45 protein-coding genes and 2 tRNA genes (1 of these 47 running past the window's edge) are annotated in these 57,671 nt (G+C 72.6%); 13 read left to right on the forward strand and 34 right to left on the reverse strand.

Annotated elements, in window-relative coordinates:
- The 5 genes from G011_RS30280 to G011_RS0126120 all read right to left on the reverse strand — a co-directional run.
- On the reverse strand, positions 1-265 hold a 265-nt coding region (locus G011_RS30280), incomplete at its 3' end, for a ClpX C4-type zinc finger protein (protein ID WP_036553135.1).
- Between the two features lie 285 nt (positions 266-550).
- Positions 551-1,210: an ATP-dependent Clp protease proteolytic subunit gene (locus G011_RS0126105; protein ID WP_013154410.1), complete on the reverse strand. Its 660-nt coding sequence runs from the start codon at positions 1,208-1,210 to the stop codon at positions 551-553.
- A gap of 48 nt (positions 1,211-1,258) precedes the next feature.
- Positions 1,259-1,891 (reverse strand): ClpP family protease, encoded by a 633-nt coding sequence (locus G011_RS0126110; protein ID WP_013154411.1) that lies wholly within the window; start codon positions 1,889-1,891, stop codon positions 1,259-1,261.
- 218 nt (positions 1,892-2,109) lie between these two features.
- Entirely contained in the window at positions 2,110-3,570 is a 1,461-nt protein-coding gene (gene tig, locus G011_RS0126115) for a trigger factor (protein ID WP_019611044.1), read from the reverse strand.
- Positions 3,571-3,796: 226 nt separating this feature from the next.
- Positions 3,797-3,871, reverse strand: a tRNA-Pro gene (locus G011_RS0126120).
- Positions 3,872-3,988: 117 nt separating this feature from the next.
- Here G011_RS0126120 and G011_RS0126125 point away from each other — a divergent pair.
- The 3 genes from G011_RS0126125 to G011_RS0126135 all read left to right on the forward strand — a co-directional run bounded on the left by G011_RS0126125 (position 3,989) and on the right by G011_RS0126135 (position 7,063).
- Positions 3,989-4,059, forward strand: a tRNA-Gly gene (locus G011_RS0126125).
- 468 nt (positions 4,060-4,527) lie between these two features.
- Complete coding sequence (locus G011_RS32220) at positions 4,528-5,031, forward strand: adenylyltransferase/cytidyltransferase family protein (RefSeq protein ID WP_019611045.1); 504 nt, start codon at positions 4,528-4,530, stop codon at positions 5,029-5,031.
- Positions 5,032-5,200: 169 nt separating this feature from the next.
- On the forward strand, positions 5,201-7,063 hold the full coding sequence (locus G011_RS0126135; protein WP_019611046.1) for an ABC transporter ATP-binding protein: 1,863 nt from the start codon (positions 5,201-5,203) through the stop codon (positions 7,061-7,063).
- 108 nt (positions 7,064-7,171) lie between these two features.
- Here G011_RS0126135 and G011_RS0126140 read toward each other — a convergent pair whose 3' ends face one another.
- From G011_RS0126140 to G011_RS0126185, 10 genes are all read right to left on the reverse strand, one after another.
- Positions 7,172-7,768, reverse strand: a complete 597-nt coding sequence (locus tag G011_RS0126140) for a hypothetical protein (RefSeq protein ID WP_026338676.1) — start codon at positions 7,766-7,768, stop codon at positions 7,172-7,174.
- Between the two features lie 38 nt (positions 7,769-7,806).
- Positions 7,807-8,754 carry a M23 family metallopeptidase gene (locus G011_RS0126145; protein ID WP_019611048.1) on the reverse strand — a complete coding sequence of 316 codons (948 nt, stop codon included), beginning with the start codon at positions 8,752-8,754 and terminating at the stop codon, positions 7,807-7,809.
- Positions 8,755-8,800: 46 nt separating this feature from the next.
- A complete protein-coding gene (locus G011_RS0126150) occupies positions 8,801-9,043 on the reverse strand; it encodes an Rv0909 family putative TA system antitoxin (RefSeq protein ID WP_019611049.1) in 243 nt (80 codons plus the stop codon).
- 94 nt (positions 9,044-9,137) lie between these two features.
- Positions 9,138-10,481: a magnesium transporter gene (mgtE, locus tag G011_RS0126155; protein WP_013154418.1), complete on the reverse strand. Its 1,344-nt coding sequence runs from the start codon at positions 10,479-10,481 to the stop codon at positions 9,138-9,140.
- Positions 10,482-10,778: 297 nt separating this feature from the next.
- Positions 10,779-11,882, reverse strand: a complete 1,104-nt coding sequence (locus G011_RS0126160) for a PP2C family protein-serine/threonine phosphatase (RefSeq protein ID WP_013154419.1) — start codon at positions 11,880-11,882, stop codon at positions 10,779-10,781.
- An 813-nt stretch (positions 11,883-12,695) separates the two neighbouring features.
- Positions 12,696-13,163 (reverse strand): ribose-5-phosphate isomerase, encoded by a 468-nt coding sequence (locus G011_RS0126165; RefSeq protein WP_013154420.1) that lies wholly within the window; start codon positions 13,161-13,163, stop codon positions 12,696-12,698.
- Positions 13,164-13,247: 84 nt separating this feature from the next.
- Entirely contained in the window at positions 13,248-13,397 is a 150-nt protein-coding gene (locus G011_RS32225) for a hypothetical protein (protein ID WP_013154421.1), read from the reverse strand.
- 188 nt (positions 13,398-13,585) lie between these two features.
- Positions 13,586-15,007, reverse strand: coding sequence for an aldehyde dehydrogenase family protein (locus tag G011_RS0126175; protein WP_019611050.1), 1,422 nt, complete (start codon positions 15,005-15,007; stop codon positions 13,586-13,588).
- A 169-nt stretch (positions 15,008-15,176) separates the two neighbouring features.
- On the reverse strand, positions 15,177-15,332 hold the full coding sequence (locus G011_RS32230; RefSeq protein ID WP_013154423.1) for a hypothetical protein: 156 nt from the start codon (positions 15,330-15,332) through the stop codon (positions 15,177-15,179).
- Positions 15,333-15,467: 135 nt separating this feature from the next.
- Entirely contained in the window at positions 15,468-16,103 is a 636-nt protein-coding gene (locus G011_RS0126185; protein ID WP_019611051.1) for a DsbA family protein, read from the reverse strand.
- A 214-nt stretch (positions 16,104-16,317) separates the two neighbouring features.
- Here G011_RS0126185 and pepN point away from each other — a divergent pair, with 214 nt between their 5' ends.
- Positions 16,318-18,864 (forward strand): aminopeptidase N, encoded by a 2,547-nt coding sequence (pepN, locus tag G011_RS0126190; RefSeq protein ID WP_019611052.1) that lies wholly within the window; start codon positions 16,318-16,320, stop codon positions 18,862-18,864.
- Between the two features lie 172 nt (positions 18,865-19,036).
- On the opposite strand, the gene malQ is transcribed toward pepN, so the two are convergent.
- Positions 19,037-21,070, reverse strand: a complete 2,034-nt coding sequence (malQ, locus tag G011_RS0126195) for a 4-alpha-glucanotransferase (protein WP_026338677.1) — start codon at positions 21,068-21,070, stop codon at positions 19,037-19,039.
- Between the two features lie 195 nt (positions 21,071-21,265).
- Here malQ and G011_RS0126200 point away from each other — a divergent pair, with 195 nt between their 5' ends.
- Positions 21,266-22,585 carry an MFS transporter gene (locus G011_RS0126200; RefSeq protein WP_019611054.1) on the forward strand — a complete coding sequence of 440 codons (1,320 nt, stop codon included), beginning with the start codon at positions 21,266-21,268 and terminating at the stop codon, positions 22,583-22,585.
- Positions 22,586-22,672: 87 nt separating this feature from the next.
- On the opposite strand, the gene G011_RS0126205 is transcribed toward G011_RS0126200, so the two are convergent.
- Entirely contained in the window at positions 22,673-24,133 is a 1,461-nt protein-coding gene (locus G011_RS0126205) for an amidase (RefSeq protein ID WP_026338678.1), read from the reverse strand.
- Between the two features lie 169 nt (positions 24,134-24,302).
- Here G011_RS0126205 and G011_RS0126210 point away from each other — a divergent pair, with 169 nt between their 5' ends.
- A complete protein-coding gene (locus G011_RS0126210) occupies positions 24,303-25,130 on the forward strand; it encodes a nuclease-related domain-containing protein (protein ID WP_268742180.1) in 828 nt (275 codons plus the stop codon).
- A gap of 230 nt (positions 25,131-25,360) precedes the next feature.
- Positions 25,361-27,223 (forward strand): dihydroxy-acid dehydratase, encoded by a 1,863-nt coding sequence (ilvD, locus tag G011_RS0126215; protein WP_013154430.1) that lies wholly within the window; start codon positions 25,361-25,363, stop codon positions 27,221-27,223.
- 53 nt (positions 27,224-27,276) lie between these two features.
- On the opposite strand, the gene G011_RS0126220 is transcribed toward ilvD, so the two are convergent.
- From G011_RS0126220 to G011_RS0126235, 4 genes are all read right to left on the reverse strand, one after another.
- Positions 27,277-27,480 carry a zinc ribbon domain-containing protein gene (locus G011_RS0126220; protein WP_017566030.1) on the reverse strand — a complete coding sequence of 68 codons (204 nt, stop codon included), beginning with the start codon at positions 27,478-27,480 and terminating at the stop codon, positions 27,277-27,279.
- A gap of 26 nt (positions 27,481-27,506) precedes the next feature.
- Positions 27,507-27,920, reverse strand: coding sequence for a type II toxin-antitoxin system VapC family toxin (locus G011_RS0126225; RefSeq protein ID WP_013154432.1), 414 nt, complete (start codon positions 27,918-27,920; stop codon positions 27,507-27,509).
- A complete protein-coding gene (locus G011_RS0126230; protein WP_013154433.1) occupies positions 27,917-28,168 on the reverse strand; it encodes a type II toxin-antitoxin system Phd/YefM family antitoxin in 252 nt (83 codons plus the stop codon). Before G011_RS0126230 ends, G011_RS0126225 begins: the two co-directional genes overlap by 4 nt.
- A 173-nt stretch (positions 28,169-28,341) precedes the next feature.
- The gene (locus tag G011_RS0126235) at positions 28,342-28,842 is read right to left on the reverse strand and encodes an HNH endonuclease (RefSeq protein ID WP_019611059.1); all 501 of its coding nucleotides are present in this window, start codon (positions 28,840-28,842) and stop codon (positions 28,342-28,344) included.
- Between the two features lie 378 nt (positions 28,843-29,220).
- On the opposite strand from G011_RS0126235, the gene G011_RS0126240 reads away from it, so the two are divergent.
- Entirely contained in the window at positions 29,221-31,314 is a 2,094-nt protein-coding gene (locus G011_RS0126240) for a prolyl oligopeptidase family protein (RefSeq protein ID WP_019611060.1), read from the forward strand.
- 137 nt (positions 31,315-31,451) lie between these two features.
- On the forward strand, positions 31,452-31,895 hold the full coding sequence (locus G011_RS0126245; protein WP_019611061.1) for a thioesterase family protein: 444 nt from the start codon (positions 31,452-31,454) through the stop codon (positions 31,893-31,895).
- Positions 31,896-31,944: 49 nt separating this feature from the next.
- Here G011_RS0126245 and G011_RS0126250 read toward each other — a convergent pair whose 3' ends face one another.
- The 9 genes from G011_RS0126250 to cobC all read right to left on the reverse strand — a co-directional run bounded on the left by G011_RS0126250 (position 31,945) and on the right by cobC (position 48,071).
- Positions 31,945-32,466, reverse strand: a complete 522-nt coding sequence (locus G011_RS0126250) for a globin (RefSeq protein ID WP_013154437.1) — start codon at positions 32,464-32,466, stop codon at positions 31,945-31,947.
- A gap of 138 nt (positions 32,467-32,604) precedes the next feature.
- Entirely contained in the window at positions 32,605-34,269 is a 1,665-nt protein-coding gene (gene ettA / locus G011_RS0126255; protein ID WP_013154438.1) for an energy-dependent translational throttle protein EttA, read from the reverse strand.
- 281 nt (positions 34,270-34,550) lie between these two features.
- The gene (locus G011_RS0126260; RefSeq protein WP_019611063.1) at positions 34,551-35,774 is read right to left on the reverse strand and encodes a DUF4192 domain-containing protein; all 1,224 of its coding nucleotides are present in this window, start codon (positions 35,772-35,774) and stop codon (positions 34,551-34,553) included.
- An 85-nt stretch (positions 35,775-35,859) separates the two neighbouring features.
- Entirely contained in the window at positions 35,860-37,236 is a 1,377-nt protein-coding gene (locus tag G011_RS0126265; protein WP_019611064.1) for a GGDEF domain-containing protein, read from the reverse strand.
- A gap of 561 nt (positions 37,237-37,797) precedes the next feature.
- Positions 37,798-40,206 (reverse strand): GTPase, encoded by a 2,409-nt coding sequence (locus G011_RS0126270; protein ID WP_019611065.1) that lies wholly within the window; start codon positions 40,204-40,206, stop codon positions 37,798-37,800.
- On the reverse strand, positions 40,203-42,098 hold the full coding sequence (locus G011_RS0126275) for a dynamin family protein (protein ID WP_019611066.1): 1,896 nt from the start codon (positions 42,096-42,098) through the stop codon (positions 40,203-40,205). The genes G011_RS0126270 and G011_RS0126275 overlap by 4 nt, the downstream gene beginning before the upstream one ends.
- Positions 42,099-42,168: 70 nt before the next feature.
- A complete protein-coding gene (gene cobA / locus G011_RS0126280) occupies positions 42,169-43,449 on the reverse strand; it encodes a uroporphyrinogen-III C-methyltransferase (protein WP_026338681.1) in 1,281 nt (426 codons plus the stop codon).
- A 215-nt stretch (positions 43,450-43,664) separates the two neighbouring features.
- Positions 43,665-46,685, reverse strand: coding sequence for a nicotinate-nucleotide--dimethylbenzimidazole phosphoribosyltransferase (gene cobT, locus G011_RS0126285; RefSeq protein ID WP_026338682.1), 3,021 nt, complete (start codon positions 46,683-46,685; stop codon positions 43,665-43,667).
- A gap of 360 nt (positions 46,686-47,045) precedes the next feature.
- Positions 47,046-48,071, reverse strand: coding sequence for an Rv2231c family pyridoxal phosphate-dependent protein CobC (gene cobC / locus G011_RS0126290; RefSeq protein ID WP_036553138.1), 1,026 nt, complete (start codon positions 48,069-48,071; stop codon positions 47,046-47,048).
- Between the two features lie 203 nt (positions 48,072-48,274).
- Between cobC and G011_RS0126295 the strand changes: the two genes are divergently transcribed.
- A complete protein-coding gene (locus G011_RS0126295) occupies positions 48,275-49,375 on the forward strand; it encodes a peptidoglycan recognition family protein (RefSeq protein ID WP_019611069.1) in 1,101 nt (366 codons plus the stop codon).
- Positions 49,376-49,547: 172 nt separating this feature from the next.
- The gene (locus G011_RS0126300) at positions 49,548-50,123 is read left to right on the forward strand and encodes a GNAT family N-acetyltransferase (RefSeq protein WP_013154447.1); all 576 of its coding nucleotides are present in this window, start codon (positions 49,548-49,550) and stop codon (positions 50,121-50,123) included.
- Between the two features lie 336 nt (positions 50,124-50,459).
- On the opposite strand, the gene G011_RS0126305 is transcribed toward G011_RS0126300, so the two are convergent.
- Positions 50,460-50,750: a DUF6504 family protein gene (locus tag G011_RS0126305; protein WP_013154448.1), complete on the reverse strand. Its 291-nt coding sequence runs from the start codon at positions 50,748-50,750 to the stop codon at positions 50,460-50,462.
- Between the two features lie 302 nt (positions 50,751-51,052).
- Between G011_RS0126305 and G011_RS30285 the strand changes: the two genes are divergently transcribed.
- Both G011_RS30285 and G011_RS0126315 read left to right on the forward strand, forming a co-directional pair.
- The gene (locus G011_RS30285; RefSeq protein WP_019611071.1) at positions 51,053-53,371 is read left to right on the forward strand and encodes a serine/threonine-protein kinase; all 2,319 of its coding nucleotides are present in this window, start codon (positions 51,053-51,055) and stop codon (positions 53,369-53,371) included.
- A gap of 39 nt (positions 53,372-53,410) precedes the next feature.
- The gene (locus tag G011_RS0126315) at positions 53,411-54,376 is read left to right on the forward strand and encodes a quinone oxidoreductase (protein ID WP_019611072.1); all 966 of its coding nucleotides are present in this window, start codon (positions 53,411-53,413) and stop codon (positions 54,374-54,376) included.
- 135 nt (positions 54,377-54,511) lie between these two features.
- On the opposite strand, the gene G011_RS0126320 is transcribed toward G011_RS0126315, so the two are convergent.
- The 3 genes from G011_RS0126320 to G011_RS0126330 form a co-directional block, all read right to left on the reverse strand.
- Positions 54,512-55,597, reverse strand: a complete 1,086-nt coding sequence (locus G011_RS0126320; protein WP_013154451.1) for an SPFH domain-containing protein — start codon at positions 55,595-55,597, stop codon at positions 54,512-54,514.
- A gap of 44 nt (positions 55,598-55,641) precedes the next feature.
- Positions 55,642-56,082, reverse strand: a complete 441-nt coding sequence (locus tag G011_RS0126325) for an NfeD family protein (RefSeq protein ID WP_019611073.1) — start codon at positions 56,080-56,082, stop codon at positions 55,642-55,644.
- 164 nt (positions 56,083-56,246) lie between these two features.
- Positions 56,247-57,671, reverse strand: partial view of a penicillin acylase family protein gene (locus G011_RS0126330; RefSeq protein ID WP_019611074.1) — the final stretch only. 1,503 nt of this gene lie beyond the right edge of the window; the window shows 1,425 of its 2,928 coding nt (coding positions 1,504-2,928); its start codon lies off the right edge, out of view; the stop codon is at positions 56,247-56,249.

Here is a 57,671-nt window from a genome sequence, read left to right on the forward strand (position 1 = left end):
CCGCCACCGACAACGCCTTCTTGGCCTGCTCCTGACCGATCACGTACGAGTCCAGGAACTCGTAGATCTCACGGGGCTTGGGCAACGAGTCCCAGGTGAGCTCGGTGGCGTCGGCGAGTTCCTCTTCGATGATCTCGTTGCACAGATCAATGCACTCATCGCAGATGTACACGCCGGGGCCGGCGATGAGCTTCTTCACCTGCTTCTGGCTCTTGCCGCAGAACGAGCACTTCAACAGGTCCCCGCCGTCGCCGATGCGTGCCACCCAGCCACTCCTCAAAACTAAGGCCGCCCCGTCGGTGCCGCTCGCGCGGGCAACCGCCCGGAAGTCGAAAATCTTCCGTGACCGTCCACAGCGGTGGTCACGGACGAGGCGATCTGTGTGTCGCTCTCCGTCAGACTAAGCGAAAAACCGGACCGGCTTCACCACCGGGCTCCCCCAGGCGGGTCATGGGCCGGTCCGGCCTGCGCTTCACCTTCGCCCGGACGTCCTGCCCGGCGCCGCGTCCGCGCGCCCGGTCAGGCCGTCCGGCTGTGCCGCGGCCCTGCGTCAGGACTTCAGGGAGGCCTTGCGGTAGGGCAGCACGAAGTCGATGATGCCGTAGTCCTTGGCCTCCTCGGCGGTCAGGATCTTGTCCCGCTCGATGTCCTTGGAGACCTGCTCGACGGAGCGCCCGGTGTGGCGGGCCAGAGTGGTCTCCAGCTGCGTACGGATACGGGTGATCTCGTTCGCCTGGATCTCGATGTCGCTGGCCTGGCCGTGCATGCCCTCGGTCGCGGGCTGGTGGATCAGGATGCGGGCGTTGGGCAGCGCGCCGCGCTTGCCCTCCGTCCCGCCCGCGAGCAGGATCGCGGCGGCCGAGGCGGCCTGGCCGATGCACACCGTCTGGATGTCGGGGCGGACGAACTGCATCGTGTCGTAGATCGCCATGAGGGAGGTGAAGGAGCCTCCCGGCGAGTTGATGTACATCTGGATGTCCCGCTCGGAGTCGAGCTGCTCCAGGGTGATGAGCTGGGCCATCAGGTCGTTGGCCGACGTGTCGTCGATCTGGACGCCGACGAAGATGATCCGCTCCTCGAAGAGCTTGTTGTACGGATTCATCTCCTTGACGCCGTAGGACGTCCGCTCCACGTAGGACGGCAGGACGTAGCGACCCTGGGGGGCCATCGAGGCCGCGCCGCCGATGAGACTGGGGTTGAACTCGGTCATTTCACGCCTTCCACGCACTGCGCCGTTCCTGGGATGAGGTCCGACGGATCAACTCTGGGTTCGGCCCTGGGTCACGTCGAGGGTCCCTTCGAGGACCTCGTCGATGAAGCCGTACTCCTTGGACTCCTTGGCCGTGAACCAGCGGTCGCGGTCGGCGTCCTTCTCGATCTGCTCGACCGTCTGGCCCGTGTGCTCGGAGATCTTCTCGATGAACATCTTCTTCACGTAGAGCAGCTGGTCGGCCAGGATGCGGATGTCGGAGGCGGTACCACCGATGCCGCCGGACGGCTGGTGCATCATGACGCGGGTGTGCGGCAGCGCGTAGCGCTTGCCCGGCGCTCCGGCGCACAGGAGCATCTGGCCCATGGACGCGGCCATACCGATACCCACGGTGCGCACGTCGTTGGGGATGTACTGCATGACGTCGTAGATCGCCATGCCCGCGGTCACGGAACCGCCGGGCGAGTTGATGTACATGGTGATGTCGCGCTGGCGGTCCTCCGCGGACAGCAGCAGCAGCTCACCCACCAGGCGGTTGGCGATCTCGTCGTCGACCTGCTGGCCGAGGAAGACGATTCGCTGGCGCAACAGGCGCTGAGGCGTCTGCTCAAGCAAAGGGGAAATCTGCGTCTCCGACGTACGGGCGTCGAAACGCGGGGACTCTTCAAAGGTCGACGGCACTCTCGTCACCTGCTCCGGAATCGAAACGGTTGCGATACAGCGACACTAACGCCGTGCGGCACCGCGCTCGTCCGGTTCGCGCCCCTGTTCGCTTTGAGCGCAGGGTGGCACGATCTCCGTACAGGGCGTTCTTCCACAGGCGAACACGACGCGGGCCCCGCCCGACCCGGAGGGTCGGACGGGGCCCGTACGCGCGAAGCCTGGGGGCTACCCGGGGCCTACTTGGCCTCGTCAGCCTTGGCCTCGTCGGCCTTCGTCTCCTCAGCCTTGGCCTCGTCGGCCGCGTCCGCGGTGTCGGCCTCGGCGTCGGCCTCGACGGCCTCCAGGGCCTCACCCGCGGCGACGGCGGCGGCCTTGGCGGCCTCCTCCTCGGCGGTCTCCTGCTCGACGACGTTGCCGTCCTCGTCGGTGATCCGGGCGCCGGCCAGGACCAGGTCCATGGCCTTGCCGCGGACGACCTCGGTGAAGGCGACGCGGATCTGGTTGGACTCGACCAGGTGCTGGGCCAGCTGGTCCGGGCTCACGCCCATGCGCTGGGCCTGCTCGAAGACGTACTGGCTGAGCTCGCCCTGGTCGGCGCTCAGGTCCTCCTGGATGGCCAGCTGGTCGAGGATGAACCCGGCCTTGACCGCGGAGCGGGCGCCGGTGGTCAGCTCCTCGTCGAACTCCTCCTCGGTCTTCTCCTGCGACTCGAGGTAGGCCTCCTTGGTGAGGCCGCTCTGCGCGAGCTGCTGCTCCAGGCTCTGGCGGCGGCGGGTGATCTCCTCCTCGACGACCGACTCGGGCAGCGGGATGTCGACGGAGTCGATCAGCTGCTCCAGGGCCTTGTCGCGGGCGGCGGAGAGCTGCTGGAGGCGGCGGACCTCGCCCATGCGGTTGCGCACGTCCGCGCGCAGCTCCTCGATGGTGTCGAACTCCGAGGCCAGCTGGGCGAACTCGTCGTCCAGCTCGGGCAGCTCCTTGACCTTCACGCTGTGCACGGTGACGGTGACGTCCGCCTCCCGGCCCTCGTGCTCACCGCCGACGAGGGTGGTGGAGAAGGTGGCCTCGCCGCCGGCCTCCATGCCGCGCAGGGTCTCGTCGAGGCCCTCCAGCATGGTGTTGGTGCCGACCTCGTAGGAGTAGCCGCTGACCGCGACGTCCTCGAGCTTCTCACCGTCGACGGCGGCGGACAGGTCGATGGACAGGTGGTCGCCGTCCTCGACGGGGCGGTCCACGCCCACCAGGGTGGAGAAGCGCTCGCGCAGGGTGCCGATCTGCTCGTCGACCTGCTCGTCGGTCACCTCGGCGCTGTCGACGGTGACCTCGATGCCCTTGTAGTCCTCGACCTCGAACTTGGGGCGGACGTCGACCTCGGCCGTGAAGGCGAGCTCGTCGTTGTCCTCCAGCTTGGTGACCTCCACGTCGGGCTGGCCGAGCGCGAAGAGCTCCTCCTTCTGGATGGCTTCGTTGTAGAGCTCCGGAACGGCGTGGTTGACCGCTTCGCTGATCACCGCGCCGCGGCCGACGTAACGGTCGATCAGCCGCGCCGGCGCCTTGCCGGGGCGGAAGCCCTTGATCCGGACCTGCTTGGCGAGCGACTTGTACGTCACGTCGAAAGCGTGATCGAGCTCCTCGAAGGGCACCTCGATGGTCAGCTTGACCCGGGTGGGGCTCAGCTCCTCGACATCGGTCTTCACGGGGCGGTACTCCTAGGTTTGCCGGCTGGTGTCCGCGTCGGCCCGCAGGCGCACCACACACAACGGCGAAAGGCACGCGCGCACCCCCGGGGTCTTGACGACCGCATCCAGCTGGGGTGCCCTGCGACGGGCTGGGACTTACAGTTTCCTGCTGATCGCACCAAGTCTAGGGCAGATAGACAGGGGGCCACGGCGCGCGGCCGGAGCCGCTGCCACGGTGGTTTCGTCGGGGTGGCGGGATTCGAACCCGCGGCCTCATGCTCCCAAAGCATGCGCGCTAACCAAGCTGCGCTACACCCCGTGTGCCGAACCAAGGATGGCACTCCCGAAAGGTGTGTGCGACCACGGCTCCGGAGACTGTAGTCTTGTCCCCGTCGGCTCCACGAGTCTAGAGGACACTCGAAGTCTCCGGTGCCACGCGGGCGTAGTTCAATGGTAGAACACCAGCCTTCCAAGCTGGCCATGCGAGTTCGATTCTCGTCGCCCGCTCCGCTCGGGGCGAGCTGTGCACTCACGTGCCAGCTCGCTTCGCCATTTCCCCCGGGGGACAACCCCCGAACCCCCGCACCACACTCGGGACAAGCTGTGCACTCAAGCACCAGCCCGCTTCGCCATTTCCCCCGGGGGACAACCCCCGAACCCCCGCACCACACTCGGGACAAGCTGTGCACTCAAGCACCAGCCCGCTTCGCCATTCCCCCCGGGGGACGCCCCCTTGCCCTCCCCACACTCCCTCCTTCATTCGTGATTTCGGACGTTTCCGGCATTCCATCGAGTGGATTCTCCGGTGATGTAGCTCACATTCGCGGGCCACTCCCCCGCCCCGAAGGCGAACCGTGTTCGGCCGGTGCGCCCCGAGAAGGAATACCCGTCCCGAACGGATACGTTGACCTTTCGGGCGAGCCCGCGGGCGCGATCGGATCCGGGCGCCCTCAGGCCTGCCGAACGGGTGGTGGAATGACGGACACGGAAGCGACGCAGGGACCCGGCACCGCGCTGAGCGCCCACTGGTTCGAGCGTCCCGACCCCCTGGTGCGACCGGCGGTCGTCACCGGGGCCTTCGACGTCCTGCACGTCGGACACGTCCGCTTCCTCCGCTCCATCGCCGACCGGGGGCTGCCCCTGGTGGTGGGCGTGGAGTCCGACGCGCGCGTGCGCGCCTGGAAGGGCCCGGGACGCCCCGTGAACCCCGCGGAGGAGCGCGCCGAGACCGTGGCCGCCCTGGCCTGCGTCACCGGCGCGTTCGTCATCGAGGGACCGCCCGAGGTCGCCGACTGGGCCTCCTACGCCGAGGTGCTGCGCCCCCTGGCGCCCGCCGCCCTGGCCTACACCGCCGGGGACCGCTACACCCAGGCCAAGATCCGCGGCGCCGACGCGCTCGGCGCGCAGGCCTGGGAGCTGCCCTTCACCCCCGGCCGGTCCACCACCGCGGCCCTGGGCCGCCTCGCCCACTCCCTCTAGTACCGGCAGGACCTCTCCCCGACCCGTCGCGACGGCTGGCGGCCCCACCCGCCCCGTGACGCGTGCGGGTCCCTCCCCGTGCCCGCAGGCGACCTGGGAAGCGGTGCACACGCACCGGTGTTGACGCTTGCGTGGCGAATAGGCAAGCAGAACGAGGCTGTTCATGACAATGATGTCCGGCAGGCCCTCCTACAGGGCCCTGGTCAACGACGGGAGCGCGAAGGGGCAGTCACTGCCCCCCGGAATCACCCGACGCATCATCTCCTACGCCCGCCCGCACTGGCGGGTGATCCTGTGTTTTCTGCTGGTGACGACGGTCGGCGCCGGGATCGTGGTCGCCAACCCGCTCCTGCTCAGGGCCATCATCGACCGCGGCATCCTGACCGGGAACACCGCGCTGGTGGTGTGGCTGGCGCTCGCCGCGGCGGGGCTGGCGGTACTGGAGAGCGGACTGACCCTGCTCGGCAGGTGGCTGTCCTCCCGGATCGGCGAGGGGGTCATCTACCAGCTGCGCACGCAGGTGTTCACCCACGTCCAGCGGATGCCGGTGGCCTTCTTCACCCGTACGCAGACGGGGTCGCTGATCAGCCGGCTGAACACGGACGTGGTGGGCGCGCAGCGGGCGATCACCTCCGTCCTGCAGTCGGTGGTGTCCAACGTGGTGAGCGCGACCGCGGTGATCGTGACGATGATCGCCCTGTCGTGGCAGGTGACGCTGATCGCGCTGGCCCTGGTTCCGCTGTTCGTGGTCCCCGCCAAGGTGATCGGGCGGCGGCTGGCGCACATCTCCCGCGACGCGATGGACACCAACGCGGACATGAGCTCGCTGATGACCGAGCGGTTCAACGTCGGCGGGGCGATGCTGGTCAAGCTGTACGGACGCCCCGAGGAGGAGTCGGCGGGGTTCGCCCGGCGCGCGAGCCGGGTCCGGGACCTGGGCGTGCGCCAGGCGGTGTTCGGCTCGCTGCTGTTCAGCATGCTGGGCCTGATCACGGCGCTGGCCATGGCGATGGTCTATGGCGTCGGCGGCGTGCTGGCGATCGGCGGGGCCTTCGAGGTGGGCACGCTGGTGGCGCTGACCACCCTGCTCGCCCGCCTGTACGGGCCGGTGACGACGCTGTCCAACGTGCACGTGGAGATCATGACCGCGCTGGTCTCCTTCGACCGGGTCTTCGAGGTGCTGGACCTGGAGCCGGGCATCAGGGAGAGCCCCGACGCACGGGACCTGCCCGGGGAGCGTCTGGGCGTGGAGTTCGACAACGTGTCGTTCCGCTACCCGGCGGCGAAGGAGTCGTCGGTGGCGTCGCTGGAGCTGACGCCGCAGGCGTCGGTGGACGAGGACACCCAGGTGCTGAGCGGGGTGTCGTTCCGGGCGGAGCCGGGGACGATGGTGGCCCTGGTGGGGCCGTCCGGAGCGGGCAAGACGACGCTGACGCACCTGGTGTCGCGCCTGTACGACCCGACCGAGGGCCGGGTGCTCCTCGGCGGGCTGGACCTGCGCGAGGTGACCGGCGACTCGCTGCGCGAGGCGGTCGGCGTGGTCACGCAGGACGCGCAGCTGTTCCACGACACCGTGGGGGCGAACCTGCGGTACGCCCGGCCGGAGGCGACCGACGCCGAGCTGGAGGAGGTGCTGCGGATGGCGCGGCTGGGCACCCTCCTGGACCAGCTGCCCAACGGGCTGGACACGATGGTCGGCGACCGCGGGTACCGGCTGTCGGGCGGTGAGAAGCAGCGGCTGGCGATCGCGCGTCTGCTGCTGAAGGCGCCGTCGGTGGTGGTGCTGGACGAGGCGACGGCCCACCTGGACTCCGGGTCCGAGGCGGCGGTGCAGGAGGCGCTGTCCGTGGCGCTGGAGGGCCGGACCTCGCTGGTGATCGCGCACCGGCTGGCGACGGTGCGCGAGGCGGACCAGATCCTGGTGCTGGAGGACGGCCGGATCCTGGAGCGCGGCACGCACGACGAGCTGCTGGGCCAGGGCGGGCTGTACACGGCGCTGTACCGGACCCAGTTCGCCCCGCAGAGCCGGTAGTGCCCGTGCCGGGGACCGACCCGGTGGGACGGTTTTCCGGCGCGTCCGGGCGGCCGCCTGCCGGGAGCCTCTCCGGCGCCGGGGCGCGGGGCCTCCGGGGGCCTGGGGTCAGTCCCCGCCGGACTCACCGCCCTTCTTGGACTTCTTGTCCTTCTTGGCTTTTTCGGCCTTCTTGGCTTTCTTGTCGTCCTTCTTGGACTTCTTGCCCTTCTTGGGCTTCTCGTCCTTCTTCTTCCCGCCGTCCTCGCTCAGGCGGGCGGCGGCCTCGCGCCTGTCCTTCTTGCGCTCCTTCTTGGCCGCCTTGGAGTGCTTGGGCTTCTTGCGCTTCTTCGGCTTCTTGGCGTCCTTGGAGGTCACGTGGTCGGCCAGGACGGCGGGCAGCGGGGCGATACCGGGCCCGCCCTCGAAGATCCAGTCGTCGACGGCCTCGACCAGCTTGTCCTCGGTGACCTCCCCCAGCCACACCGGGCGGCCTCCGGCGGCCCGTCCCGCCGAGGACGGCTGGACGACCACCACGTTGGCCTGGAAGCAGATGCCCAGGCACTTGCTGGTGCGGACGGGAACGCTGCGGCCGGAGTGGTCGTCGATGGCCCTGAGGCGGGCGAGCTGGGCCTTGTGGTCCACCCCGGGGACCTTCTTCTTGGTACCGCAGCAGCAGCCCCGGCACACCGTGAGCTGGCAGGGACGTCCTTGGGCCGTGTCCACTCTTCTCCCTCCGCGCTCCCGCCGAACCCCAGGAACCGTTAGGTTCGCCTTACCTCATCAGCGTAATCCGTGTCCGGAACCGCCTGACCAGCGGGTACGCCCTCGGGCTCGATGTCCTCCACCGGCGCGCCCCCGTGGACGGGCCCGGCAACCACCACGGGGCGCCAGGTCTCGGGCAGCCCCGCGCCGCCGTCCCCGCCGTTCCACCCCGGCGCCCACACGAACGGCAGGCCGGCGGCGAACACCGGCCCCGGGCGGTCCATGAGCTGCATCCGCACCTGGGGCTCGGTGCAGGCGCCGGAGTTCCCGCAGCGGGCCAGTGCCTGACCGGCCCGGACGCGGTCGCCGCGGCGGACCGCGAGCGATCCGCGCTCCAGGTGGCCCAGGAGTACGTAGGCGCCGCCCACGTCGATCACCAGGTGGTTGCCGAGCAGTCCGGCCGGGCCGCGCAGCTCCCGCAGCGTGTTCTCCACGACCGAGCCGAACAGCCAGGGCCAGGAGTTGCGGCTGCGGTGGTCGCGCTGGCTCCCGTGCGCGGTCACCACCGTCCCGTCGGCGGGCGCGTGGACGGGTTGGCCAAAGGCCGGGAAGTCGCCCGGCGGGCGGCTGAGCGGCCGCCAGCCGATGTCGGGGCGGGCGCCCGCGCCGGGTTCGGCGACCAGACCGAGCGCGTGGGTCTGCCCGTAGGCGTGGCTGCCCTGGCTCGGCACGCTGTCCACGGGGCTGGTGAGCGCCATCCACCTGCCCCGCACGGGCGGCTCCAGCACCCGGGGCTCGCACCGCACGGTGCCCAGTCGCAGGTACACGGCCAGCGCGGCGGCGAACAGGACGCCGCCCACCCACCAGGAGAGGCCGAGGTAACCGGCGAGGAGGGCGAGGGTGGCCGTCCACATCAGCGGCATGCGAACCCTGGCGAGCAGCAGCGGCCAGCGGGGGACGGGGCGGCCGGAGGGGGACGGGGATCGGCGCGGGGCGGGTGAGGGCATCCCTCATTGTGGACGTCCCGCCCGCCCCGCGTGAAGACGGGCCGCGTTACCTCGGGTTCTCCCCGTCCCGGCGGATCTCCCCGTCCGGCCGGGTCCGCTCGTTCTCCCGAGCGCGCTTGCGCAGGTACTCCGTCGCGGCTCCGGCGCCCCGGTCGATCCTGTCGTCGTGGGCGCCGCCGGTGGCCTTCTTGGCGGCTCTGGCCGCCTTGCCGACCAGGCCCTGGGCGTGTTCGGCGTTGTCGTCGACGGCCTTCCTCAGCCGTTTGAACGCATCTCCGGTACCGGACATGTAATCCTCCCTCGATCCGTCCTGCCCTGTCGCGATACCCGGTTCCCGCCCCGTTCATGCCGGTGGGGCGTCCGGGGCGGGCTCGGGGACCAGGTCAAAGACCCAGGACCACGGTGGCGATGGAGAAGTAGATGAGCAGGCCCGTGGCGTCCACGATGGTGGTCACCATCGGAGAGGACACCACCGCCGGGTCCACGCCCACCTTGCGGGCGAGCAGCGGCATGGACGAGCCGATGGCCGCCGCCCACGTGCACACCGCGATCACCGAGCACGCCACCACCACGGCGACGTCCACGCCCACCAGCAGGGAGCCGATGCCCAGGGCCAGCACGGCCAGGAGGAGTCCCAGCAGCAGGCCGACCCGGGCCTCCTTCCAGATCACCGAGGGCAGGTCGCGCACCCGGACCTCGCCCACGGCCAGGGCGCGCACGATCGCGGTGGCCGACTGGGCGCCGACGTTGCCGCCCGTGCCGATGAGCATCGGCACGAACAGGGCCAGGGCGGTGACCGCCTCCAGGGCCGACTCGAAGGCCTGCATCACGTTGACCGTGAGCGTGGCCGCCACGATGAGCAGCATCAGCCACACCGAGCGCGCGCCGACCAACCGCAGCACCCCGACGGACACGTAGTGCTCGCCGACCGGGCTCGCGCCGGACTGGAGGGCCATGTCCTCGGAGTCGGCGGCCTCGATGACCTCCAGGGCGTCGTCGAAGGTCAGCAGACCCACGAAGCGCTCCTCGGAGTCCACCACCGCCAGGGCGACCAGGTTGGCCTCCTGCATCAGGCGGGCGGCGTCCTCGACCGGTTCCGCGGCGCGCACGCGCGGCGCGAACACGTCCACGATGTCCTTGATCAGCCGTTCGTCGTCGCTGACCACGAGGTCGCCCAGCGTCACCGTCCCGACCATGCGGCGGCCGTCGCTGACCACCGGCAGGGTGTAGATGGTCTCGGCGTCGGCCCCCCGCGCGCGCACGACCTCCAGGGCGCGGCCCACCGTGAGGTCGCGGTGCAGGATGACCGTCTCGGGGGTCATGTACCGGCCGACGGAGTCCTCGGGGTAGCCCAGCAGGGCGGCGGTCATCCTGCGTTCGGCGGGGCTGAGCCCGGCCAGGGCACGGGTGGCGATCTTGGCTGGCGCCTCGCCGATCAGACGGGCCCGGTCGTCCGGGTCCATCTCCTCGAGGATCTCGTGGAAGGCCGTGTCCCGCAGCCCGAGCAGGATGGACTGCTGCTGGCCGGGGTCGAGCTCCTCGAAGACCTCCAGCTCGCGGTCCTTGTCCAGGAGCCGGAAGGGGATGATCGCCTCGCTGCCGTCCATGCGGGAGAGTTCGTCGGCGATCTCGTAGGGCCTGTGTTCGGCCAACCAGAGCCGGATACCGGTCAGGTCGTTGTTCTCGACCAGATCGATCAGTTCTTCAGCGCGCTCGCCTTCTGACATGCGAAGCACCCCCTCGCATTCTTCTGCGCCCGGTGGGAAGCACCACGGGCGGCACCGGATCCTGGGAAAAGCGGTGGGCCGGTGGTTCCACGGCCCCGCTCCGGTCCCGTTGTCACTGGTGTGGTGAACCGTGCGTCGGATGGGTCTTCCGGGGGCGGAAAGGGCGGGCACGGTGATCCGGGGACGTGTACGGTCTGACCGCCGTACGCGGGACGGGGAGCACCCCGACCCTACCCGTCGAGGCGGTCCAAGAGCACACCGGACACCTCACCAGCACGCCGGAAGCCGCCCGGCGGGTCAGTCCCGCCAGAGGACGACCAGGGCGCAGTCGTCGTTCTTGTCCCTGCTGAGGGTGTCCACGATCTCGTCCGCCCCGGTGGCGAAACCGCGCGGGACGAGCTGCTCGGCCGCGCCGAGGAGGCGGTCGATTCCGGCGTCGAGGTCCTCGCCCGGGGTCTCGATGAGGCCGTCGGTGCAGAGCATGATGGCGTCGCCGGGCCGGAGCCTGCCCTCGACGGAGGTGTAGGTCATCTCGGGGATCACACCGAGGACCACGCCCTTGGCCTCGGTGGTGCTCCACAGCCCGCCGCCGCTGTCGTAGTGCAGCGCGGGCGGGTGCCCGGCGGAGGCGATCTGGTACTCGCCGGTGTCCAGGTCCACGCTCAGGTGCACGGCGGTGACGAAGCCCTCGCCACCGCTGTTACGCATGAGGTAGTCGTTGCAGTGGGCCAGGAAGTCGCGGGTGGGGACGGCCCCGATCAGCCCGCTGAAGGCGCCGGAGAGCAGCAGGGCCCGGGTTCCGGCGTCCACCCCCTTGCCGGAGACGTCCACGACGGCCACGTCCAGCCGGTTCTCCCTGCGGATGGAGACGACGAAGTCGCCGCCGAAGGACGAGCCGCCCGCCTGGCGCAGGACGGCGGTGCGCCCCCAGCCCTCGGGCAGCCGGGGCAGCTTGCCCTGGCGGCGCAGGCGGTCGCGCAGGTCCAGCAGCATCATCTCGCCGCTGAGGCCCTGGACTCCGAGGCGCTCGCGCACCCCGGACAGCAGGTAGGACAGCACCGCGGTGACGCCGATGGTGACCAGCAGGCCGGGGCCCACCTGGCCGAAGTCGAGCATGAAGGCGACGAAGACCAGGACGGCCGCGACCACGGCCAGCAGGAAGGCCAGGCTCTTGCGCTTGAGGAGGAGGCCGCCCGCGAGGACGGTGAGGATGGTGGAACTGGGCGGGAACCAGCCGGTGGGACCCCACACGGCGCCGACGCCGATGCCGACGGCCAGGGCGACGAGGGTGATCAGGACGAGCCGGTAACGGAACAGCACCTTGCGCCGGAGCACCGCGACGAGCCGCTGCGCGGTGGAGCGCAGTAGCCGGGTGGTCTTGGCGGTCGGTGTGGGCTTCATGTGTCCCCTGCGTTGCACACCCGCTCACCAGCGGGGGTTCGGTTCTCGGACGGCACGGTCGGGATGGGCGCGGGAGCCGCGTCGCCGCCGGGGGCCGGCGCACGGGGCTGTGTGGGGCACGCCCTGGCCGTGGTTGCCGGAGGTGCCGACCGGAGGGCACCGCCGCGCCGCGGGCAGCGAGGCCCGCAACTGTGCACGAACTGTAGCGCGGGGGGTGTCGCCGTGGCACGTGCAACCAGCAGTGTTCTCCACCCAAACCGAGGATTTGGGTTCAGCCGATAACCGAGCGTGTGGATTCGGGCATCGTTCCGGCGTCCGAAAACCGTTCCGTAAGCCGGGTGTTCATCCCTCTCGGACACTCCCGAGCGGTCGGGCTCCCCGCCGCCGATCGGGTCCGCGCCCCGTCGGCGCGGTCCGCTTCCAGGATCCCACGGTGCCGCGGCCCGGACCGGGGACTCTCGCCCTTCCGGTCCGCGCCGGAGGCCGCCGCGCGCGTACGGACGCCCCCGCGCGCGGCCTTCGGGCCCTCGGGGAGCGGTCCACGGGGTTCTGGAGGCGGCGGAGGCGGGGCTGCGAACAGGACTGCGCCGCGGGCGACCGTCGAGGGTGGTGGGCCCCGGTACGGGCCGTCTCACCGGAGACACCACCGCGCCTGCCGCGGCCCCGTTCCCGCGTCGAAGGGCGCCCGGACGGGGAGGGTACCGCGCGTGGCGGCGGTCGAAGGCGGTGGCCCGCCCCGCCGCGAAGCGCCCCGGAGGGCGGTGACGGACGACGGGCGGGCCGAAGCGAAGCGGAGGTCCCCGGAACCCCGCTCTAGGGGAGCGGGGGCAGCTCGCCGGTCTCCTCGTAGGCCGTCAGCATCGCGATGCGGCGGGTGTGCCGTTCCTCGTCGCTGTACGGGGTGGTGAGGAAGACCTCCACGAACCGGGTGGCCTCCTGCGCGGAGTGCATCCTGGCGCCGAGGCTGAGCACGTTGGCGTCGTTGTGCTCACGCGCCAGGCGGGCGGTGTCCTCGCTCCAGGCCAGGGCCGCGCGCACGCCCCTGACCTTGTTCGCGGCGATCTGCTCGCCGTTGCCGGAGCCGCCGATGACGACGCCCAGGGAGCCCTTGTCGGAGGCGGCGCCCTCGGCCGCGCGCAGCACGAAGGGCGGGTAGTCGTCCGCGGCGTCGTAGGCGGCGGGCCCGGCGTCGACGACGTCGTGGCCCTGCTCCCTCAGCCAGGAGACGAGGTGTTCTTTGAGCTCGTAGCCCGCATGATCTGATCCAAGGTAAACACGCACGGGTCCAGTCTGGCAGGTCACGGCGGTGACAAGCGCAGCGCCCCGCTCGCTGGGCGAGGCGGGGCGCGGTGGTACTCGTGTCCCTCAGATGGAGCCGGAGGCCGCAGCGGCGACGCTCAGCCCGAGGACAGCGAAGAGGGCCATCGAGCCGATGGCGATCACGTTGTAGAGGACGATCGCCTTGAGGTCCTTGCCGAGAGGACCTGCCTTGGAGACCGCGGGCTTCTTGCTCAACTTCCACCTCGTTAGGGTTCGACCAGGGATATCCCGTCGGAAATTTTTCCACACCGCACAACGTGGTTCCCACCGGGGCCGATTCCACGCGGGGGGCCGCGGGGGCCGTGAGTCCGCGCACACCCGTCGGCGGGTGCGCGCCACCGGTTCGCGCGCCGGGCTCCGCGGGGCCCGGCGCACGCCCGGCGTCACAGCTGGATGGCCTTGACCTCGCAGAACTCCTCCAGGCCGTGGGCGCCCCACTCACGGCCGTTGCCGGAGCGCTTGTAGCCGCCGAAGGGGGCGCGGGGGTTGAGGGCGCCGCCGTTGACCTCCACCTGTCCGGCCCGCAGGCGCCGGGCGACGGCCAGGCCGCGCTCGGGGTCGCCGGACCACACCGCGGCGTTGAGCCCGTACACGGTGTCGTTGGCGATGGCGACCGCCTCCTCCTCCGTGTCGTAGGGGATCAGCACCAGCACGGGGCCGAAGATCTCCTCCTGGGCGACGCGCATGCCGTTGCTCACGTCGGCGAAGACCGTGGGGTTGACGTAGTAGCCGTTCGGGCGGCCCTGGACCGGTTCGGGGCCGCCGGTGACCAGGCGGGCGCCCTCCTCCACTCCGAGCGCGAGGTAGGAGCGGACCCGCTCCAGCTGGTCGGCGGAGACCAGCGGGCCCATGCGGGTGGCCTCGTCCGCGGGGTCGCCGGGCGCGTACTTGGCCGCGGACTCGGCGGCCAGGGCGACGGCCTCCTCATAGGAGTCGCGGTGCACCAGCATGCGGGTGAGCGCGTTGCAGCTCTGCCCGGTGTTGCGCATGACGTCGGCGACGCCGCGCTTGACCGCCTTGACCAGGTCGGCGTCGGGCAGGATGACGTTGGGGGACTTGCCGCCCAGCTCCAGGGCGACCTTCTTGACGGTCTCCGCGGCGACCTGGCTGACCCGGGTCCCGGCGCGCGTGGAGCCGGTGAAGGACACCATGTCCACGCGGGGGTGGGCGGCGATGGCCTCGCCCACGACCGGGCCGGTGCCCGAGACCAGGTTGAACACGCCCGCGGGCAGGCCCGCCTCGTGGAACACCTCGGTGAGGGCGTAGGCGCTGAGCGGGGCGACCTCGCTGGGCTTGAGGACGACGGTGTTGCCCGCCAGGAGGGCGGGGACGACCTTGAGCACGATCTGGTGGAGCGGGTAGTTCCACGGGGTGATGGCGCCGACCACGCCGACGGGCTCGCGCACGATGAGCGAGTTGCCCACCCGCTCGCCGCCGAAGTAGCGCTCGCCGCTCTCCTCGACCAGGTCGATGTAGGTCTGGAACATGCGGGCGGGCAGGCCCGCCTGGACCTTGCGTGCGAACACCGCGGGGGCGCCCATGTCCCGGGTGAGCTCCGCGGCGATGTCGTCGATGCGGGTGTTGAACAGCTCCAGGGCCTTGGCCAGGTGGGTGACGCGCTGCCCGGGTGTGAGCGCGGACCAGGCGGGCAGGGCCGCCGCTGCCGCCGCGACCGCGGCGTCGACGTCCTCGGCGGCCCCGGCCGGAACGGTGTCGATGACCTGCTCGGTCGCCGGGTTGACCACGTCCAGTGCCTCGCTGGAGGCGGAGTCGCGCCAGGCGCCGTCGATGTAGAGGGATCGCATGGCCCCACTGTCGCAGAACGCGATTCGGGTTGGCCAGCCCGGGGCTCCGGGCCGGTGCTTTCCCCGATACCGGGATCCCGCGCGGCCCCCGTGGAAGGCACCGGACCGGCCCCGGTACGGGTCCCCGGACCGGCCCGGGGACCGACCGCGGGACCGGTCGCCCGCCGGATCAGTCCCAGTGCGGGGGGCGCTCCGCGAGGAGGCGCGCGGTGGAGTCGTCGTCGGAGTCGCCCCAGCCGGGGCCCCTCTCGTCGCCGGTGGTGTCGGGCAGGATGTCAAGATCGTCGAGGAAGTCGACCCTGCGCTCGTCGTCGGGTCCGGACACGGTCCCCCGCCCCCTTCGCGTTCGTCGCGGCGGGCCCCCGCCCGCCGCCGGTGTTCGCCTCCAGTGTGCACCCCCGCGGGCTCGGCGCGGCCGTCCGCCCCGCCGGACCGGGGCGGGGGCCCCGGCGGACACGGGTCAGTCGAAGATGGGGTCCCGGGTGCGGGTCCGCTTGAGTTCGAAGAACCCGTCGGTCCCGGCGACCAGGAGCACGCCGTCCCAGAGCCTGCCGGCCGCCTCGCCGCGCGGGATCGGCGTGACGACCGGTCCGAAGAAGGCGGTGTCGGCGACCTGGACCACGGGGGTGCCCACGTCCTCGCCGACCAGCTTCATCGCCTCGGCGTGCGAGGCGCGCAGGGCCTGGTCGTAGTCGGTGGACGCGCCCGCCTCGGACAGGTCCTCGGGCAGTCCGGCCTCGGCCAGCGCCGCGCGGATCGTGTCCGTGGTGCGCGGTTCGCCGCCGTTGTGGAAGCGGCTGCCCAGGGCCGTGTACAGGCCGCCCAGGACCTCGGGACCGAAGCGCTGTTCGGCGGCGACGCACACCCGCACCGCCTCCCAGGACCCGTCGATGCTCGCGCGGTAGTCCTCGGGCAGGTCGCGTCCCTCGTTGAGCACGCCCAGGCTCATCACGTGCCAGCGCACGCGGACCGGCCGGACCTTCTCCACCTCGATGAGCCAGCGCGAGGTGATCCAGGCCCACGGGCAGGCGGGGTCGAACCACATGTCCGCGTGGACGGTCTCCTGCCCGTCACCGGGGTCGAAGGTCTGCGTCATCGCTGCTCCTCGGATCGCGAAAAAGGTGTGCGCACTTCACGTCGTAGGAGTGCAACCCCGGTTATCGGTTGCGCATTCCGTCCCGGCGCGTGGCAGGATCGAGTCGAGTGGAAGACGACCTCCGGCCCCGACGACGCTCCACCCCAGGCGGCGGACTCGCCGTGGTCGGCAATGATCCGGCCGGCGACGACGGCGGCCGTGGAGGGAGCGTGGCGTGGCAGGGAACCTGACACGGGACGAGGCTCGTGAGCGGGCGCGGATTCTCAGCGTCGACTCCTACGCCGTGGAGCTGGACCTGACCACCGGTGCCGAGACCTTCAGGTCCACCACCGTGATCCGGTTCTCCAGCTCGGAGCCCGGGGCGCGGACGTTCGTGGAGCTGGCCGCCCCCGCGATCCGCACGGCGACGCTGAACGGAGCCGAGCTGGACGCGGCCGAGCTGTTCGACGGCGAGCGCCTCGTCCTCCCCGAGGTGGCCGCGGACAACGAGCTGACGGTCGTCGCCGACGCCGTGTACATGCGCACCGGAGAGGGACTGCACCGGTTCGTGGACCCGGTCGACGACTCGGTGTACCTGTACACCCAGTTCGAGACGGCCGACGCGCACCGCATGTTCGCGTGCTTCGACCAGCCCGACCTGAAGGCGACCTTCGAGCTGACGGTGTTCGCTCCCCCCTCGTGGGAGGTCGTGTCCAACAGCGCGCCCGACGTGGAGCGCGAGGCCGCGGGCGAGGACCGGGTGCGCTGGCACTTCCCGGCCACGCCGGTGATGTCCACCTACATCACCGCGCTGATCGCGGGCCCGTACCACGTGGTGCGCGACGAGCACGACGGCATTCCGCTGGGGCTGTACTGCCGCGCCTCGCTGGCCGAGCACCTGGACTCCGACGCCCTGTTCGAGGTCACCAAGCAGGGCTTCGACTTCTTCCACGGTCTGTTCGACCTGCGCTACCCGTTCGGCAAGTACGACCAGCTGTTCGTGCCCGAGTTCAACGCGGGCGCCATGGAGAACGCGGGCGCGGTCACGTTCCTGGAGGACTACGTCTTCCGTTCGAGGGTCACCGACGCCCGTTACGAGCGCCGCGCCGAGACGATCCTGCACGAGATGGCGCACATGTGGTTCGGTGACCTTGTCACCATGCGCTGGTGGGACGACCTGTGGCTGAACGAGTCGTTCGCGACCTACGCCAGCGTGTACTGCCAGGCCAACGCCACCAAGTGGACCGACGCCTGGACGACGTTCGCGAACGTGGAGAAGAGCTGGGCGCTGCGCCAGGACCAGCTGCCCTCCACCCACCCGATCGCCGCCGACATGGTCGACATCCAGGCGGTCGAGGTCAACTTCGACGGCATCACCTACGCCAAGGGCGCCTCGGTGCTCAAGCAGCTCGCGGCGTACGTGGGCGTGGACGCGTTCTTCGCGGGCGTGCGCGCCTACTTCAAGGAGAACGCGTTCGGCAACACCGAGCTGCGTGACCTGCTCAAGCACCTGGAGGCCGCCTCGGGCCGCGACCTGTCGGGCTGGTCGCGCGACTGGCTGGAGACCACGGGCGTCAACACGATGCGCCCGGAGTTCGAGGTGGACGCCGAGGGCCGTTTCACCTCGTTCACCGTGCTCCAGGAGGCCCCGGCCGACCACCCGACGCTGCGCTCGCACCGCCTGGCGATCGGTCTGTACGACCGCACCGACGAGGGCGTCGTGCGCCGCGAGCGCGTGGAGCTGGACGTGCGCGGCGAGCGCACCGAGGTGCCGGAGCTGGTCGGCCGGGCCCGGCCGGACCTGGTCCTGATCAACGACGACGACCTGACCTTCACCAAGGTCCGCCTGGACGAGCGCTCCCTGCGCACCGTGGTGGAGGGCGTCGGCGAGATCCGCGAGTCCCTGCCCCGCGCGCTGGCCTTCGGCGCCGCCTGGGACATGACCCGCGACGGCGAGATGGCCGCCCGCGACTACGTCTCCCTGGTCATCTCCGGGATCAGCGGCGTGAACGACGTCATGGTCGCCCAGACCCTGCTGCGCCAGGCCAACTCGGCTCTGCACATGTACGCCGACCCGGCGTGGCGCCCGTTCGGCTTCGAGCAGCTCTCCGAGCGGCTGCGCGAGCTGCTGACCGCGGCCGAGCCGGGCGGCGACCTTCAGCTGGCCTACGCCAACGCTCTGGCCGCCTCGGCGGCCAGCGACGCACACCTGTCCCTGCTCCAGGGCCTGCTGGACGGCGCGATCACCGTGGACGGGCTGGTCGTGGACACCGACCTGCGGTGGACGCTGCTGCGCCGCCTGGTCGCGACGGGCAAGGCCGGGGAGGCGGAGATCGCCGCCGAGCTGGAGCGCGACGCCACCGCGGCCGGGCAGCGCAACGCCGCCGGGGCCCGCGCCGCGATCCCCACCGCCGAGGCCAAGGCCGCGGCGTGGGAGCGGATCGTGGGCGAGGAGCTCGCCAACGCCGAGTTCCGCGCGGTCCTGCTGGGCTTCACCGAGCCGGGCCAGGCCGAGCTGTACCGGCCGTACGTGGAGAGGTACTTCGCGCAGCTGGGCCCGGCCTGGGAGAAGTGGACGGGCGAGTTCGCGCAGACCTTCGCCGAGGTGGTGTACCCGAGCGGTCTGGTGGAGCAGGCGACGCTGGAGCGCACGGACGCCTACATCGCCGAGTCCGACCCGGCCCCGGCGCTGCGCCGCCTGCTGGTCGAGGGCCGCGCGGGGGTGGAGCGGGCCCTGCGCGCCCGGGCCACCGACATCGCCGCGGGCGAGCGTCAGGAGTAGGAAGAGGCCGCGCGCCCGCCCCGCCTGCGACGGCGGAGCGGGCGCGCGCGTGTTCGGTCCGGCCGCCCTCCCGCCGTGACCTGGTGCTCACAGCGGGCCTCGGCCGCTGAGACCGTCCAAGACGCGGTCCAGGGCCCCTCGCGTCACGTCGGCAAAGGTTCCGGACAGCCCGTTAGGGAGCGTGGTCCCGCCGGCCGACCGGCCCGAGGGTGCGGCGGATGCGCGCCACCATGCGCGGGTCGGCGAGCAGTTCGTCCACCAGGACCGGCTCGCCCTCGCCGCTGGTGAGCGGGATGCGCCAGTTCGGGTACTCGTCGCTGGTGCCGGGCTGGTTCTGCATGCGCCGCTCCCCCACCACGTCGGTGAGCGCGACCCCGATCATGCGGGCGGGGGTGGCCACCAGGTAGGCGTGCATGGCCGCCACCACGGCGGCCGGGTCGGCCACGGGGTCCACGTCCTCGTCGAGCAGGCCCAGCTCCACGAGGAGCTCGCGCCAGCGCTCCACCCGCGACTCGGCGTCGGCGCGCTCCTCCTCCACGGGGCGGCCGAGCAGGCCCAGCCGGTCGCGCAGCTCGACGTGCTCGGTGGACAGGAACGACGCCACCGGCGGCAGGTCGTGGGTGGCGACCGTGGCCAGGCAGTCGGTGCGCCACTCCTCCGGCGGACGCGGGCGGCCGTCGGCGTCCTGCTCGAACCACAGCACGGAGGTGCCCAGGATCCCGCGGTCGGCGAGGTGTTCACGCACCCACGGCTCCACGGTGCCCAGGTCCTCCCCGACCACGACGGCGTCCGCCCGGTGGGCGGCCAGGGCGAGCGTGCCCACCATGCCCTCGTGGTCGAACCTGACGTAGGTGCCCTCGGCCGCGGAGGCGCCCTCGGGCACGCACCAGAGCCGGAACATGCCCATGACGTGGTCGATGCGGACCCCGCCCGCGTAGCGGAACGCCTGGGCCAGGATCTGGCGGAACGGTTCGTAGCCGCGCCCGGCCAGGCGCCGGGGGTGCCAGGGCGGCTGGCCCCAGTCCTGCCCCTGCTGGTTGAACTCGTCCGGGGGCGCCCCCACGTGCAGTCCGGGCACGAGGGCGTCCCCGTACATCCACGCGTCCGCGCCGCCCGCCTGCACCCCGATGGCCAGGTCGTGCACGATGCCGACGGCCATCCCGCCGGTCTCGGCGGTGGTCTGCGCCTGGGAGAGCTGCTCGTCGAGGATCCACTGGAGCCAGCGGTGGAACTCCACGGCTGGCCACCGGCGCAGGGCCTCCTCCCCGACGTCGCGGCTGTGGACCCCGCGCAGCCCCTGCGGCCAGGTCCGGTAGTCGGTGCCGTGCCGCTCGGCCAGGGCCGACCAGGTGGCGAACTCGACCAGCGGTCGGCCCTCGCGTTCGAGGTAGGCGCGCAGGGAGGCCTCGCGACCGGGGGCGCGGGGCGACTCGAAGAGCACCTCCAGGGCGGCGCGCTTGGCCCTCCACACGGAGTCGCGGTCGAGGAGGTCGGCGGTGCGGCCGCGTTCGCGCAGCGGCCGGGCCAGGCGCTGGATGCCCTCGCGCTGGGCGGGGTCGAGCCGGGCGTACTCGGGCACGTCCTCGATGCGGATGTAGAGGGGGCTGGCGTAGCGGCGGCTGACCGGCAGGTAGGGCGAGGGCTCCACCGGGGGCAGCGGCTCGGTGGCGTGCACCGGGTTGATCAGGGCGAAGTCGGCGCCCAGGTCGCGCGCGCTCCAGTCGGCGAGCTCGGCGAGGTCGCGCAGGTCGCCGGTGCCCCAGGAGGCGCGGGAGCGCACGCTGTAGACCTGAGCCATGATCCCCCACAGGCGAGGGTGGTCCCTGAGCGCACTGGGTTCGATGCGATCGGGGGCCACGAGCAGGGGCGCGGTGTGCTCGGCGGCGCCGTCGGTGACGCGCAGGGTGTGCACGCCCAGCGGCAGGCCGGGGCCGAAGGGCAGCAGGGAGCCGCCGCAGGTCTCGACGACGCTGTGCGTCCCCTCGGGGAGCACGAGGTCGGGTGCCTTGCCCTCGCGGACGACGACCGCGGGCGGGAGCGGGCCCGGCGCCGTCCCCGCGTCCGGGGCCGCCGGGTCCACGCCCAGGGCGGCCAGGACATGGCGGATGGTGTCGGGGCTGACCGGGACCCTGCGCCCCCGCCAGTCCTCGTAGGTCGTCGCGACTCCGTGCTGCTCGGCCAACCGTGCCAGCTGAAGGTCCCTCACAGAATCCGATCATGCCCTACCAGGGGCTCCGTACACCGGAGGCCGTTCCGGCGTGGGACCAGAACGTGTCCCGGGTGCGGGCCGATAACGGCTCCCCGCGCGGCGCCTCCGGACTGTCCAGCACGTACAAACGGGTGCTCTGCACAGGCCGTCGAAGCGATCGCCCGATGTCCTCGACATCTGCATAATCGGGGTGTGCTCGCGAACTACCGACGGCTCTTCGCCGTCCCCCACGTGCTTCCCCTGCTGGCCTGGTCGCTGGCCGCGCGCTTCTACATGCCGGGGCTGATGATCGCGGTCACCTTCCTGGTGGAGGGGTGGACCGGCTCCTACACCCTGGCCGGGCTGGTCGCGGGCGCCTTCACCCTGGGCATGGCGCTGGTGGGGCCGCTGCGCGGGCGGATGGCCGACCGGGGCGGGACCGACCGGCTGGTGCTGGTGTGCGGCGTGGTGTTCAGCGCGGGGTTGCTGGGCCTGGTCCTGCTGCCCGAGCGGCTGTGGTGGCTCTCGCTCCCGCTGGCGCTGGGCACCGGGCTGTTCGGCTCCCCGGCGAACCAGATCGTGCGGGCGCTGTGGCCGCGGCTGACGCGCGGCCCCGAACGGCAGGCGATCTACGCGGCCGAGGCGACCACCCAGGAGCTGCTCTTCGTCTTCTCCCCGATCATGACCGCTGGTGTGGTCGCCTTCGCCGGTGCGCGCTGGGCGCTGGTGCTGCTGTCGGCGGTGGCCCTGCTCGGCTCGCTCGGGTTCGCGCTCGGGCTGCGCCGGGCCGGGGTGACCGGCCCCGCATCGACCGGGGAGGGAGCCGGTGAGGAGCCGTCCGGCCCCCGCCGGAGCCTGTTGCGCAGCCCGGCGCTGGTGGCACTGTTCCTCATGTGCCTGCTGATGGTCAGCGGGATCATGGGCGTGGACCTGGTGATCGTGGCGTGGGCCAACGAGCTCGGCGCCCCGCAGTACGTGATGGTGCTGGCGTCGGTGTGGGCGCTGGGGTCGCTGGTGGGCGGGGCGATCGCGGGCGCGCTGCGCGGACGCCCCCACCTGGTGCGCCGCTGCTTCGGCTCGGCGCTGGGCGTGGCGGTGCTGGTGCCGTTCGTGCCGCCGTTCGCGCAGCTGTCGACACCGCTGCTGGTCACACCGCTGCTGTTCCTGTCCGGTATGGCGCTGGCGCCGACCCTGGCCGCGGTCATGGGCCGTCTGGGCGACCTGGCCCCCGCGCGGCGGCGGGCCGAGGCCTTCGGATGGATGTCCACGGCGTTGGGCGTGGGCGGGGCGGTGGCCGGTCCGCTGTCCGGCGGCCTGATCGACCTCATGGGGATCGCGGGCGGTGTGCTGGGCGCCGCGGTGCTGGTGCTGGTGTCGGCTCTGCTGAGCCTGTTCGTGCCCGAGCCGCCCCCCGAGGCCGCCGAGGAGGCGGGCGTCCTCGACCCCGAGGAGGTCGGGGGGAGCGTGCTGGAGGCCCCGCCGGTGCACGGCGCCGCGGCGGGCGCCGAGGCCGCGTCCGACGAGCCCCGCTGAGGCGCGGGCCGCCGGAGCGCGCGCCTCGTGCCGGTCCTCTCTGCCGCTGTCGGCGTCGGGGTGGTACCGAAGGGGCGGCCCCGGCCGTCACACCGGCGACGCGTCCGGTCGGCCGGTGCGCAGCGGCGGGACGCGGTGGGCCCACGGGCGCGCGCGTTCGAGCTGCGCCGACAGCGACAGCAGGGTGCCCTCGCCGCCCATGCGGCCGGTGAGCATGACGCCGATCGGCAGCCCCTCGGGCGACCAGTGCAGGGGGACGCTGACCGAGGGCTGTCCCGAGACGTTGTAGACCGAGGTGAACGGCGCGAACGCGGTCATCCGCCGGAACTCCTCCTCGGGTCCGTCGCCGGTGAAGTGCCCCAGCGGGACCGGGGGCGCGGCCAGCACGGGCGAGAGCACCGCGTCGAGGGGTTCGGTCGCGGCGACGAGGGAGCGGACGCCGCGCTGGAGGCGTGCGCAGGCGGCGATGTAGTCGGGCACGGGCGTGGCGCGGGCCCGCTCGCGCAGCCACTGGTTGAGGGGGCTCAGCTCGGCCTCGCGGGCGGGGGCGACCGGCGTGGCCGAGGCCATCGCCGCCCAGACCACGCCGAAGTCCTCCATGAAGGAGCCTCCGAAGTGGGCGTCCCCGGGGGCGGGGACCTCCTCCACCTCGTGTCCGAGGTCGGTCAGGAGGCGGACGGCCTCCTCGTGGGCGGCCAGGACGTGGGGGTGCACGGGGATCCGGGCGGAGCCGGTGGTGGCGTGGCAGCCGATGCGCAGGCGTCCGGGTTCACGGCCCACGTGGTCGGCGAAGGTCTCGCCCGGCGGCAGGGGCGGCGCGGTGAAGTGGTCGCCCGGCCCGGAGAAGGCCATGGCGTCCAGGAGGAGGGCGGCGTCGCGGACGCCTCGGGTGAGGGGTCCGGCGGTGGACAGGCCCGCGAGGTCGGGTTTGAGGGGTGCGCCGGAGATCCGGCCGCGGGTGGGTTTGAGGCCGAAGAGCCCGCACGCGCTGGCGGGGATGCGGATCGAGCCGCCGCCGTCGCTGCCCTGGGCCACGGGGGCGAGTCCGGCGGCGACGGCCGCCGCGGCGCCTCCGCTGGAGCCGCCCGGGGACAGGTCGGTGTTCCAGGGGTTGCGGGAGGGCGGGGCGACGGCGTTCTCGGTGTAACAGCTCGACCCGAACTCGGGGGTGTTGGTCTTTCCCGGCAGGACCGCGCCCGCGGCGCGCAGCCGGGCGACCAGGCCCGAGTCGGTCGGGGCGACGGCGTCGCGGAAGACCGGTGAGCCGTGGGTGAGGCGGACCCCGGCGACCGGGTCGAGGTCCTTGACGGGCACGGGGAGCCCGAGGAGGGGAGGCAGGGTCTCTGGCGTGTCGGCCATCACCCGCTTCTGCGCGTAACGGGCTTGTTCGAGCGCCTTTTCCGGGGTGACCGTAATGTACGCGCCGACGAGGTGGTCATACCTCTCGGTGCGGTCCAGGAAGTGCTCAGTGATCTCAGTAGGCGACAGCTCACGACTGCGGACCATCGCGAGGAGGCGGTGGGCCGGAAGGTCATGGATCTGGGTCATGGCGAGACAGATTAGCGGGCACACCGCAGGGCACCACGGTGAGGAGGACCCGCTTCTCCAGAGAGACTGACCGAAGGGTAAGCATTCCCTGTCCCGAGGCGACCGACACGCTTACGCACCGAGGAACAGGGATACAAAAGTGTGAGAAGTAATGCACTAGGACTCGGATATGGATCGAACTAACCTGTCCGACGTGAAATCGGCTACCAGAGTGAACGGCTCCACTCCAACGTCCGGGGGATCGGACCCCGAAAGGCCCGAATCCCTCTTTTTCCCCAATCAGAGAAAGAAGAAGGACGCCTCGGGCGGCAAGGCGGTCTACGGTGCCCTGCGCTCCAACCGTTCCGTCCGCAGGTGGGGGGTACGCGGCGGCGGCGCCGCCGTGGTGGCCGTCCTGATCGGCCTGCTCACCTCCGACTGGCGGATCGGCGTCACCTTCGGCGTCCTCACCCTGGCCGGGATCATGGTGTACGCCTCCCGGCGCGAGTCGGAGATCCCGCGCTGGCGCAAGCCCTCGGCGGCCCAGCGCAAGACCGAGGCGCAGCTCAAGGTGATGAAGCAGCTCGGCTACCGCGTCCTGCACGCGCGCGCGGTGCCCGGCGGCAACGGCCAGATCGACCACTTCATCGTGGGCCGGCGGGGCGCGTTCGCCATCGACTCCGAGTCGTGGGACAAGCGGCTGCCGCTGCGCAACAAGCTGGAGAAGCTCTACCACGGGCGGTTCAGCAAGAACGAGCGCATCGACGAGGCCCTGGAGGAGGCCAAGCGGGCGCAGGACCTGATCAGCGCCGAGCTGGGGCGCGAGATCAAGGTGCGCGCGTCGCTGGCCATCTACGGACCCGGCATGCCCTGGGACAGCCACCGGCTGCGGGGCGTGGACATCATCACCGGCACCAAGGTCCGCAAGTGGCTGCGCAGCGGCCGGGACCGCCTGACCGAGAAGGAGATCGAGGAGATCTACCAGGCCGCGATGAAGGCCCTGCCGCCCAGGTACTGAGACGCCCCCACCCCCCTGAGACCACCCCGGCCCGGGACGGACCACAGCGCCGTGGCACCCGGGCCCTCCTGTGTCCAGGGGCTTGTCGCTCCCCCGCACCGGCCGCGCCCCGGCCTTCCCACCACGGCCGTCTCACGATCCGGATGGCCCGTCTTCCAGTACGAGACCAGAGCGGTGCGACGAAGGACTACCATCGAGGGGAAACACCCGTAACGATGGGAGCCCGCCCCATGCCAGCCCTACGCTCACGCACCGTCACCCACGGCAGGAACATGGCCGGCGCGCGCGCCCTCATGCGCGCCACCGGTGTGGAGCGCGAGGACTTCGGCAAGCCCATCGTGGCCGTGGCCAACAGCTTCACCGAGTTCGTCCCGGGCCACGTCCACCTGCGCGAGGTGGCCGAGGTCGTCGCCAACGCCGTCCGCGAGGCGGGCGGCGTCCCCCGCGAGTTCAACTCCATCGCCGTGGACGACGGCATCGCCATGGGTCACGGCGGCATGCTCTACTCCCTGCCCAGCCGCGAGCTGATCGCCGACTCGGTCGAGTACATGGTCAACGCGCACTGCGCCGACGCCCTGGTGTGCGTGTCCAACTGCGACAAGATCACCCCGGGCATGCTGCTGGCCGCGCTGCGCCTGAACATCCCCACGGTGTTCGTCTCCGGCGGCCCCATGGAGGCGGGCAAGGTCACGGTGGTCGACGGCACCGCCACCACCGTGCGCAAGCTGGACCTGATCAACCCCATGATCGCCGCGGCCGACGAGAGCGTCTCCCAGGCCGAGCTGGACGAGATGGAGGAGGCCGCCTGCCCGACCTGCGGCTCCTGCTCGGGCATGTTCACCGCCAACTCGATGAACTGCCTCACCGAGGCGATCGGCCTGGCCCTGCCCGGCAACGGCACCGTGCTGGCCACCCACACCGCCCGCCGCGCCCTGTACGAGGACGCCGGACGCCTGGTCGTGGAGGCCGCCAAGCGCTACTACGAGGACGACGACTCCTCCGTCCTGCCGCTGTCCATCGCCACCCCCGAGGCCTTCGGCAACGCCATGGCCCTGGACGTGGCCATGGGAGGCTCCACCAACACGATCTTGCACCTGCTGGCCGCGGCCACCGAGGCGGGCGTCGGCTTCGGCCTGCCCGAGATCGACGCGGTCTCGCGCCGGGTGCCGTGCCTGTGCAAGGTCGCGCCAAACACCGAGAAGTACCACATCGAGGACGTGCACCGGGCGGGCGGCATCCCCTCCATCCTGGGCGAGCTGGCCCGCGGCGGTCTGTTGGACACCTCCCTGCCCACGGTGCACGGCAAGACGGTCGGCGAGTTCATCGCCGAGTGGGACATCGTCTCCGACACCGTCTCACCCGAGGCCGTGGAACTGTTCCACGCCGCCCCCGGCGGCAAGCGCACCACGAAGGCCTACTCGCAGGACACCCGCTGGGACACCCTGGACACCGACCGGGAGAAGGGCTGCATCCGCTCCGTCGAGCACGCCTACACCAAGGACGGCGGCCTGGCGGTGCTGTTCGGCAACCTCGCCCCGGACGGCGCGATCGTCAAGACCGCGGGCGTGGAGGAGGAGCTGTGGACCTTCTCCGGACCGGCCAAGGTGTTCGAGTCCCAGGAGGACGCCGTGGACGGCATCCTCAACAAGCGGATCGAGCCCGGTGACGTGGTGGTCATCCGCTACGAGGGCCCCAAGGGCGGTCCGGGCATGCAGGAGATGCTGTACCCGACGAGCTTCCTCAAGGGCCGCGGCCTGGGCAAGGCCTGCGCCCTCATCACCGACGGCCGCTTCTCCGGTGGCACGTCGGGGCTGTCCATCGGCCACGCCTCCCCCGAGGCCGCCGCGGGCGGTGACATCGCGCTGGTGGAGGACGGCGACGTCATCAGCATCGACATCCCCAACCGGGGCATCGTGCTGGAGGTCTCCGCGGAGGAGCTCGACGCGCGCCGCGAGCGCCTGCTCAAGGAGCTGGGCCGGTTCAGGCCGCGCGACCGCCAGCGGCCGGTGACCGCGGCTCTGCGCGCCTACGCGGCCATGGCGACCTCGGCCTCGACCGGCGCCGCGCGCGACGTGTCCCAGGTCGAGAAGTAGCAGGTCGAGAAGGAGCGGACCGGGAGGCGGAGGCGGCGCGCCCGCCCCCGCCCTCAGGAGCAGCAGCCGCCCCCGCAGCACCCTCCACCGGAGGGCGCGGGGGCGGACGCGCGTCCGCCCACCGCCACGGTGGACAGCAGCCGGACCGTGTCGCCGTGCCCCTGGGGGCAGGTCGCCGGGTCGCCGGCCCGCGCCATCGGACGGGAGAGCTCGAAGGTGTCGCCGCACTCGCGGCAGCGGAAGTCGTATCTGGGCATGCGGTCAGGATACGACCGCCCCCGGCTCATCCCGTGAAGGGGTTCAGGAGCCGCACTCCACGGTTCGCGACGTCCTTGGTGTTACGGGTGACGAACGTCCACCCGTGGTGCTTGGCGGTGGCCGCCATCAGACCGTCGACCACGGGTATCCGATCCGGAACGTTCATCGGAGCCCATTCGAGGACGACTCCCACGTCCACGGGGACGACCCTGTCTCCGTAGGCGCGGACGAGTCGGTCGAGCCAGTCGGACAACCGCTCCGCCTGGGAACGGTCGCCCCGGTGGTGCAGTTTGCGGACTCCCAGCCGGATCTCTCCCACGACGAGTGCGCTGATGTACAGGTCCGAGTCCTCGACCTCGTCCCACCACCTCAGGAACCCCGGGTCCGGCTCGCGCCGACGCAGTTCGGACAGGACGTTCGTGTCAAGGAGGAAGCTCAACGTTCGCCCCAGTCGATCTCGCGCCCGAGATCCGGGGCACGGACCTCGTCGAGCACGTCCAGCGGAGGCACGGAACCGAGAAGCTCCTTGAAACCTCCGGACTCCCCCTTCAGCCTGCGGTACTCCTCCATGTCCACCAGTACCGCGATCTCACGCCCGTGGCGTGTGATGATCTGGTCACCCTCACTCTCCACCGCACGGAGCACCTCACTGGTGCGCTGCTTCAGTTCCTGTACCTGCCATCTCACAGCAACCACCTCCGGTTACAGTCTAGACTGTCTGGACAGAAGATGGAGGACGTTCCGCACCGTAGCGGGGGAAGAGCCGGGGGAGCACGCGACCGCCCCCCGGCGCGTGCGCCGGAGGGCGGTCGGGGTCGGCGGCGGTGCCGGGTGGGACGCGAGGTCCCGGCTCCGCCGGGTCAGGCGGCCAGGTGGGCCATGTACGGCTCCCACTGGGGGTCGCCGTGGAGGTCACCGTTGATCAGGCGCCAGTGGGGCCCCTTGGGCACCTTGGGGGTCACGTGCAGCTCCCAGCCGAGTTCGTCCAGGAACTTGTCGGCCTTGCGGTGGTTGCACGGCTTGCACGCGGCGACCACGTTCTCCCACACGTGCGCGCCGCCGCGGCTGCGCGGGATGACGTGGTCGATGGTCTCGGCCTTCTTGCCGCAGTACCCGCAGGTATGCCTGTCGCGCCGCATGAGGGCGACCCTGGTGAGGGGCACTCTGCGACTGTAGGGGACGCTGATGTAGCGTCGGAGCCGGATGACCGACGGTACGTCGTAGGAGCGCGTCGCCGAGTGCAGTATCGCGCCCGCGTCGTCCTGGTGGACGACCTCCGCCTTCTCTCTCAGGACGAGCAGGATCGCCCTGCGCAGGGGCAGTGTCGTCAGTGGTTCGAAGCTGGCGTTGAGCAGCAGCACGTGGCGGCGGGCGGTGCCTGTGCCACCCTCCCGGCTGCTTGGGGCGCTCATCGCGTCGCCCCAGCCGTCGTCTGTGACGGCCGTGTCTCCTCCCCGGCCAGCCGATCGGCCAGCCAGGAGACCTCCCTGTGCACCGATCCGAGGATCGATGGTTCCGTACGCCTTGCCACACGGACCTCCCGGTGGTCCCGCCGAGTTGCGTCCCGCATTCAGTTTGCGTGGTCGGACCGCTCCGGCGCCACCCCAATTTGCGCTGGGCCGCCCAGAAACCGCGTGTTCCCCCTTTTCCCGGCTCCATTGTGCGCTGGCGGCGCTCCTTTTCACACTGGCGCCGCGCCGGACACATCGGGGTGGATGGCGGTGGATAGGGTGCGAAGTATGCGTGAACTCCGCTACCCCCAGGCCGCACGGCTGGACATCATCGAGAACCTGCACGGTCACACGGTCGGTGACCCCTACCGGTGGTTGGAGGACGGCGATTCGGCGCAGACCAAGGAGTGGGCTGCCGCGGAGGACGCCCTGTACACCGAGGTCTCATCGCGGTTCACCGCAAGGAACTGGTTCGCCGACCAGGTGCGGTCCCTGCTGGGCGCCGGAAGCGTCGGGGCGCCCGTGTGGCGGGGTGACCGCCGCTTCTTCGTCCGCCGCACCGCCGAACAGGAGCACGGTGTGCTCTACGTCCAGGACGGCGACGGCCCCGAGCGGGTGCTGGTGGACCCCGGGGCGCTCGACCCCCAGGGTCTGACCACACTGGACGCCTGGAAGCCCGACCACTCCGGCGCGCTCCTGGCCTACCAGCTCTCCGAGGGCGGCGACGAGGAGTCGGTACTGCGCGTCGTGGACGTGGCCAGCGGAGACCTGGTGGACGGGCCCGTCGATCGGGTCCGGTACAGCCCGATCGCGTGGCTGCCCGACTCCTCCGCCTTCTACTACGTGCGCCGGCTCCCCCGGGGCCAGGTGCCCGAGGGCGAGGAGAGCTACCACCGCCGCGTCTACCTGCACCGCCTGGGCACCCCCGCCGAGCAGGACACCCTGGTCTTCGGCGAGGGCCGGGACAAGACCGAGTACTTCACCCCGGTCGTGAGCCGGGACGGGCGCTGGCTGGTGCTGCTGGCCAACCGCGGCACCTCGGCGGCCACCGACGCGTGGATCGCCGACCTGTCCGACGGCAACCTGGACGCGCCGCGCCTGGTCCCCTTCCAGGAGGGCGTGGACGCCTCCCTGTACCCGCACGTGGGCCGGGACGGGCGCCTGTACCTGTTCACCGACCGGGACGCCCCGCGCGGACGCCTGTGCGTGGCCGACCCCGCCGACCCCGGCTACGGGAACTGGACCACTCTGATCCCGGAGGACCCCGAGGCGGTGCTGGAGGGGTACGCGGTCCTGGACGGCCCCGGGATGGAGCGGCCCGAGCTGCTGGTCTCGCGCAGCCGCCACGCCGTCAGCGAGATCACCCGGCACGCCCTGGCCACCGGCGAGCTCCTGGGCGGGCTGGACATGCCCGGCCTGGGCACCGTGACCGGGCTGCTCGAACGCCCCGAGGGCGGACACGAGGCGTGGTTCGGCTACACCGACAACACCCACCCCTCGTCGGTGTACCGCTACGACGCGCTCTCGGGCGAGGTGTCGCTGTGGGCCGACGCCCCCGGTGACATCGACCTGCCCGACGTGCGGGTGGAGCAGGTCACCTACACCTCCCGCGACGGCACGGCCGTGCGCATGCTCGTGGTCTCGCCCCAGGCGCCCGCCGAAGGACCGCGGCCGACCATCCTGTACGGCTACGGGGGCTTTCGCATCTCCCTCACTCCCGCCTACTCGGCGGTGGCGCTGGCCTGGGTGCGCGCGGGCGGCGTGTACGCCGTCGCCAACCTGCGCGGCGGACTGGAGGAGGGAGAGGAGTGGCACCGGGCGGGCATGTTCGCCGACAAGCAGAACGTCTTCGACGACTGCGCGGCGGCGGCCGAGCACCTGGTCGCCACCGGGGTGACCGACCCCGGGCACCTGGCCGTCATGGGCGGCAGCAACGGCGGGCTGCTGGTGGGGGCCATGGTCACGCAGCGGCCGGACCTGTTCACCGCCGCGGTCTGCTCGGCCCCGCTGCTGGACATGGTCCGCTACGAGCGGTTCGGGCTGGGCCAGTTGTGGAACGTCGAGTACGGCACCGCCGACGACCCCGAGCAGCTGGGGTGGCTGCTGGGGTACTCGCCCTACCACAACGTGCGCGAGGGCACCCGCTACCCGGCGACGCTGTTCACCGTGTTCGACAACGACACCCGCGTGGACCCGCTGCACGCGCGCAAGCTGTGCGCGCTGATGCAGCACGCCACGGCGGCCGCGCCCGAGGAGCGGCCGATCCTGCTGCGCCGGGAGTCGGAGGTGGGCCACAGCTCGCGGTCGGTGAGCCGCAGCGTGGCGCTCAACTCCGAGCAGCTGGCCTTCCTCGCCCACTACCTGGGGCTCCGCGTGGACTGAGGTCCCCTCCCCGGTGGCCGCCCCCGCGAGAGCAACAACACAGGGGGCGGGCACCGGGGGACGCCCGTTCCTCCGCGAAGCGTTGAGACAATCGAGGGGACCGCTCCCCCAGGAGAACAGCGCGAGAGGATCCGGACGTGACACAGACCGAGACCGGAGCCGCCGACACCCGGACGGCCGAGCCCCGGAGGCACGTGCACCTCGCGCAGGTCCGCTACGCCGATCTCGACCCGCAGCACCACGTCAACAACGTGCGGATGCTGACCTACCTGGAGGACGCCCGGGTGTCCTTCCTGCGCTACGGCGGTGCCGTCGAGGGCGACGAGGTCTTCGGCGCCATGGTGGTGGCCCGCCAGGAGGCGGACTACGTGGCCCCGCTGCTGCCCCGCTCCGAGCCGGTGCGCGTGGAGCTGTGGGTGACCGAGGTGCGCAACGCCAGCTTCACGCTGGCCTACGAGATCCGGGACGAGACCACGGTGTACCTGCGGGCCAGGACGGTGCTGGTCGGCTTCGACGTGCCCACGCAGCGCGCCCGGCGGCTCAACGAGGTCGAGCGCGCCTTCCTCGCCGACTACGCCTGAGCGCCGCGGGGACCGGGCGGCCCGGTCCCGGCGGCCGTGTCGCCTCGGGTCACTTGAGGGAGATGGTGACGGCCTCGCCGTCGTCCCCGTCGTCGCCCTTGGCCGACACCGAGACCCGGGTCGGGTTGGCGACCTCGGGAGCGGTGGTCTCCTCGGGCACGTTGACCATGCTGTGCGCCGCCATGACCATGTACTCCCAGAGCTGGCGCTCCAGGGCCTCGTGCAGGTCCAGGGAGTCCACGGCGGCGCGCATGTGCGTGAGCCACAGGTCGCGCTCGGCGACGCCGATGCGGAACGGCACGTGCCGCATGCGCAGCCGGGGGTGGCCCCGCTGCTCGTTGTAGGTGCGGGGGCCGCCCCAGTACTGGATGAGGAACAGGCGCAGGCGCTCCTCGGCGGGGCCGAGGTCCTCCTCCGGGTACATGGGCCGCAGCACGGGGTCGTCGGCCACCCCCTCGTAGAAGCGGCGGACCAGGCGGGTGAAGGTCTCCTCACCGCCCACGGCCTCGTAGAACGTCATCTGCACGGGCTCGTCGCCCGCGCTCTGCTGGGAATCGCGCGCGGAAGTCATCGCCACCAGGGTATGCGACCGCCCCGGCCCGGACGAGTCGTCCGCCGGGGCGCGGGAGCGCGAGGGCCCGCGGCCGGATCGGGGATCCTGCCGCGGGCCCTGGGCACCGCTCGGCGCGGGGCGCTCGGCCCCGGCCGGTCAGTCGCGGGTGAGCTTGCGGTGGGTGACCGCGTGCGGGCGCGCGGCGTCCGGGCCCAGGCGCTCGACCTTGTTCTTCTCGTAGGACTCGAAGTTGCCCTCGAACCAGTACCAGTTGGCGTCGCCCTCCCACGCGAGGATGTGCGTGGCGACGCGGTCGAGGAACCAGCGGTCGTGGGAGGTGATCACGGCGCAGCCGGGGAAGTCCAGCAGCGCGTTCTCCAGCGAGCCGAGGGTCTCCACGTCCAGGTCGTTGGTGGGCTCGTCCAGGAGCAGTAGGTTGCCGCCCTGCTTGAGGGTGAGCGCCAGGTTCACGCGGTTGCGCTCACCGCCGGAGAGCACACCGGACGGCTTCTGCTGGTCGGAGCCCTTGAAGCCGAACGCGGCGACGTAGGCGCGGCTGGGGATCTCGACCTTGCCGACCTGGATGAAGGTCTCGCCGTCGGAGACGGTCTCCCAGACGTTCTTGGTGTCGTCGATGCGGCCGCGGTACTGGTCGACGTAGGAGATCTCGACGGTCTCGCCGACGTTGATCCTGCCCTGGTCGGGGGTCTCCTCGCCGACGATCATCTTGAACAGCGTCGTCTTGCCGACACCGTTGGGGCCGATGACGCCGACGATGCCGTTGGGCGGCAGTGAGAAGCTCAGGTCCTCGATGAGCACGCGGTCACCGAAGCCCTTGGTGAGGTTCTTGACCTCGACCACGGTGTTGCCCAGGCGCGGACCCGGCGGGATCTGGATCTCCTCGAAGTCCAGCTTGCGGGTCTTGTCGGCCTCGGCGGCCATCTCCTCGTAGCGCTGGAGGCGGGCCTTGCTCTTGGTCTGGCGGGCCTTGGCGTTGGAGCGGACCCACTCCAGCTCGTCCTTGAGCCGCTTGGCCTTCTTGGCGTCCTTTTGCCCCTCGACCTTCAGGCGGGCCTGCTTGGTCTCCAGGTAGACGCTGTAGTTGCCCTCGTAGGGGTAGAACTGGCCCCGGTCCAGCTCCAGGATCCACGTGGCGACGTGGTCCAGGAAGTACCTGTCGTGTGTGATCGCGATGATGGTGCCCGGGTACTTGGCCAGGTGCTGCTCCAGCCAGTTCACACTCTCGGCGTCGAGGTGGTTGGTGGGCTCGTCGAGCAGCAGCAGGTCGGGCTGCTCCAGCAGGAGCTTGCACAGGGCCACGCGGCGCTTCTCGCCACCGGAGAGCTGGGTGACGGAGGCGTCGCCGGGCGGGCAGCGCAGCGCGTCCATCGCCTGCTCCAGCTGGCTGTCCAGGTCCCAGGCGCCCCGGTGGTCGAGCTGCTCCTGGAGCTTGCCCATCTCCTCGAGCAGGTCGTCGGAGTAGTCCGTCGCCATCTGCTCGGCGATCTCGTTGAAGCGGGTCAGCATCGCCTTGGTCTCGGCGACGCCGTCCTCGACGTTCTCCAGGACCGTCTTGTCCGGGTCGAGGTGGGGTTCCTGCGCGAGCAGGCCGACGGTGAAACCGGGCATGAGCCTCGCCTCGCCGTTGGACGGCTGCTCGATGCCGGCCATGATCTTCAGAAGCGTCGACTTACCCGCACCGTTGGGGCCCACGACGCCGATCTTGGCTCCGGGCAGGAACGACCCCGAAACGTTGTCCAGGACGACTTTGTCGCCGTGCGCCTTGCGCACGTTGTTCATGGTGTAGATGTACTCCGGCATGAGTCCAAGCCTAGGGTGTCGCGGCCAATGCCCCCGCCATGGCCCGGGCCCGCGGGAGCCGGTTCTGGCCGGCGGTCGCGACCGAAAAGGCCGTGGCTCCACGGCGCGAGGCGGTGAGGCCGGTCCCGGGCCTCCGTCGCGGCCACAAGGCCACCGCCCCACGGCCGAGGCGGGGCCCGTTCCGCACGGGAGCGGTACCCGGTTCCGTACGGGGTCCCGCCGGATCGGGGCGGTGGGGTCCGCCGGACGGGCCCGGCCTCGCCCGCGAAGGCTGCGCCCCCTCACTCCTGCGGCCGCTGGCTCCTCGCCCGCAGCCAGCGGGGCGTGAACTCCCGCCAGCGCTCCACGGGCAGCCCCCAGGCCAGGGCCCGGCTCATCAGCACCGCCATGGAGTAGCCGGGATCGGCGGCCAGGGCCACCTCCAGCGCCGCGGCGGCAAGGGGCTCGTCCCCGCGCTGCCAGGCGGCGACCGCCAGCAGCGAGGCGGGCGCCGCGCGCTGGTGCCGGGGCAGGTGGCGGGTGACCCGGGCCCACAGTTCCTGGTGCGCGGGGGCCGCCTCGGCGGTGATGCGCGCCCACGCCTCGTCGCGCACCCGGACCTCACCCAGGTAGACCCCCAGCCAGGCCAGTTCCTCCCGGTCGGTGACGCCCCGGCCCGCCCGTTCGGCCCGCACCGCCGCGAGCACGGCGCTCAGACCGCGGTCGGTGAGCGAGCCCCGCATTCCCTGTTCCAGGAGCCGTCGGGCGCGCGCCTGCACCTCCTCGGCGACCACGTCCATCGCGGCGCGTTCGGGACCGTGCACGGGCCGCAGCACCTCCCGCACCCGCTCGATCTCGGCCGTGACCCCGGAGAGCGACTGGACCGGGACGATCCCGTGCAGGACCGCGCTGGCCGGGACGGTGGAGCGGTCCACGTTGACCACGGTCCCCTCCACCGGACAGCAGTCGGCCCTGGCACAGGTGTAGGACCAGTACCGGCCGCCGGTGACCCGCAGGGCGTCGACGACGGTCAGGCCGCGGCTCCGGGCGGCGGACAGGATCCTGTCCACGTAGGGCGTGACCCGTTCGGGCGGCCCGTAGGCCACGACCACCAGGGCGGTGCAGCCCTCCGCGACGGCCATGTCCACGGGGACGACCGCGCGTTCCAACGGGTCGCCGGAGGCGGCCAGGCGCTCCAGGTCCGCGCAGAACGCCGAGTGCACGCCCTTGTCGCGCACGGCGAGGACCACGATCCCCGGATCGGGCGGCGTGCCCACCAGGTAGGGCAGGGTCGCGATGATGTCGGTCGGGTTGGTGAGGGTGAGGGCCGCGCCCGCCGCCGCGGGGCCGGTCGGCCCCGGCCCGCCGGGGCTCCGGGGCGGGGGAACGGGGGCGCCTTCGCCCGGGGAGCGCCCGGGCGCGGTCGGACGGTCGGACGGGGCGGGACGGTCGGGAGCCCGCGCGGAGTCGAGGGGGCGTCGGGGGTCGGAGGGGCCGAGGGAGTGGTGCGGCTGGTCAGAGTGCATATCTTCACGGTGCGTGAACCGACGGTTCGGGCGCAACGCCCTTCTTCGCGCTGTGGACAACTCCGCCGGACCACGAAACCGCGGGTCAGGGAAGTTCGGTGTGCTCGGTGGGGTCCTTGGGATCCGTGTGACCGGAGATCTCGCCTCCCCGCGGCCCCGGGATCTTGCCGCCGCTCCCGGTGCGCCCGGCGGGCAGGCACACGCGGTTGCGGCCGGTCTCCTTGGCCCGGTAGAGCGCGAGGTCGGCCGCGGTGAGCAGCTCCACCAGGTCGTTGCCGTGGTCGCCGATGACGGCCGCGCCGATCGAGATGGTGATGGACACCGGCACGTCGTCCACCGCGATCTCCATGCGTCCCACCTGGGAGCGCAGGCGCTCGGCGGCCCGCCAGGCCTCGGCGGTGTCGGAGCCGGGCAGCAGCACCACGAACTCCTCTCCGCCGAACCGGCCGAGCAGGTCGGACTGGCGCAGCTGCTGGGCGATGGTGGTGGCCACGCCGAGCAGCACCTGGTCGCCGAACAGGTGCCCGTGGTTGTCGTTGACCCTCTTGAAGTGGTCGATGTCGATGATCAGCACCGCCGCCCTGCCCCGCGAGGAGCGGGCCCTGGCGATCTCCACCGACGCCTCCTGCTCCCAGGTGGGGGCGTTGAGCAGGCCGGTCTTGGGATCGGTCCGCGCGGCCATCTGGAGCTGCTGGTACATCAGGCTGCGCTGGAGCAGCAGCACGGGGGGAACCGCGATGATCAGCAGGAACAGCGACAGGTGCGCGAGGATGGCGACGGTGACGCCGACACATAACTCGACGGCGTCCACGATGAGGGCCTCGCGGTCCCACATGGGCCGCAGGGTGTGGCCGGGGCCGCTGCTGATCCGCGCGGCCACCGCGACGAGCAGGTTGTTGAGGACGGTGAACCCCGTGCAGCACAGCACGGCGACGAGCACCCCGGGGCCCGTGGTCAGGTACTCGTGCGCGCCGGGGGTGCCGCTGAGCCCGTCGACGAGGCCGCCGCCCCAGATCGAGTGCCAGGTCACCGAGGCCAGGAACCCGGACAGGGCGATGGAGGCGGCGTTGAACACCCGCCGGTGGAGCAGCGCCCGGCGCGTGCGGTACTGGAGCATCAGGAAGACGGGCACCGGGAGGATCAGCGCGTACAGCGGCGGCAGCAGGAGGACCGCCGGAAACCACCAGGCCCCAAGGAAGTCCCGGTTGATCCCGGCCGGCGTGCCGAGGCGGCGGCCCGCCTCCACGCAGAGCACGGCGCCCGTCAACAGCGCGACCAGGGTGACCAGGTCCATCACCGCGGGGGCGGTCAGCGCCACCGCGCCTCCGAACAGGAACAGCGTCGCGGACACGAGCAGAGCCATGTAGACGATCAGTCCGCGTGGCTGCTGGAGGATCGGCCAGCGCGGACGCTCGTCCTCAGGACGTCCGGCCGGCGCGATCGACTTCTCAGAGATGCTCACCGTTGCGCCTCCCTCCTCACATCGCTCTCCACCGTCCGACTCCTACACCCGCCTCTGATGGGTCCACCGCCTCCCACGGTTCTCCCTTCGACGGGGTTGTTTCGCCGCGCGTTCCCTTACGGTGCCAGTCGGTTACGACAACGGGGTGTCGGAGCCCGACAGCGGCGCGGCACGTCAGTCCCGCGACACGCTCCACTTTACATTACGTTGGGTAATAACTTAATTGCTGATTGTGTGATCTCCATGGGTAACGGCTTACGGCCGGGGCACCCGGTTTTCACGGGGTTGGGCTCAGCGGTGATCTAGGGCATCCTGCCGTAGGGACCCTCCACGGTAGCCACTGTGTGGCACGGCGTGTCGACCGCCTGACACCCCGAACGCCTGGGCCCCCACGGCACTCACTACAAGGAGCACACATGTACAACGGCACTGTCTGGGTCTAGAACCCGTTACAGCTGAGTGAAGATCACCGGGGACGGGCGGCGCGGTGCCGCCCGTCCCCGGCCTCGGAAACGCGGTGGGGCTCCGGCCGGGGCGTCAGCGCCCCTCCGGGCCCCGGGGTCAGTCCGCCGTCCTGGCCACCTCGTAGGCCGCCCGGAACGCCCGGTACCTGGCCAGTTCGGCCTCCAGGGGCTCCACCACGCGCAGCCCGGTGATCTCCCGGACCCGGGCGGAGGCCGTGCGCTCCACGTCCTCGCGGCGCTGGACCGCGGCCACCTCGACGAGGTTGCCGCAGCCCACCCCGGTCAGCCACCCCACCAGCAGGGCCGCGACCACCAGGACGCCGGAGTAGGCGGCGAACACCGGGTCGTCGAACATCACCAGGCCGGTGATGCCGCCGCCCAGCCAGCTCGACAGGGTCACGACGGCCCAGGCCAGGCCCAGGCCCGCGACCGCGAGCAGCGCGTACTGGGCCGCACGGGCGACCTTCCACCACGACGGGCTCCGGTCGGGATCGCCGACCGCCCCGGCCACGGCCTGCCCCAGTTCGGCGGGCAGCTCGGGAACGGCGCCGCGGGCCACGGCGCGCATGCGGCGGCGCCACATCGGGGGCATGCCCTCCGAGATACTGTCGGCGGCCTCGCCCAGCGCGGTCTCCAGCTCGGCCTCGTGCGCGTCCACCGGGCCGCCCACACCGCTGCCGCTGTCGCGGCGCAGGAAGTCCAGCTGGACCGCGGCGAGCGGGTCCTTGCCCAGCCGCAGCGAGCGGCGGGCCACCGGCCAGCCGACCTGGCGTCTGCCGCGCCGGACGTCGTTGGTCTCGGTGACGTCGGCGACCGCCGCCACACCGGCCGCGTTGGCCAGCCCCTCCTGGACGCGGGCGCGCACCTGGGCCGGGACCGCCTCGGGCACCGCGCCCTCGCCCTGGAACTCCCCGAAGGGCTCGACCACCTGGTCCAGGTCGGCGGCCAGCCGGTCCACCAGCGCGCGCCGCTCGCGCACCGTCTCGGCGAGGAACTCGTGCAGGTCGCGGATGCCCTGGCCGGTGAGCGTGGACGTGGTGATCACCCGCGGGTGCACCCCCGACTCCGTCTCCAGCAGGCGGCGCAGGTCGGTGAGCAGTTCCTCCAGCTCGTCGGGCTCGACCTTGTCGACCTGGTTGAGGACGGCGACGGTGACCGCGCCGTGTCCGGCCATCTGGGCCAGGTAGCGGTGGTGCACCGCGGCGTCGGCGTACTTCTGCGGGTCGAGCACCCACACCAACAGGTCGACCGAGCCGATGAGGCGGTCGGCCTCGGCGGTGTGCATGCTGCGGACGGAGTCGTGGTCGGGCAGGTCGAGCAGGACCAGGCCGGTCAGCTCGGAGTTGCCCGTGTCCAGGACGCTGGTGCGCGAGTGGCGGTAGCGGGTCGGGACGCCCAGCCAGCCCAGGAGGGCGTCGGCCCCCTCGTGGCCCCACACGCAGGCGTGCGCCTTGGAGGTGGTGGGCCGGGTGACGCCGGTCTGCGACAGCTGGAGCCCGCACAGGGCGTTGAACAGCGAGGACTTGCCGCTGCCGGTGCCGCCCGCCAGGGCGACCACGGTGTGGTCGCCCGACAGCCGCAGCCGGGCCCCGGCGTGGTCGAGCAGTTGGGTGGACCGGGCGACGAGTTCCTGCGGCAGGTCGTCGCGGCCCAGTTCGGTGAGGGTGGACAGCGCGTCCAGGCGCTCGATCAGCTCGGCCCGGGTGGTGGAGCGGGTGGAGTGCCAGGTGTCGTGGGTGGTGGGACGGTACTCCTCGTCCTCCTCCGCGTCGGCGGCGGTGTCGGCGCCCACTGCGCGGAAGGCCCCGGAGACCGCGGAGGGGCCGGGGACGCGGCGGGGCAGCGGTTCGGCCCCCTCCGCGGCGTCGGATCCGGCCGGTGCGGGCTCCTCGGACGCCTCGTGCCCACCCGGTTTCGGGGAGGTCTCCCCCGCACGGGGCGGCGCCTGGTCCTCGCCCCCGTCCTCGGGCTGCTGGCCGACGACCGGGAATGCCCCGGTGGCGCGCCCGGCGATACGGGTGTCGTCGGCGGCCTCGGCGAGGCTGCCCACCCATCCGGCGAGCCCGTCGGGGTCCTCGTGGTGGTCCTCGGCGGGACGGCGGGCCCCCTCGCGCTCCCTGTCGGCGAGGGACCGCGCGTGGCGCCCAGAGCGCCGCTGCGCGGCGGGGGACGGCGCCGGGTCCTCCGGCTCCGCGTCCGTACCGCGCGGAGCGCCCTGGTCGCTCTGGACGCCCCGGTGCGGAGCCCCGGCGCCCGAGGGGTCGGGGTAGGCCGCGATGCCGTCGTAGGCGGGATCCTCGGAGCCCGCCTCGGACACGGCGTGGTCGGGGTGCTCGGGCACCGGCATGGTGTACCCGCGCCAGGGCCCGGACGCCGCGTCGCCGCGGGGGCGCCCGTCGTCACCGGCGCCGGACGCGCTCTGTCCGCTCTCGCGGTCCTCGTCCTCGGCGCGGGCGTGCGCACCGGGCTCCCCGTGCGCCTGCGCGGGGTTCCATTGAGTCGTCATCGTGCAATCTCAAGGTTGTACGTGGCCTGGTAGAGCTGGACGGCGGTGTCCTCGGACGGGATCGCGGCAGACGCCAGGGCGCTGTCGAAGGGCACGCGCTCGCGGTCGAGCAGCCCCTGGACGCGCTGGCGCAGGTCGTCCCGTGCCGCTGCGCCAATGCTACGCAGTGACTGGGCGCCGAACAGCCCCTTGAGCAGGCGCTGTGGGGAAGGGCCGGAGGCCTCGGCCGCGTGGGCGCCGCCTCCGGAGCGGGACCGCTCGTAACCGAGCAGGTCGATGATCAGGACCAGGGCGACGACGTCGTGGTCGAAGGTGACGAACCGCGCCACGGAGCGCTTGGTGGCGCCGCTGGCGGTGGTCATCTCGGCGACGCCGCGCTGCCACTCGGTGATCTCCTGGCGGATCTGCTGTGAGAGCAGGCCGGTGCCGGGTTGGTTGAGGGCCTTGGAGGCGAGGTCGCCGCCGCCTGGGACCTCGCGCCACCTGCGCTCGACCTCGTCGGAGGCGCGTTCGCAGGTGGAGACCACCAGGGCCTCCAGGCCGTCGCGGATGGCGCGCTCCAGGGCGCCGACCCGCTGGCCGCGCTCGGCCTGTTCGGCGCGGCCGCCCCGGCGCGTGCGCCTGCCGCGCGGGCGCAGGCTCCTGGTGAGCTCCCCCCCGGCCGCCACCTCCTGCCAGCGGGCCAGCAGCGATCCGCGCAGCAGGGAGCCGTCGGCCAGGCTGATGTCGACGCGGTCGCGGGCGGCGGCGTAGGAGTCGTCGACGGCGGCGGTGAGCGTGCGCCCGGTCTCGATCTGCGCCTCCACCTGGCGGGCCAGTTCGGGCACCCGCGTCCGGAAGCTGTCGATGACGCCGATGAAGGTGCGCCGTGAGACGCGGTCGCGCTGCTCGGCCTCGCCCGCGACCTCCGCCAGGTAGTCGCGGATGTGGTCGGCGACGTTGGAGGTGAAGCGCTCGCCCCGGATCTGGTCGGTCTCGGGGATGGCGAACCGCGCGGCCGCGCCCAGGCCGTTGGCCTCCAGCATCGCGCCGAAGTGGTCCAGGAGCTGTCGCCTGCCCCTGCGCGGCACCCGGGAGAGCACGACGGCCAGGGAGGTGTCGCGGTCGCGGGCGACCTGGAGGAACTCCCACACGCGCGCGTCGGCGTAGCGGCTGCTGGTGGTGACGAACACCCACAGGTCGGCGGCGTCGAGGAACTTGGCCGCGAACTCGTGGTGCGCGGCGACGGCGGAGTCGACGTCGGGGGTGTCGAGCAGGGCCACGCCCGGGGGCATGGCCTCGGTGGCGGCGAGCACGAGCATGCCGTCCTTGCCCGGCATGGCCAGGCCCTGCTGGCGCACGCGCGGCAGGGAGGGGATGAAGGAGGCCTCGCTGAACCAGTCGACGTCGGCGGGGTTGCAGGCCAGGACGGGGCTGTTGGTGGTGGGGCGGCGCACGCCCGTGGTGGTGACCTGTTCGCCGACCAGGCTGTTGACCAGGGTGGACTTGCCCGCTCCGGTGGATCCGGCGACCGCGATCAGCAGCGGGATGTCGGGGCGGCGGACCCGGGGCAGGACGTAGTCGGAGAGCTGGGCGAGCACGTCCGCCTGGAGGGCGCGGCCCTCCTCGTCACTGGGCAGGCCCTCGGCGAACTCCAGGTCCCGGATGTGCTTGCGCAGTGCTTCCAGGACCTGTTCGAAGTGGTTCTCCTCGGGTTGGGGGGCGCGGTGCTTGGCCGGTCCGGCGGCGAGCGGCACGGTGGGCCCCCGTCGGGCGCTGACGGCCGCGGTGTCCGCCTCGCGCGCGGGTGCGGAGCCCTGGGCGGGCTGTTCGGAGGTGGCGGCCGGTCCGGTTCCGAACCGGTCCGGAGCGCCGGGACCGTTGGTCCCCGGTGCGGCCGAGGGCCGGGTCATGATCGGTGTGCCCTCCTCATCGGTGCTGACGGTTCCCGCCGCGGAGCGACGTACGCCGCGGGCGGAGGTCTCACTGGAGATCGCGCCCGGTCGCCAGTCGACGGGTCTCGAACTGGTTTCCCGTGTGCAGTATGTCAAGATCCCGCGCTGTTTTGACCACTTCTCCGATGATCACCACCGCGGGGGGCCGCACTCCGGCCGATCGGGCCGCGGCGGCGATGGTGGCCAGCGTACCGGTGACGGTCCGCTGCCCCGGCAGTGTGGCCTCCTGTACCACCGCCACGGGGGTGTCGGCGGATCTGCCGTGGGAGACGAGGGCCTCGGCGATCGCCTCGATCCGCTCCACCCCCATGAGGACGACGACGGTACCGCCCGCGCGGGCGAGTCCGGCCCAGTCGACCGTGGAGCGCTCGTCCCCGGGGGGCACGTGCGCGGAGACGATGTGCAGGTCCTGGGCCACGCCGCGGTGGGTGGCGGGGATGCCCGCGCTGGCCGGGGCGGCGAGCGCGCTGGTCACACCGGGCACGGCGATGACGGGGATCCCCGCGGCGGCGCAGGCGGCGGCCTCCTCGCCGCCGCGGCCGAAGAGGAAGGAGTCGCCGCCCTTGAGCCGCACCACGAACTTCCCGCGTGCGGCGCGGTCGACCAGGGTCGCGTTGATCTCCTCCTGGGTCATGGACCGGCCGTAGGGGATCTTGGCGGCGTCGACGATCTCGACGTCGGCGGGCAGGCGGTCCAGGAGGGAGGTGGGGGCGAGCCGGTCGACCACCACCACGTCGGCCTGGGAGAGGAGCTGCTGTCCCCGCACCGTGATCAGGCCGGGGTCGCCGGGACCTCCTCCCACGAGCGCGACGCCGCGCAGGCGCTCGCGTCCGCGGCGGGCGTCGAGGGTGCCGTCGGCGAGGCCGTCGACGACGGCGTCGCGCAGTCCGGCCGAGCGGCGGGGGTCTCCGGAGGCGACGACGCCCACGGTGACCCCGGCCGCGCTGCCGCTGGCGGGGGTCCAGGCGGAGGAGGCGTGGCGGTCGTCGGCGCGCACGCACCACACGCGGGCGTTCTCGGCCTCCTCGGCGACGGCGGCGTTGACGCGGGGGTCGTCGGTGGCGGCGTGCACGAGCCAGTGGGCGGGGGCGTCCGGGCCCGCGACGTCGCCGGGGGCGTAGGGGCGCCGGTGCCAGGTGAGGCGTCCGGCCGAGGCGAGGTCCTCCAGGGCCGCCGAGGCTTCGGGGGAGACGAGGGTGACGCGGGCCCCGGCCTCGATGAGCACGGGGACGCGCCGCTGGGCGACCCTGCCCCCTCCGACGACGAGGACGTCGCGTCCCCGCATGCGCAAACCAAGGAGATAGGTCATGTGTCGCGCCCCTTCGGTCGTCCTTGCCGGTCCCCGGCGACGACGGCGGGGTGCTGGCGGAGGAGGACCGCCAGCCGCCGGCGATAGTTCGGCGATTGCTCCAAAAGTACCTTGTCAAAGAGGTATTACGCGGGTGTAAACGGGTCCCGCACCGGGGGTGTGAGCCCGCCCGCACCGGGGGTCGGTGCGGGCGGGGGACGGTGGGACGCCCCAGGTCAGGGGGCGGTGGAGACGCCCGCGTCGTCGAAGGTGGCGACGTCGTGCAGGACGCGCGCCGCGCTCTGGAGCAGCGGCAGTGCCAGCAGCGCTCCGGAGCCCTCGCCCAGGCGCATCTCCAGGTCGACCAGGGGGCGCAGGCCCAGATGCTCCAGGGCCAGGCTGTGCCCGGGCTCGCTGGAGCGGTGCCCGGCGAAGCAGGCGCTGAGGGCCTCCGGGGAGATCGCGGCGGCGGCCAGGGCGGCCGATCCGGCGATGACCCCGTCGAGCAGCACCGGAACGCGCAGGGCCGCGCCGCCGAGCACGAACCCCGCCAGGGCTGCGTGCTCCAGTCCGCCCAGGGCGGCCAGGGTGCCGATGGGGTCGGCCGGGTCGACGGGGTGCGCGGCCAGGGCACGGCGCACCACGTCGACCTTGTGGGCGTACACGGCGTCGTCCACACCGGTGCCCCGTCCCGTGGCGTGCGCGGGGTCGGCTCCGGTGAAGGCGCACACCAGGGCGGCGGCCGGGGTGGTGTTGGCGATGCCCATGTCACCGGTGACCAGACAGCGGTTGCCCGCGGAGACCAGGTCGCGGGCGACCTCGATGCCGCACTCCAGGGCCTGGAGGGTCTGCTCGCGGGTGAGCGCGGGCCCCTGGGTGAGGTCGGCGGTGCCGCGCGCGACCTTGCGGGCCAGCAGGCCGGGGGCACGGGGCAGGTCCGCGGCCACGCCGACGTCCACGACGGTGACCTCGGCGCCGACCTGGGCGGCGAAGGCGTTGACGACGGCGCCGCCCTCCAGGAAGTTGTGCACCATCTGGGCGGTGACCTCCTGGGGCCAGTGGGTCACCCCCTGGGCGTGCACACCGTGGTCGCCCGCGAACACGGCGACGGCGGCCGGGTCGGGGATCGGCGGCGGGCACTGCCCGGAGATCCCGGCCAGCTGGACCGAGACCTCCTCCAGGAAGCCGAGGGAGCCGGGCGGCTTGGTCATCCGGTCCTGGCGGTCCCTGGCCTCCTCCATCGCGCGGGTGTCCAGCGCTCCGACGGCGGTGATGGTCTCCTCCAGCAGGCTCGTGGGTTCCCGGCCGGGCAGACCGCGGCGGCCGTAGCGGTCGTGGTGCACCGCCCAGGACAGGGGGCGCTCCCTGGCCCAGCCGGAGAGGCTGAGCTCGGACTCGGCGGGGAACTCCTCCACGTAGCCGACGCACAGGTAGGCGGCCACGTCCAGGTGGGCGGGGAGTTCGAGGGCACGGGCGACGTCGCGCTCGTCGACGAAGGTGAGCCAGCCGACGCCCAGGCCCTCGGCGCGCGCGGCGATCCAGAGGTTCTCCACGGCGAGCGCCGCGGCGTGGTCGGCGCTCAGGGGGCGGGCGTGGCGGCCCCGGGCGTGCCGTCCTCCCCGGGTGGGGTCGACGGTGACGGCGATGTTGAGGGGCGCGTCGAGGACCGCCTCGGCCTTGAGTCCGGCGAAGGCGCGGGCGCGGACGCCCGGCGGTGCGTGGGCGTGGTCCTCGCGCTCGGCCGCGGCGAGGTCGCCCACGCGGGCGCGCAGGCCGGGGTCCTCGATGACCAGGAAGTCCCAGGGCTGGGAGTCGCCGACGCTGGGGGCCTGGTGGGCGGCCTCCAGGACGCGGATGAGCACGTCGTGGGGCACGGGGTCGGGCCGAAAGCCCGTCCGGACGTCGCGGCGTTCGCGGATGGCCCGGTAGACGGCGGCGCGCTCGGCCTCGCCGTAGGCGTGGACGGAGCCGTTGCCGGCCCGCTCGGGAACCTGGGCGGTGGACACGGCCGCGGGCTCGGGGGCGGTCTGGACAGGAGGCCCGGTGGGCCTGGGCAGGGGCTCGGCTGGTTCGTGTGCGTGCATGCTCTGCTCCGGCTCGGTGGTCGCGGAGTGCTGTTCCGCGCGTCCGTGGTCTGTGGTCGGTGCTCCGGCGTCCCCGGTCCCCGCTTCCTGCGGGTCGGCGGTGGTCCCGGGCGGGCGGACGGTCCGGGCGGGGTGCGCGGCCGGGCGTGCGGGTACCGCCGGACGGGTGGGAGCAGCCGGGCGGGCAGGCCCCGCGGGGGGCGCGGACGTGGCCGGGCGAGCGGAAGCCACAGGGGGTGCGGGCGTGTCCGGGCGGGCGGGTACCTCGGTGTTCGGGGGCGCGGCGGGGTGCGCGGACGCCGCGGTGCGCACTGGTTCGGCGGAGCGCGGGGGCGCCGACGGTTGGGCGGGGGCGCCCTGGCGGACGGGCGCCGCTGGACGGACGGGTACGGCCGAACGTGCGGGCGTGGCAGGGCGGGCGGGTGCGGCGGCTCGGGCGGTCGTCGTGCCGTGCGCAGGCGCCGCGGTGTGCACGGACGTGACCGGATGGGCGGGAGCCGCCTCCTGTGGGCGCGCCGCCTTCGCGAGCACCGCCGACCTCGCGAGCGCCGCCGCGTCCGCGAGCGCCGTCGAGGGCTTCGGCTCGGCGGGGGGCTCCTGCTCAGCCGGGGGCTCCGGCTCGGCCGGACCGCTGGGCCCCGCCGGATGTTCGGACTCGGCGGAGGGACCGGCCTGCTCCGGGTCCGCTGGACTCTCGGGGCTCTCGGGGCTCTCGGGGCTCTCGGGAACCGGACTCGGCACGGCTCCCGGGCTGGCCGCATCGCTCCCGGTGGGGCGCTCGCCGCCGCGGAAGGGGATGACGTCGGGCCGGTGCGGCGACCCGGTCGGCGACGGCGCGTCCGCCGCGGACTCGACCACCGGCTCGGCCTCCGGTCGCGGGGCCGGGGGGATGTCCAGGGGAAGCGCGCCGTAGGGCGAGACCGGGGCGGAGGGGACCCGCGGCGCGGGGTCGGCCGGTGCGGGGGGCCGGGGCCGCTGCCGGAACGGGTTGGCCGTGCCCGAGGAGCCGCGCGGGGGTTGGACCCGGGCGCCGCGCCCGCTCTCGGGGAGCCCGTCGAACAGGCCGCCGAGGCGGGGACCGGCTCCCGAGGCGGGTCTGCCGCCCTTCCAGCGGGACGGCTCGGCTCCGCCCTCCTCGCCGCGCCGGGCGTCCTCGCGGTCGTCTCTGGTCATGATCGCTCCACGCAAGAGGTGTTGTGACGGGCCCGTCTCCGCCTCGTCCGGCATAGACCGGTAAGCGTAGTCCGCCGCTTCCGTGCCGCCCGCACGGGTCCCGCGGACCCGGGGCGGCCGGTACCGACCCGGCCGCCGGAGCTCCCGAGTCATCACCAACTGTGCCAGAGACCGAGCGGGTGCGCGCTGGCTCCGGGAACAGGCCAGACGCGGGAAACACGGCCGAGGCCCGGAACCCTGTGGACGTGCTCCGGCCCCGGCGACGGGCTCGGTCCAGACGGCGCGGCGGCCGAAAACCCCGGGAACGCGCGCCGGCTCCGGCGGTCGTCCGCGCGCACGGCCCCCGTACGCGGACGCGCCTCACCGGGCGAGCAACTCCCCCAGCGCGTCCGTCAGGACCCGGTGGACGGCGGGTTCGCGGACCGCCACCCGGAACCACTCCGGGCCGAGGCCGGGAAAGGTGTCACCGCGCCGGACGGCGATCCCCCCTTCCCTGAGGCGGGCCCGCAACCGGTCCGCCTCGGGGTCCGCGACCAGCAGGAACGAGGCCCGCGCTCCCGGTACCACCCGCAGGCCCAGGTTGCGCAGGCCCGCGGCGAGGTCGTCGCGGTGCTCGGTCAGGGACGTCGCCCAGGCGTCGGCCTCGGCGAGGGCCTCCGGCCTACAGCACGCCTCCACCGCGACCAGGGCGGGCGTGGACACCGACCACAGGGGCTGTGCCTCGGAGAACCTGGCCACCAGGTCGGGTTCGGCGAGCAGATACCCGGCGCGCAGCCCGGCGAGGGACCAGGTCTTGGTGAGGCTGCGCACCACCACCAGACCCGGCAGGTCCCCGCGGGAGGCCAGCGACTCCGTTTCGCCGGGAACGCAGTCGGCGAAGGCCTCGTCGACGACCAGCACGCGCCCGGGGCGGGCCAGGTCGGCCAGGACCGATCCGGGATGGAGCACGGAGGTCGGGTTGGTCGGGTTGCCCACCACGACCAGGTCGGCGTCCTCGGGGACCAGTCCGGGGTCGAGGGTGAAGTCCGGTTCCAGCAGTACCCGGTCCACGGCGTGCCCGGCGGCGCGCAGGGCGGCCTCGGGCTCGGTGAACTGGGGGTGCACGACGACCGCCCGCCGGGGGTTCAGGACCCGCGCCAGGAGGACGAAGGCCTCGGCCGCCCCGGCGGTGAGCAGGACCTCGCCCGGCTCCCGTCCGTGGCGCCGGGCGACCGCCTTCCGCGCGCGGGAGGGGTCGGGGTAGGCGCCCAGGCCGGTCAGCGAGTCGGCGAGGAGCCGCCCCAGCCAGGCGGGCGGCGTCCGGCCCCGCACGTTGACGGCCAGGTCGAGCAGCCCGCCGCCGACCTCGGCGTCACCGTGGTGGCGCAGGTCGTAGGCCGCGTCCATGTACTCCCCCACCCCGTATGTTCCTTTCTTCGCAGGAAAAACATCGCACCATACGGCATCAGCAGCCCTTCCTGATAACAGGGGGTGCCTTCGCCACATATTCGGACGTGCCGTTGGTGGCGCGGCTCACGGCCCTGTGTCAGGGTGTGCGCGTTCCCACCCTCAGGGCCCTCCCCCGCCCGATCCGAGAGAACGGACACACGATGCGAAGGCGTACCCTCCTGGCCGGTGCCACCGCCGCCGCGGGACTGACCGCGCTGGGCACCGCACTCCCCTCCGCCCGCCCCGCACTGGCCGACACCGGCGGCGACCGCATGGTCCCCCGCGTGCTGGCGGAGCCCTCCGCCTCACACGGGCTGGTCCGCCCCGACCTGCGCTTCGACATGGTGGCCGTCACCGGCGACCCCGGAGAGGCCGACGCGGCGGTCCGCTTCGAGACCGCCGACGGCCTGGGTTCGTGGAACCCGGTGCACCTGCACACCGGGGGCCGCGACGACCGGGACCCGGTCGCCGCCGCGCTGGTGCGCGCGCCCGAGGGCGCCACCGGTTACGAGGTGCGTTCGAGGGGGGAGACCGCGGCCGTGAACCTGCGCGACGGAGAGGGGCTGCGCTTCGGCGGCCCCGCACAGGCGTCGCTGTCCGCGGAGGCCTCCGATAGGCTGCGCGGCCGGACCAGCGTCCCGTTCCGCACCCGCGCGGGCTGGGGCGCCGACGAGTCCTGGCGTTTCGACGACCAGGGCGACAATCTGTGGGAGGCGGAGTTCCACCCCGTGCAGGCGCTGACCGTGCACCACACCGCGATGCCGACCGGGGACGACCACGCGGCGGACGTGCGGGCGGTGTACTACCTGCACGCGGTGCAGCAGCTGTGGGGGGACATCGGCTACCACCTGCTCATCGACCCCGACGGGGTGGTCTACGAGGGCCGCCACTCGGGCGAGGACGGCGTGCCGGTCTTCTCCGGGATCCCGCGGCCGGGGCGGGCCGAGTCGGTGACCGCGGGGCACGCCTACGGGTTCAACCAGGGCAACGTGGGCGTGTGCCTGCTCGGGGACTTCACCGACGAGCTGCCCACACGGGCGGCGCAGGACTCCCTGGTCGACGTGCTGCGCGTGCTGTGCGCGGTGACCGGCGTGGACCCGGCCGGGCGGATCGAGTACGTCAACCCGGGCACGGGCGTGGTCACGCCGGGCGACGCGATCTCCCGGCACCGCGACTGGCTGGAGACCGAGTGCCCGGGCAACGCCTTCTCCGAGGTGTTCGACAGCGCGGTCCGCCAGCGCGTCATCGCGGGCCTGGCCTAGGCGGACGGGGGTGCCCGCCGGAGCCGTGGTCCGCACGCGGTCCACCGCCGCGCCGGCGGGTACTCCCTGGTCGGGGCGGTACCACCCGCCCCTCGGGGCTCGTGGAGAAACCCGGGTGCCGCACTCGGACTCTGCGCGTATCGTGAGCGCACTCCGACCCGAGGGGAGAGGCGTGACCATCGCACAAGACAGACCGATACTGCCGTCAGTGATCCTGGAGACCGAGCGCCTGCGGCTGCGCCCGTTCGTCGAGGGCGACGTCGACGACGTACACGCGTCCTGCACCGACGCCGAACTCCAACGCTGGCTCCCCCTCCCCCTTCCCGGGGTGCCCTACACCCGGGAGGAGGCCGAGAGGTGGTGCTGTGAGGTGGCCCCCGCCCTGCGTACCTGCGGTGAGGGACAGCAGTGGGCCATGGTCGAGCGGGAGTCCAAGCGGCTCGTGGGCTCGGTGGGCCTGGTGCGTGTCGTGTGGGCCTCGATGAACACCGAGGTCGGGTACTGGGTCTCGCCGTGGGGCCGCGGCCGAGGGTACGCGACGGAGGCCGCCGTGGCCGTCTCCCGGTGGGCGCTGGACCAGGGCTTCCAGCGGGTGGAGATCAAGGCCGCCACCGGCAACACCGGGTCGCGCCGGGTCGCGGAGCGGTCGGGGTTCAGCCTGGAGGGCGTCGAACGCAGCGCGATGCCGCTGCACGAGGGCCGTGCCGACCTGGCGGTGTACAGCCTGCTCCCCGGCGACCTGGGCTGACCGGCGCGCCCCGTCCGCACCGTGCTCCCCAGCCGCATCGGGCAGCGCCCCGGTCACACCGGTCGTACCGGGCACGCGGCCGGGGCCGCACGCCCCCGGCCCGCGGTCGCGGAGCGCACGGGACAGGCGGACGGGGCCGCGTCGCGGTCGCGGAGCGTACGGGGCCGCGCCGGACGTGCCCAGCGGCTGCCGCACGAACGGACACCGCCCGAACGGGTACCGCGTGCGCGGCGCCACCGGGGCTCGGCGCGGAGGAAGGCGGGCGGGCGCGGGGCGTCAGCCGGGGTCCGGTGGGGGGAACGGCGATCGGCCCGGGGGCCGCCCCCCGAGCGCTCCCTACCCCCACACACGGGAGAGCAGCCACCTTCCGGTGGCCGTGTCGTGGCGCAGTTCGTACACCCCCTGGGACTGGGCCGTGCCCGCCTCCACCCGCCAGTGCCTGCGTTCGGGCGCCTGGGACTCACGCGCCGGTGTCCAGTCCATGCGCAGCGTGACCCAGTGTTCGAGGATCCTGCGCACTCCGTACACCCTGCCGTTCCACACGAACCGGGCCGGGCGCCCCTCGTCCTCGACGACGGTCACCTCCGCCCCGTAGTACCGTCCCACGACACTTCCCCTCAGCATCATCCGCCTCCTGTCAGTCCCGGCACACGCCACCGGGACACCCATCCGTGGGGAAGACGCGGCCAGGTGTTCGAACGTGTGTTCTAATCCTAGCGAAAACCGGTGCCTCCGGGGAACCGTTTCGGCGCGAGGGGCATCCCCACGACTGACACGGCGCGTCCGCGCGCCCCTTTCGAACACCCCGCCCCCGGGTCCGGGCCCCGCGTCCGTGGAAGCCGAGGGGCAGTCAGTCCAGAGCGCACCAGCGTGACGGCATCGGTACGCTGTGAGCGCGAACTCCACGATTCATATGAGGACCCCCAACTGTGACGTCGAACGGGCACCAGAGCGGCAAACCCCTGCGCGCGGGGGACCCGCGCGAACTCGACGGTTACCGCATCGTGAGCCGTCTCGGCCGGGGCGGTATGGGCACCGTCTACCTCGCCAGGGACGCCTCCGACCGACCCGTCGCAGTCAAACTCATCCACCCCGACCTGGCTGACGACGAGTCCTTCCGGCTGCGCTTCGCCCGCGAGGTCGAGTCCGCGCGCCGTGTGGCCCGCTTCTCCACCGCGGGGGTGATCGACGCCCGCCTGGAGGGCGATCCCCTCTTCATCGTCTCCGAGTACGTGCCGGGCCCGAACCTGGACGAGGCGGTCCGCGCGGACGGCTCGATGACGGGCGGCACCCTGGAGGGCCTGGCCATGGGCGTGGCCGCGGCACTCACCGCCATCCACGGCTCCGGCGTGGTCCACCGCGACCTCAAACCCGCGAACGTACTGCTCTCCCCGGTCGGCCCGAAGGTCATCGACTTCGGCATCGCCCGCGCCCTGGACGAGGCGGCGGACGCGGTCACCCGCTCCAGCCAGCTCATGGGCACCCCCTCGTACATGGCTCCGGAGCTGATCCTGGGCGAGCGGGCCACCGCGGCCGCCGACATCTTCGCGTGGGGCTGCCTGGTGGCCTTCGCCGGTACCGGCACCGCCCCCTTCGACGCCGCCACGGTGCCCGCCGTCCTGCACAACATCTCCTCGGCACCGCCGCGCCTGGACGGCCTGGACCCGGACCTGTTCGACCTGGTCAACGCGGCGCTGGACAAGAACCCGGCCAACCGGCCCACCTCCAAGCAGCTCCTGGCCCGGCTGACCGGCCAGGAGGAGCCGCAGGAGGCCGAGGTGGAGCGCACGATCAGCACCTCGTGGGCCCCGCCGAGCAGTTCCCCGGTCCCGGGGCAGCCGCCCCAGGACACCGGGGCGCAGGAGAGCGGGCCCGCGGCGCACCAGACGCCGAGCGGACCGCAGCAGGTGGACGCGCGGCACCCGGACAGCGGACCGCAGCAGGGCGCCGCACTCCCGGACGGCGGCCAGCCCCTCCACACGCAGGCCGCGCAGCACAACCCGTACGTGCCGCCCACCCACGTCCAGCACCCGGTACAGCCGCCCCACGTGGTCCAGCAGCCCCACGTGGAGCAGCACCACGGCAACCCGGGCCCACAGCCCCCGGGACCCCAGCCGGGCACGGGGCACGGCGGGTATCCGCCCCAGGGCCAGCCACCGGTCCACGGCCGGCAGGTTCCCGGCCACTACGCCAACTCCGGCGGTCAGGCCCCCTGGACGCACCAGGCGCACGGCGGTTACGCGTCCTCGTCCCAGGGCCAGCCCGCCTTCAACGCCTACTCCGGTCCCGGCGGCCCGGGAAACCCCGCCGGGCCAGGCGGCGGCCCCGGTGGGGCGGGCCTGCCTCCCGGACGGTCCGGCGGCTCCCCGCGCAGACGCAGGCGCCTGGTGGTGGTCGGCGCGGCCGCGGGCGCGGTCGTCCTGGTGGCCGCCGTGGGCGCCACGGTCCTGCTCAACGGAGGCCCGGAGATACCGGAGAACACCGTCTCCGTCTACAACACCGATTTCACCACCGACCCGGGCTGGGTCAGCAACACCTACGAACACGAGGACTCCGACGGCTACTGGGCCGAGCGCAGGGGCGTCCTGCTCCAGTTGGATCCCGAGAGCAACCCCAGCCGGGGCGAGGTCGTGGCGCTGGAGCGCGAGGAGGTCCTGCCGGACGACGTCCTGGTGAGCACCACCGCGTACGTGGTCCAGGGCCCGGAACAGGCGACGTTCGGCGTGCGCTGCTGGGACAACGACGGCGAGGAGTACCGGAGCCAGTACGAGGGACTACTTCGCTACGACGGCCAGCGCGCGGAGATCCGCCGGATGCACGAGGGCGAGGGCGACATCACCCTCGGCGAGACCACCGACGTCGCCGGATACACCCCCCAGCCCCTCTTCGACGAGTCGGTGCGCGAGGAGTACGGCTACGAGGAGCGCGATCCCCTCGGGTTCGACCACGAGAACATCCCCACCAACACCGTCACCCTCTCCTGCTCCCTGCAGGAGGACAGGGACGGCAACGAGTTCATGGAGCTCTCCCTGTGGGTCAACGGCGAGCACGCCGTGACCGCCGTGGACGAGGAGCCCCTCCCCGACGACGCCGAGGCCGTGGAGGACCGCCGCAGGGTCGGCATCGTCACCCGCTCCGGACCGGGAAACGACTTCCTGGGCGTGCTGTACACCGCGTTCTCGGTCCACGAGGTCCTCGAGGAGGGCCAGTCGGCCAGCCCACCGTGGCCGGCCCCGGCTCCGAGCTGACATGATGCCGGGACCCGACCCGGAAGGAGCAGTGGACCCATGCGTGCCATCGTGATCGAGGAGAACGGCGGGCCCGAGGTGCTGCGGCTGGCCGAGAGGGACGACCCGGCGCCCGGCCCGGGGGAGGTCCTGATCGACGTCGAGGCCCGCGGGGTCAACTTCATCGACATCTACCAGCGCAGCGGCCTGTACGACGTCCCGCTCCCCTACGTCCCGGGGATGGAGGGCGCGGGCGTGGTGGCCGCCGTCGGCGAGGGCGTCACCGACCTGTCCGTGGGGCAGCGGGTCGGCTGGGCGATGGCCCCCGGCGCGTACGCCGAACGGGCCGTGGTCAAGGCCTCGCTGGTCGTCCCCGTCCCCGACGCGGTCTCCGCCGAGCAGGCCGCCGCCCTGCTGCTCCAGGGCATGACCGCCCACTACCTGGTCCGCTCGGTGTACCCGGTGGCCGCGGGCGACACCGTGCTGGTGCACGCGGCCGCGGGCGGCACCGGCCTGCTGGTCACCCAGCTGGCCAAGGAGCGCGGCGCGCGCGTCATCGGCACCGTGTCCACCGAGGAGAAGGAGCGCATCGCCCGTGGGGCGGGCGCGGACGAGGTGGTGCGCTACACCGAGACCCCCGTGGCCGAGGCGGTGCGCGACCTCACCGGCGGCGAGGGGGTGGCCGCGGTCTACGACGGCGTCGGCCGGGACACCTTCGACGCCAGCCTGGCGTCGCTGCGCCCGCGCGGCGTGCTGGCGCTGTTCGGGCAGTCCTCGGGAGAGGTGGCCCCCGTGGACCCGCAGCGGCTCAACTCCGCCGGTTCGGTGTACCTGACCAGGCCCTCGCTGGCCTACTTCGTGGCCGACCGCGAGGAGCTCCTGGGCCGGGCCGGCGACCTGTTCGCGCTGGTGGGCGAGGGCCGCCTGGACGTGCGGATCGGCGGGCGCTACCCGCTGTCCGACGCGGGACGGGCCCAGAGCGACCTGGCCTCGCGCCGGACCACCGGCAAGCTCCTGCTGGTCTGAGCCGGACGGCCGCGTGCCGCGCACACGGCGGGCGGGGGAAGGTGTCACCTCTCCCCCGCCCTCACGGACGGACCGGTCATCCGGTTCTTCGCACGCGACCGTGCGCGCCCCACCCCCGGCCCGCGCGGACGGACCCTAGTCCTCCTCGCGCGGCCCGGGCGGCCGGGAGCCGCCGAGGGCCGACCCGGCCCGCCGGACGTCGTCGCGGGCGTCGGCCACCGCGCGTTCGGCGGCCTCGGCCGCGTCCACGGCCGCCTGCGCCGAGGAGGACCGGGTGGGATCGGGTGCCGTGAGCTGCGCGGGTCCCCGGGGTTCGGCCTGCTCGTCCTCCTTCTCCGTGGAGGGAACCGTCGGGGCGTTGCCCGCGAAGGCGTGGCTGACGTTCTTGACCGCCTCGGTGAGCTCGCCGGGGATCACCCAGAAGGTGTTGCCGTCGCCCTCGGCCAGGGACGGCAGGGTCTCCAGGTACTTGTAGGCGAGCACCTTGGCGTCGGCGTTGTTGGCGTGCACCGCCTGGAACACGCGCTCGATCGCCTTGGCCTCGCCGTCGGCCCGCAGGATGGCCGCCTGCTGGTCGCCCTGGGCCTCCAGGATGGCCTGCTGGCGGGCGCCCTCCGCCTTGAGGATGCGCGACTGGCGCTCGCCCTCGGCGTGGAGGATGGCCGCGCGCTTGTCGCGGTCGGCCCGCATCTGCTTCTCCATCGCCTCCTTGATGGTGGGCGGCGGGTCGATGGCCTTGATCTCCACGCGGTTGACGCGGATGCCCCACTTGCCGGTGGTCTCGTCCAGGACCCCGCGCAGGCGGGTGTTGATCTCCTCGCGGGAGGTGAGGGTCTTCTCCAGGTCCATGGAGCCGATGACGTTGCGCAGCGTGGTGACGGTGAGCTGGTCGATGGCCTGGATGTAGTTGGCGACCTCGTAGGCCGCGGCCCTGGGATCGGTGACCTGGTAGTACAGCACGGTGTCGATGTTGACGACCAGGTTGTCCTCGGTGATCACGGGCTGCGGGCGCGAGGTGAACACCTGCTCGCGCAGGTCGAACTTGGAGTTGACGCGGTCCACGCCCGGGATGAGGAAGTTCAGCCCGGGGTTCAGGGTGCGGATGTAGCGGCCGAAGCGCTCGATGTTGTACGCCCTGGCCTGTGGGACGATGCGGATCGCCGACAGGGCGACGGCCACGACGACGACCGCGAGGATGATGAGGGCGATGGTGGGTTCCATGTGCTGGCACCTGGCCTAGGTCGGGGACGTGGCTGTGTCGGGGTTCAGGGCAGTGCTTCGCGCGGGTAGACCACGGCTGTGGCCCCGTCGATCTCCATGACGTCGACGCGTGTGCCCACCGGGATGACGAGGTCCTCGTCGATGCAGCGCGCGGACCACTCCTCCCCGGAGAGCTTGATCCTGCCCCGGTCGGCGCCGACCTCCTGGAGGACGACCGCGGAGCGTCCGACGAGCGCCTGGGCGCCCGACCTGACGACGGGGCCGCCCCTGAGCTGGCGCCGCATGATCGGCCGCACGAGGTAGATTCCGGCCGCCGCGGTGGCGGTGAACCCGATGATCTGCGCGGCCACCGGAAGGCCGATGGCGCCGAGGAGGGCGGCGACCAGCGCCGCGACCGCCAGGAGGCCCAGTACGAACGTGAGGGTGAAGACCTCGACGATTCCCAGGCCCACGGCGAGGATGAGCCAGATCAACCAGGCGTCCATGTTCCTGCGGCCCTCCCGCTCATGTTCGGGTATTCCTTACGCTACCCACACGGACCCGGCGAAGCACGCGATCCGGCTCCAGTGTTCCCCTGCCGTGACACACGGACGCGGCCCCCGCTGGCACCCGCTCGGGGCCACCGCGGGCCGCGTCCGCTCCGCCCGTCCTACCGTCCGCCGGAGAACTGGTAGACGAGCTGGTACGTGGGCCGGTTCTGCCACGCGATCGGCCACATGTTGATGCCGCCGACCGCCTGGTGGATCACCGTGTCCGCGCACAGCTGGTCGCCCGGGTCGCAGTGCTCGTCGCCGGGGTAGACCTCCGCCGCGGGGGTGTCCGCGGCCTGGGCCAGGGTGTCCAGCAGCACCGTACGGCAGGCGTCGGGATCGCCGCCACCGCAGTAGGCCTCGCCCAGTCCGCCCTCCACCTCCTGTCCGAGCACCGTGCGCAGGTCCTTGTCCACGTAGGACCACCAGCCGTACTGGAACGCCGAGCCCCGGTGGGGCTGCGCCTGGTTGACGCTTCCGGGCTCGCCTCCCCCGATGGAGCCCGAGGGCGACTCGTCGGTCTGCACGGCCCTGGTGAGCTGGGTGTAGAGGTCCTCGCCCAGGCCCGGTTCGAACTGGGCCCGGACCAGCAGCGGCCACCAGGCGTCCAGCGTGCGGATGGCGTCGGCGTGGGAGTAGTACCCGGCGTCGCGGAAGGGCTCGCGGCGCAGGGATCCGGACTCGTGCCAGAGCCGCAGCTCCTCCACGACCGCGGCCAGTTCGGGGTCGTCCACGGCCTCGGTGCCGATCACCTCCAGCAGGAGCGGGAGGACCTCCTGGGCGCGCAGGTCGGCGACCCCGGCCTCCATCATCACCCGGGTCAGGCTGGCGGTGGTGAACTCGTGCCCGTCGGCGACCAGCGCGGAGACGCGGCCGTCGATGAGGTCGCCGCGGTGCACCGGTCCGGTGGCCCAGCCCGAGGTGTAGCCCTGGGCGGGCTTGTTGTTCCAGTTGACGATGTAGTCGGGGTTGATCGCCTGCGGGTGGTCCTCCTGCGGGTGGTAGTCGGCGCCGTTGGTGGCGGGGTCCCAGCCGGACCAGCCCGCGTCGGAGTAGGCGTCCACGGGCAGGTTGGGGTTGGTGCCCTCGGTCCGGACCGGGTTGGCCCCGGAGTTGACGAAGGCGATGTCCTCGTCGTCGACGTAGTGCCAGTTGAAGGCGTAGCCGATGTCCTCGGCCGCGTCCGTGAAGGTCTGCGCCGAGGTGATCTCGCCGGGGTCGTTGAAGCGCTGGAAGCCGATGATGGAGTCGACCTCGCGCATGTAGGTGGAACGCCGCGTCGTGAACGCGACGGGCTCGCCGTCCACGGTCGCGAAGGAGTGCACCAGGCCGAACTCCGAACGCAGGGAGGTCAGCGTGTAGCCGCCCGCCGGCGTGCCGTCGGCGACGGTGGGCGACCACTCGTTGGTGACGCTCAGCTCCTCGAAGGGCACGCAGTCCCCGGTGGTGTCCACGTAGGCGCGCGACCCGGTGGTGGGCGCGGACCCGTCGGTCTCGCACAGTTCGACGGCGAAGGTGTCGGTGACGTCCTGGCCCGCCGAGGT

The sequence above is a fragment of the Nocardiopsis sp. CNS-639 genome (assembly GCF_000381685.1).
GTDB classification, from domain to species: Bacteria; Actinomycetota; Actinomycetes; order Streptosporangiales; family Streptosporangiaceae; genus Nocardiopsis; species Nocardiopsis dassonvillei.

Excerpts from the sequence above, each read along its gene's own strand:
- G011_RS0126105 (WP_013154410.1), bottom strand. The coding sequence starts at position 1,210 with ATGACCGAGTTCAACCCCAGTCTCATCGGCGGCGCGGCCTCGATGGCC.
- G011_RS32220 (WP_019611045.1), top strand. The coding sequence starts at position 4,528 with ATGACGGACACGGAAGCGACGCAGGGACCCGGCACCGCGCTGAGCGCC.
- G011_RS0126135 (WP_019611046.1), top strand. The coding sequence starts at position 5,201 with ATGATGTCCGGCAGGCCCTCCTACAGGGCCCTGGTCAACGACGGGAGC.
- G011_RS0126145 (WP_019611048.1), bottom strand. The coding sequence starts at position 8,754 with ATGCCCTCACCCGCCCCGCGCCGATCCCCGTCCCCCTCCGGCCGCCCC.
- G011_RS0126150 (WP_019611049.1), bottom strand. The coding sequence starts at position 9,043 with ATGTCCGGTACCGGAGATGCGTTCAAACGGCTGAGGAAGGCCGTCGAC.
- mgtE (WP_013154418.1), bottom strand. The coding sequence starts at position 10,481 with ATGTCAGAAGGCGAGCGCGCTGAAGAACTGATCGATCTGGTCGAGAAC.
- G011_RS0126160 (WP_013154419.1), bottom strand. The coding sequence starts at position 11,882 with ATGAAGCCCACACCGACCGCCAAGACCACCCGGCTACTGCGCTCCACC.
- G011_RS0126175 (WP_019611050.1), bottom strand. The coding sequence starts at position 15,007 with ATGCGATCCCTCTACATCGACGGCGCCTGGCGCGACTCCGCCTCCAGC.
- G011_RS0126185 (WP_019611051.1), bottom strand. The coding sequence starts at position 16,103 with ATGACGCAGACCTTCGACCCCGGTGACGGGCAGGAGACCGTCCACGCG.
- G011_RS0126205 (WP_026338678.1), bottom strand. The coding sequence starts at position 24,133 with ATGACCCAGATCCATGACCTTCCGGCCCACCGCCTCCTCGCGATGGTC.
- G011_RS0126210 (WP_268742180.1), top strand. The coding sequence starts at position 24,303 with ATGGATCGAACTAACCTGTCCGACGTGAAATCGGCTACCAGAGTGAAC.
- ilvD (WP_013154430.1), top strand. The coding sequence starts at position 25,361 with ATGCCAGCCCTACGCTCACGCACCGTCACCCACGGCAGGAACATGGCC.
- G011_RS0126220 (WP_017566030.1), bottom strand. The coding sequence starts at position 27,480 with ATGCCCAGATACGACTTCCGCTGCCGCGAGTGCGGCGACACCTTCGAG.
- G011_RS0126240 (WP_019611060.1), top strand. The coding sequence starts at position 29,221 with ATGCGTGAACTCCGCTACCCCCAGGCCGCACGGCTGGACATCATCGAG.
- G011_RS0126250 (WP_013154437.1), bottom strand. The coding sequence starts at position 32,466 with ATGACTTCCGCGCGCGATTCCCAGCAGAGCGCGGGCGACGAGCCCGTG.
- ettA (WP_013154438.1), bottom strand. The coding sequence starts at position 34,269 with ATGCCGGAGTACATCTACACCATGAACAACGTGCGCAAGGCGCACGGC.
- G011_RS0126260 (WP_019611063.1), bottom strand. The coding sequence starts at position 35,774 with ATGCACTCTGACCAGCCGCACCACTCCCTCGGCCCCTCCGACCCCCGA.
- G011_RS0126270 (WP_019611065.1), bottom strand. The coding sequence starts at position 40,206 with ATGACGACTCAATGGAACCCCGCGCAGGCGCACGGGGAGCCCGGTGCG.
- G011_RS0126275 (WP_019611066.1), bottom strand. The coding sequence starts at position 42,098 with ATGACCCGGCCCTCGGCCGCACCGGGGACCAACGGTCCCGGCGCTCCG.
- cobA (WP_026338681.1), bottom strand. The coding sequence starts at position 43,449 with ATGACCTATCTCCTTGGTTTGCGCATGCGGGGACGCGACGTCCTCGTC.
- cobT (WP_026338682.1), bottom strand. The coding sequence starts at position 46,685 with ATGACCAGAGACGACCGCGAGGACGCCCGGCGCGGCGAGGAGGGCGGA.
- cobC (WP_036553138.1), bottom strand. The coding sequence starts at position 48,071 with ATGGACGCGGCCTACGACCTGCGCCACCACGGTGACGCCGAGGTCGGC.
- G011_RS0126295 (WP_019611069.1), top strand. The coding sequence starts at position 48,275 with ATGCGAAGGCGTACCCTCCTGGCCGGTGCCACCGCCGCCGCGGGACTG.
- G011_RS0126305 (WP_013154448.1), bottom strand. The coding sequence starts at position 50,750 with ATGATGCTGAGGGGAAGTGTCGTGGGACGGTACTACGGGGCGGAGGTG.
- G011_RS0126315 (WP_019611072.1), top strand. The coding sequence starts at position 53,411 with ATGCGTGCCATCGTGATCGAGGAGAACGGCGGGCCCGAGGTGCTGCGG.
- G011_RS0126320 (WP_013154451.1), bottom strand. The coding sequence starts at position 55,597 with ATGGAACCCACCATCGCCCTCATCATCCTCGCGGTCGTCGTCGTGGCC.
- G011_RS0126325 (WP_019611073.1), bottom strand. The coding sequence starts at position 56,082 with ATGGACGCCTGGTTGATCTGGCTCATCCTCGCCGTGGGCCTGGGAATC.